The sequence below is a fragment of the Sandaracinobacteroides hominis genome (assembly GCF_016464365.1).
Lineage (GTDB): Bacteria > Pseudomonadota > Alphaproteobacteria > Sphingomonadales > Sphingomonadaceae > Sandaracinobacteroides > Sandaracinobacteroides hominis.
In genome coordinates this window covers 1-57,671 of the sequence record NZ_JADCUC010000004.1, presented here as the reverse complement: position 1 = coordinate 57,671, position 57,671 = coordinate 1, and the positions used below count along the sequence as shown (strand labels likewise).

The 57,671-nt window shown below is 61.9% G+C and carries 52 protein-coding genes, 1 tRNA gene and 1 pseudogene (1 of these 54 running past the window's edge); 42 read left to right on the top strand and 12 right to left on the bottom strand.

Translation table 11 applies throughout. From position 1 onward, the window contains the following. From IM784_RS09750 to IM784_RS09740, 3 genes are all read left to right on the top strand, one after another. Nucleotides 1-100: the end of a phage tail protein gene (locus IM784_RS09750; protein ID WP_199555143.1), read on the top strand. The gene continues 1,823 nt to the left of window position 1, outside the view; the window shows 100 of its 1,923 coding nt (coding positions 1,824-1,923); its start codon lies off the left edge, out of view; it ends in the stop codon at nt 98-100. Between the two features lie 16 nt (nt 101-116). Beyond that, the gene (locus IM784_RS09745; RefSeq protein ID WP_199555142.1) at nt 117-581 is read left to right on the top strand and encodes a DUF2793 domain-containing protein; all 465 of its coding nucleotides are present in this window, start codon (nt 117-119) and stop codon (nt 579-581) included. A gap of 141 nt (nt 582-722) precedes the next feature. Then, the gene (locus IM784_RS09740; RefSeq protein ID WP_199555141.1) at nt 723-1,865 is read left to right on the top strand and encodes an OmpA family protein; all 1,143 of its coding nucleotides are present in this window, start codon (nt 723-725) and stop codon (nt 1,863-1,865) included. 207 nt (nt 1,866-2,072) lie between these two features. Here IM784_RS09740 and IM784_RS09735 read toward each other — a convergent pair whose 3' ends face one another. From IM784_RS09735 to IM784_RS09715, 5 genes are all read right to left on the bottom strand, one after another. Then, the gene (locus IM784_RS09735; RefSeq protein ID WP_199555140.1) at nt 2,073-3,848 is read right to left on the bottom strand and encodes an IlvD/Edd family dehydratase; all 1,776 of its coding nucleotides are present in this window, start codon (nt 3,846-3,848) and stop codon (nt 2,073-2,075) included. An 80-nt stretch (nt 3,849-3,928) separates the two neighbouring features. After that, nucleotides 3,929-5,344: a sugar porter family MFS transporter gene (locus IM784_RS09730; RefSeq protein WP_199555139.1), complete on the bottom strand. Its 1,416-nt coding sequence runs from the start codon at nt 5,342-5,344 to the stop codon at nt 3,929-3,931. 120 nt (nt 5,345-5,464) lie between these two features. Beyond that, a complete protein-coding gene (locus IM784_RS09725) occupies nt 5,465-6,523 on the bottom strand; it encodes a LacI family DNA-binding transcriptional regulator (RefSeq protein ID WP_199555138.1) in 1,059 nt (352 codons plus the stop codon). Between the two features lie 79 nt (nt 6,524-6,602). Then, on the bottom strand, nt 6,603-8,393 hold the full coding sequence (locus IM784_RS09720; RefSeq protein ID WP_199555137.1) for a glycoside hydrolase family 9 protein: 1,791 nt from the start codon (nt 8,391-8,393) through the stop codon (nt 6,603-6,605). Next, nucleotides 8,390-10,015 carry a glycoside hydrolase family 43 protein gene (locus tag IM784_RS09715; RefSeq protein ID WP_328799502.1) on the bottom strand — a complete coding sequence of 542 codons (1,626 nt, stop codon included), beginning with the start codon at nt 10,013-10,015 and terminating at the stop codon, nt 8,390-8,392. Before IM784_RS09715 ends, IM784_RS09720 begins: the two co-directional genes overlap by 4 nt. Before the next feature lie 163 nt (nt 10,016-10,178). Between IM784_RS09715 and IM784_RS09710 the strand changes: the two genes are divergently transcribed. From IM784_RS09710 to IM784_RS09675, 8 genes are all read left to right on the top strand, one after another. Continuing rightward, entirely contained in the window at nt 10,179-11,075 is an 897-nt protein-coding gene (locus IM784_RS09710; RefSeq protein ID WP_199555135.1) for a polysaccharide deacetylase family protein, read from the top strand. A gap of 69 nt (nt 11,076-11,144) precedes the next feature. Next, nucleotides 11,145-11,516, top strand: a complete 372-nt coding sequence (locus IM784_RS09705) for a hypothetical protein (RefSeq protein ID WP_199555134.1) — start codon at nt 11,145-11,147, stop codon at nt 11,514-11,516. Beyond that, entirely contained in the window at nt 11,513-12,409 is an 897-nt protein-coding gene (locus tag IM784_RS09700) for a sterol desaturase family protein (protein ID WP_199555133.1), read from the top strand. Before IM784_RS09705 ends, IM784_RS09700 begins: the two co-directional genes overlap by 4 nt. 1 nt (nt 12,410) lies before the next feature. Next, a complete protein-coding gene (locus tag IM784_RS09695) occupies nt 12,411-13,526 on the top strand; it encodes a DUF3089 domain-containing protein (protein ID WP_199555132.1) in 1,116 nt (371 codons plus the stop codon). Then, complete coding sequence (gene ruvX, locus IM784_RS09690; RefSeq protein ID WP_199555131.1) at nt 13,523-14,005, top strand: Holliday junction resolvase RuvX; 483 nt, start codon at nt 13,523-13,525, stop codon at nt 14,003-14,005. Before IM784_RS09695 ends, ruvX begins: the two co-directional genes overlap by 4 nt. An 11-nt stretch (nt 14,006-14,016) precedes the next feature. Further along, a complete protein-coding gene (locus tag IM784_RS09685) occupies nt 14,017-14,976 on the top strand; it encodes an aspartate carbamoyltransferase catalytic subunit (RefSeq protein WP_199555130.1) in 960 nt (319 codons plus the stop codon). Next, entirely contained in the window at nt 14,973-16,199 is a 1,227-nt protein-coding gene (locus tag IM784_RS09680) for a dihydroorotase (RefSeq protein WP_328799500.1), read from the top strand. Before IM784_RS09685 ends, IM784_RS09680 begins: the two co-directional genes overlap by 4 nt. Continuing rightward, nucleotides 16,196-17,257 carry an SPOR domain-containing protein gene (locus IM784_RS09675; protein WP_199555129.1) on the top strand — a complete coding sequence of 354 codons (1,062 nt, stop codon included), beginning with the start codon at nt 16,196-16,198 and terminating at the stop codon, nt 17,255-17,257. Before IM784_RS09680 ends, IM784_RS09675 begins: the two co-directional genes overlap by 4 nt. Before the next feature lie 306 nt (nt 17,258-17,563). On the opposite strand, the gene IM784_RS09670 is transcribed toward IM784_RS09675, so the two are convergent. Continuing rightward, a complete protein-coding gene (locus tag IM784_RS09670; RefSeq protein WP_199555426.1) occupies nt 17,564-18,214 on the bottom strand; it encodes a DUF1013 domain-containing protein in 651 nt (216 codons plus the stop codon). 211 nt (nt 18,215-18,425) lie between these two features. Here IM784_RS09670 and IM784_RS09665 point away from each other — a divergent pair, with 211 nt between their 5' ends. Both IM784_RS09665 and IM784_RS09660 read left to right on the top strand, forming a co-directional pair. Beyond that, the gene (locus tag IM784_RS09665) at nt 18,426-20,285 is read left to right on the top strand and encodes a hypothetical protein (protein ID WP_199555128.1); all 1,860 of its coding nucleotides are present in this window, start codon (nt 18,426-18,428) and stop codon (nt 20,283-20,285) included. Nucleotides 20,286-20,360: 75 nt separating this feature from the next. Then, on the top strand, nt 20,361-20,792 hold the full coding sequence (locus IM784_RS09660) for a DUF4112 domain-containing protein (protein WP_199555127.1): 432 nt from the start codon (nt 20,361-20,363) through the stop codon (nt 20,790-20,792). Here IM784_RS09660 and IM784_RS09655 read toward each other — a convergent pair. After that, a complete protein-coding gene (locus tag IM784_RS09655; protein ID WP_199555126.1) occupies nt 20,770-21,306 on the bottom strand; it encodes a thiamine phosphate synthase in 537 nt (178 codons plus the stop codon). The genes IM784_RS09660 and IM784_RS09655 overlap by 23 nt on opposite strands. 79 nt (nt 21,307-21,385) lie before the next feature. Between IM784_RS09655 and IM784_RS09650 the strand changes: the two genes are divergently transcribed. The 17 genes from IM784_RS09650 to IM784_RS09570 all read left to right on the top strand — a co-directional run bounded on the left by IM784_RS09650 (nt 21,386) and on the right by IM784_RS09570 (nt 35,999). Further along, nucleotides 21,386-22,090, top strand: a complete 705-nt coding sequence (locus IM784_RS09650) for a YggS family pyridoxal phosphate-dependent enzyme (protein WP_235976942.1) — start codon at nt 21,386-21,388, stop codon at nt 22,088-22,090. Between the two features lie 213 nt (nt 22,091-22,303). Then, entirely contained in the window at nt 22,304-22,771 is a 468-nt protein-coding gene (locus IM784_RS09645; protein WP_199555125.1) for a PEP-CTERM sorting domain-containing protein, read from the top strand. Between the two features lie 203 nt (nt 22,772-22,974). Next, nucleotides 22,975-23,445 carry a TadE/TadG family type IV pilus assembly protein gene (locus IM784_RS09640; protein ID WP_199555124.1) on the top strand — a complete coding sequence of 157 codons (471 nt, stop codon included), beginning with the start codon at nt 22,975-22,977 and terminating at the stop codon, nt 23,443-23,445. A gap of 4 nt (nt 23,446-23,449) precedes the next feature. Then, nucleotides 23,450-24,571, top strand: coding sequence for a pilus assembly protein TadG-related protein (locus IM784_RS09635; RefSeq protein ID WP_199555123.1), 1,122 nt, complete (start codon nt 23,450-23,452; stop codon nt 24,569-24,571). 573 nt (nt 24,572-25,144) lie between these two features. Then, the gene (locus IM784_RS09630; RefSeq protein WP_199555122.1) at nt 25,145-25,324 is read left to right on the top strand and encodes a Flp family type IVb pilin; all 180 of its coding nucleotides are present in this window, start codon (nt 25,145-25,147) and stop codon (nt 25,322-25,324) included. A 102-nt stretch (nt 25,325-25,426) separates the two neighbouring features. Beyond that, entirely contained in the window at nt 25,427-25,606 is a 180-nt protein-coding gene (locus tag IM784_RS09625; RefSeq protein ID WP_199555121.1) for a Flp family type IVb pilin, read from the top strand. A gap of 100 nt (nt 25,607-25,706) precedes the next feature. After that, the gene (locus IM784_RS09620) at nt 25,707-25,886 is read left to right on the top strand and encodes a Flp family type IVb pilin (RefSeq protein WP_199555120.1); all 180 of its coding nucleotides are present in this window, start codon (nt 25,707-25,709) and stop codon (nt 25,884-25,886) included. A gap of 238 nt (nt 25,887-26,124) precedes the next feature. Next, nucleotides 26,125-26,955: a Flp pilus assembly protein CpaB gene (cpaB, locus tag IM784_RS09615; RefSeq protein ID WP_199555119.1), complete on the top strand. Its 831-nt coding sequence runs from the start codon at nt 26,125-26,127 to the stop codon at nt 26,953-26,955. Continuing rightward, complete coding sequence (locus tag IM784_RS09610; protein ID WP_199555118.1) at nt 26,955-28,343, top strand: type II and III secretion system protein family protein; 1,389 nt, start codon at nt 26,955-26,957, stop codon at nt 28,341-28,343. The genes cpaB and IM784_RS09610 overlap by 1 nt, the downstream gene beginning before the upstream one ends. 3 nt (nt 28,344-28,346) lie before the next feature. Further along, nucleotides 28,347-28,685, top strand: coding sequence for a hypothetical protein (locus IM784_RS09605; RefSeq protein WP_199555117.1), 339 nt, complete (start codon nt 28,347-28,349; stop codon nt 28,683-28,685). Between the two features lies 1 nt (nt 28,686). Then, nucleotides 28,687-29,940: an AAA family ATPase gene (locus IM784_RS09600; RefSeq protein ID WP_199555116.1), complete on the top strand. Its 1,254-nt coding sequence runs from the start codon at nt 28,687-28,689 to the stop codon at nt 29,938-29,940. Continuing rightward, complete coding sequence (locus IM784_RS09595) at nt 29,937-31,370, top strand: CpaF family protein (protein ID WP_235976931.1); 1,434 nt, start codon at nt 29,937-29,939, stop codon at nt 31,368-31,370. Before IM784_RS09600 ends, IM784_RS09595 begins: the two co-directional genes overlap by 4 nt. After that, the gene (locus IM784_RS09590; protein WP_199555115.1) at nt 31,367-32,356 is read left to right on the top strand and encodes a type II secretion system F family protein; all 990 of its coding nucleotides are present in this window, start codon (nt 31,367-31,369) and stop codon (nt 32,354-32,356) included. Before IM784_RS09595 ends, IM784_RS09590 begins: the two co-directional genes overlap by 4 nt. Before the next feature lie 4 nt (nt 32,357-32,360). Beyond that, nucleotides 32,361-33,314, top strand: a complete 954-nt coding sequence (locus IM784_RS09585) for a type II secretion system F family protein (RefSeq protein WP_199555114.1) — start codon at nt 32,361-32,363, stop codon at nt 33,312-33,314. Further along, nucleotides 33,314-34,633 (top strand): tetratricopeptide repeat protein, encoded by a 1,320-nt coding sequence (locus IM784_RS09580; RefSeq protein ID WP_199555113.1) that lies wholly within the window; start codon nt 33,314-33,316, stop codon nt 34,631-34,633. The genes IM784_RS09585 and IM784_RS09580 overlap by 1 nt, the downstream gene beginning before the upstream one ends. Further along, nucleotides 34,630-35,514 (top strand): tetratricopeptide repeat protein, encoded by an 885-nt coding sequence (locus IM784_RS17625; protein WP_199555112.1) that lies wholly within the window; start codon nt 34,630-34,632, stop codon nt 35,512-35,514. Before IM784_RS09580 ends, IM784_RS17625 begins: the two co-directional genes overlap by 4 nt. Beyond that, nucleotides 35,511-35,999: an A24 family peptidase gene (locus IM784_RS09570; RefSeq protein ID WP_199555111.1), complete on the top strand. Its 489-nt coding sequence runs from the start codon at nt 35,511-35,513 to the stop codon at nt 35,997-35,999. Before IM784_RS17625 ends, IM784_RS09570 begins: the two co-directional genes overlap by 4 nt. Nucleotides 36,000-36,011: 12 nt before the next feature. Here the strand turns inward: IM784_RS09570 and IM784_RS09565 are convergent, their stop codons facing one another. Then, complete coding sequence (locus IM784_RS09565) at nt 36,012-38,672, bottom strand: coiled-coil domain-containing protein (protein WP_199555110.1); 2,661 nt, start codon at nt 38,670-38,672, stop codon at nt 36,012-36,014. Nucleotides 38,673-38,882: 210 nt separating this feature from the next. Here IM784_RS09565 and IM784_RS09560 point away from each other — a divergent pair. Beyond that, nucleotides 38,883-38,956, top strand: a tRNA-Gly gene (locus IM784_RS09560). Nucleotides 38,957-39,108: 152 nt separating this feature from the next. Continuing rightward, the gene (locus IM784_RS17205; RefSeq protein WP_235976929.1) at nt 39,109-39,324 is read left to right on the top strand and encodes a hypothetical protein; all 216 of its coding nucleotides are present in this window, start codon (nt 39,109-39,111) and stop codon (nt 39,322-39,324) included. Between the two features lie 204 nt (nt 39,325-39,528). Here the strand turns inward: IM784_RS17205 and IM784_RS17200 are convergent. Next, nucleotides 39,529-40,545: pseudogene (locus IM784_RS17200) on the bottom strand (recombinase family protein); the annotation flags it as partial. 421 nt (nt 40,546-40,966) lie between these two features. On the opposite strand from IM784_RS17200, the gene IM784_RS09550 reads away from it, so the two are divergent. Together IM784_RS09550 and IM784_RS09545 are read left to right on the top strand one after the other, a co-directional pair. Continuing rightward, entirely contained in the window at nt 40,967-41,365 is a 399-nt protein-coding gene (locus IM784_RS09550) for a helix-turn-helix domain-containing protein (RefSeq protein ID WP_199555109.1), read from the top strand. Beyond that, nucleotides 41,365-41,766 carry a hypothetical protein gene (locus IM784_RS09545; protein ID WP_199555108.1) on the top strand — a complete coding sequence of 134 codons (402 nt, stop codon included), beginning with the start codon at nt 41,365-41,367 and terminating at the stop codon, nt 41,764-41,766. Before IM784_RS09550 ends, IM784_RS09545 begins: the two co-directional genes overlap by 1 nt. Nucleotides 41,767-41,805: 39 nt before the next feature. On the opposite strand, the gene IM784_RS09540 is transcribed toward IM784_RS09545, so the two are convergent. Both IM784_RS09540 and IM784_RS09535 read right to left on the bottom strand, forming a co-directional pair. Further along, the gene (locus IM784_RS09540; RefSeq protein WP_199555107.1) at nt 41,806-42,150 is read right to left on the bottom strand and encodes a hypothetical protein; all 345 of its coding nucleotides are present in this window, start codon (nt 42,148-42,150) and stop codon (nt 41,806-41,808) included. Between the two features lie 34 nt (nt 42,151-42,184). Then, nucleotides 42,185-42,481: a hypothetical protein gene (locus tag IM784_RS09535; RefSeq protein WP_199555106.1), complete on the bottom strand. Its 297-nt coding sequence runs from the start codon at nt 42,479-42,481 to the stop codon at nt 42,185-42,187. Between the two features lie 98 nt (nt 42,482-42,579). On the opposite strand from IM784_RS09535, the gene tnpA reads away from it, so the two are divergent. Together tnpA and tnpB are read left to right on the top strand one after the other, a co-directional pair. Further along, a complete protein-coding gene (tnpA, locus tag IM784_RS09530) occupies nt 42,580-42,993 on the top strand; it encodes an IS66-like element accessory protein TnpA (protein ID WP_199555105.1) in 414 nt (137 codons plus the stop codon). Continuing rightward, entirely contained in the window at nt 42,987-43,340 is a 354-nt protein-coding gene (tnpB, locus tag IM784_RS09525; protein ID WP_199555104.1) for an IS66 family insertion sequence element accessory protein TnpB, read from the top strand. The genes tnpA and tnpB overlap by 7 nt, the downstream gene beginning before the upstream one ends. Here tnpB and tnpC read toward each other — a convergent pair. After that, nucleotides 43,337-44,869: an IS66 family transposase gene (gene tnpC / locus IM784_RS09520; RefSeq protein WP_408015291.1), complete on the bottom strand. Its 1,533-nt coding sequence runs from the start codon at nt 44,867-44,869 to the stop codon at nt 43,337-43,339. The two genes, tnpB and tnpC, sit on opposite strands and share 4 nt — an antisense overlap. A gap of 561 nt (nt 44,870-45,430) precedes the next feature. Here tnpC and IM784_RS09515 point away from each other — a divergent pair. From IM784_RS09515 to IM784_RS09490, 6 genes are all read left to right on the top strand, one after another. Next, complete coding sequence (locus IM784_RS09515; protein WP_199555102.1) at nt 45,431-45,670, top strand: hypothetical protein; 240 nt, start codon at nt 45,431-45,433, stop codon at nt 45,668-45,670. A 418-nt stretch (nt 45,671-46,088) separates the two neighbouring features. After that, on the top strand, nt 46,089-49,334 hold the full coding sequence (locus IM784_RS09510) for a helicase-related protein (RefSeq protein ID WP_199555101.1): 3,246 nt from the start codon (nt 46,089-46,091) through the stop codon (nt 49,332-49,334). After that, nucleotides 49,331-53,341, top strand: a complete 4,011-nt coding sequence (locus IM784_RS09505; protein ID WP_199555100.1) for an Eco57I restriction-modification methylase domain-containing protein — start codon at nt 49,331-49,333, stop codon at nt 53,339-53,341. The genes IM784_RS09510 and IM784_RS09505 overlap by 4 nt, the downstream gene beginning before the upstream one ends. Further along, nucleotides 53,338-54,954 carry an AAA family ATPase gene (locus tag IM784_RS09500; protein ID WP_199555099.1) on the top strand — a complete coding sequence of 539 codons (1,617 nt, stop codon included), beginning with the start codon at nt 53,338-53,340 and terminating at the stop codon, nt 54,952-54,954. The genes IM784_RS09505 and IM784_RS09500 overlap by 4 nt, the downstream gene beginning before the upstream one ends. 80 nt (nt 54,955-55,034) lie before the next feature. Next, the gene (locus IM784_RS09495; RefSeq protein WP_199555098.1) at nt 55,035-56,039 is read left to right on the top strand and encodes an endonuclease NucS domain-containing protein; all 1,005 of its coding nucleotides are present in this window, start codon (nt 55,035-55,037) and stop codon (nt 56,037-56,039) included. 654 nt (nt 56,040-56,693) lie between these two features. Then, nucleotides 56,694-57,671: hypothetical protein (locus IM784_RS09490; RefSeq protein WP_199555097.1), on the top strand; the 978-nt coding region annotated here is incomplete at its 3' end.

The following is a 57,671-nucleotide window of genomic DNA, read 5'->3' as shown; positions in this document are numbered from 1 at the left end:
CGCTTGGTTTGGACGGGCGCTGCCTTCGGGGGAATGCTGGCTTGAAGCGATGGGCGATGGGCCGATGGCGCTGCGGCGTTCCGGATCGGTTCGAATCTGAAGAGGGAGACAGACCTGTGACGGAGAAGACGGCGCGGTTGGAAATGCCAATGTTGATAGCCGGGCAGGGGCAGAAGGATGTCACGCACAATGAGGCCCTGATGGCGTTGGATTGCCTGGTGGGGGCCGTCGTGGCTAGCAGGCAGGTTTTGACCCCGCCGCAAGCCCCTGAACTGGGAGAATGCTGGATAGTGGCGCCGGGAGCGGCCGGCGAATGGGGGGGACAGGAGAATCGGCTGGCATGCTGGACGGTGGGTGGCTGGCGCTTTCATCGCGTGCCGGAGGGCTTCGCGTTGTGGGTCGTTGATGAGCAAAGGACTATTCGGCGTACGGCTGGCGGATTTGCCGAGGTCGCCCCCTATGGGCCGCCGGCGGACGGCGTCGAAATTTCGCAGGGCGGTTCGGTAATTGACGTTGAAGCGAGAGAGGCGTTGGCCGCTCTACTGCACCGCCTTGTGGGGCTTGGGTTGGTATCGGCATGACAAGTGTTCGCGCTTTGTGCGAATTGCCGGCCAACATGTTGCACTTGTAACACAGTTTTGGTGAATCCACCCCTTGCTAAGCGCGCATAGGCTCGGTTAGATGACCCGGCCTTAGTGCGTCATACGTAGAAGGGGATAGTCATGGGGAAGTTCGCCGTTGCGGTCGCGCTCGCGACCACGGTGCTAGCAGGAGCCGCGCAAGCGCGGGATAACTCCTGGTATATAGGCCTGGAGGCTGGCGGCTTCATCGCCGAGTCCAAGGGTTTTGATATTGAAACGACGGCTGGTGTCGGCGTTTCGGATGGTATCCGCAACAAGTACGAGCCTGGCTGGGAAGTCGGCGGCGTGCTCGGTTACGACTTTGGTTCGTTCCGGACCGAGTTTGAAGTTGGTTATAAGAATGCCAATCTGGATTCGGTAACTGTCAATGGCGCTATTCCGGCGATTCCTTACGGAGGCACCGGTGTTCCTAGGGTTCCTGCCGCTGGCAGCTATACTGCTGCCGATGGTAATGCCGAAATTCTTACGTTCATGCTGAACGGCATGTTCGATTTCGGAGCCGAAGAAGGTTCGCCGTTTGGCGGTTTCGTGGGCGGTGGTGTCGGTATTGGCCGATTTAAGTCGCACATCTGGCAACTCCAGAAGTACGGCGCGGCCTTCTCTGACGACAGCGACACTGGTGTTGCATGGCAGGCCATTGCCGGCGTGCGTTATGCTCTGTCGGAAAAGCTGGATCTGTCGCTGAAGTATCGCTTCTTCAATATGAGCGGCCTGGATCTGCAGACCACCAATGGTCATGATCTTTCGGGCAACTGGCGGAGCCACAGCCTTCTGCTGGGGCTGACGTTCAACCTGTTCGAGGAAGCGCCTCCGCCGCCTCCGCCTCCGCCTCCGCCGCCTCCGCCGCCTCCGCCTCCGCCGCCTCCGCCGCAGCAGGTGGTGCCCGGACCGTTCCTGGTCTTCTTCGACTGGGATAAGTACGACATCACGCCGGAAGCAGCAGCGATCCTCGATCGTGCGGCTGAAGCCTATGTCCAGACCGGCCAATCGTCGGTGGTTATCGACGGTCACACCGATACGTCGGGTCCGGCCGCCTACAACCAGGCTCTGTCGGAGCGCCGTGCCAATGCTGTGAAGGCCTATATGGCTGGCAAGGGCATTGCGGACAGCCAGATGACTACCCGCGGCTTCGGTTTCAACCGACTGCTGGTCGACACGCCACTGGGTGTGCGCGAGCCGCAGAACCGTCGCGCCGAAATCATCTTCGGCCAGCCGACCAACTGATCTCCCGATAGCGGGGCTTCACCCCGCTACGGTTGAAAATCGGGCCTGCACCTCTTGGTGCAGGCCCTTTTTCATTGGGGTCACTGCCAATTCTTACGACAAGGTCCCAGTAGCAGCGACAAAGCCTAGCTGCGGCGAACCGTCATTCGCCGCTACGATCTTCCATCGTGCGCATGAGTAGATTTTTGGTGGAACGGATCGACGACTCTAGTGATTGTGCCGCGGTACCCTTGCGGAGGTGCCTCGGTACTTGAGCGCCATTTCCATGACGCACCCGGCGTCCAGTTGGCTGGTCTTTTCCCGGTAGAGTTCCTCCCACGGGGTCTGGCTTGCGGGAACTCGAGGCCCGACTTCGGCACATCTGCGCCTGATTTCTTCGGGCTCGACCAGGGCATCGCAACGGCCAAGGTTGAGATCAATCCGCACCATGTCTCCCGATCGAAGCCAGGAAAGCCCGCCACCAGCCGCGCTCTCGGGCGATGCGTTCAGGATGGACGGGCTATCGGAAGTTCCCGACTGGCGGCCATCCCCCAGCGTAGGTAAGCTGGTGATGCCACGCTTGAGAAGGGCATCGGGCGGCTGCATGTTCACCACCTCTGCAGAACCAGGCCATCCCAACGGACCTGAGCCTCGGATCACAAGAATCGAGCGCTCATCCACTCCAAGCGTCGGATCGTTGATGCGGTGATGATAGTCATCTGAACCGTCGAAAACCACGGCTCGCGCCTCGAAAATGCCTTCTCGTCCTGGCTCTGACAAATAGCGGGTACGGAACTCTTCCGAGATGACGCTCGTCTTCATAATGGCAAAGTTGAACAGGTTTCCGGACAGCACGAGGAATCCCGCGTTGTCCCGCAACGGCTCTGCCCACGGCCGAATAACATCTCGATCGGTAGTTATGCGGCTTGCGACATTCTCTCCTATGCTGCGGCCCGTGACCGTCAGCGCTGAGCCATCTATCTTCCCGGCTTGAAGCAGCTCGTAAAGAACCGCGGGGACGCCCCCGGCCCTGTGAAAGCGTTCGCCAAGATATCTGCCGGCCGGCTGCATGTTTACCAGCAAAGGAAGCCGGTATGCCTCCATCCAGTCCCCGGGGCCGATTTCCACACCAGCATGTCGCGCCATAGCCATGATGTGCGGCTGCGCATTTGATGACCCACCGATGGCAGTCGTCAAGGCGAGAGCATTCAGGAACGCCGTGCGCGTAAGGATGCATGAGGGCCTCAGGTCCTCATAGGCCATTTCCACAATGCGACGGCCGGTGTGATAGGCCATCTGTCCGCGTTCGCGATAAGGCGCCGGGATCATGGCACACCCGGGCAGGGACAGGCCCAGCCCTTCTACGACCGAATTCATCGTTGATGCGGTGCCCATGGTGTTGCAGTGCCCGGCAGACGGCGCTGACGCCGCTGCCTGATCCAGAAACTCTTCCTCCGTGATCTCACCCGCGCCCAGTTTGCGGCGCGCCCGCCAGATTACTGTCCCTGAACCGACCAGATCGCCATCATGCCAGCCATCCAGCATCGGGCCTCCAGAGAGGACGATGGCCGGAATATCGACTGTAGAGGCTGCCATGATCTGCGCCGGCGTTGTCTTGTCACATCCGGTAGTGAGCACGACTGCATCGATAGGGTAGCCGTTCAACACTTCTACCAGCCCCAGATAGGCGAGGTTCCTATCGAGGGCAGCGGTTGGTCGGCGACAATTCTCGAAAATCGGATGCATCGGGAATTCGATGGGGATGCCCCCCGCGTCCCGGATGCCGTCTCGCACACGCCGCGCAAGATCCAGGTGAATCCGGTTGCAGGGCGAAAGATCTGATCCAGACTGGCAGATCCCGATAATCGGCCTTCCGGAACGAAGCTCCTCCGGCGTCATCCCATAGTTCATGAAGCGCTCGAGATAGAGCGCTGCCATGTCACTTCGCCCGGGGGCGACAAACCATTCCCGAGAGCGGAACGGGCGAGCAGGCGTGCGCGTCATCTCTTCTTACTCCTTGGAAGGCGGAGTCCAGCTTGCGCAGCGAACGTCAAATCCGCCGGAAACCCGACGCTGGCGGAGGGTCAGCCCTCCATCTCTTCCAATTCCTTGCCTTTGGTTTCACGGATGAAGCGCTGGACCAGGAAGAAGCTGATCACCGCGCAGACGCCATAGAAGACGTAGCTCCATGTCAGGCTCTTCGCCGCCATGACCGGGAATGACTGCGCCACCAGATAGTTGGCAAACCATTGGAAGAAGCCCGCAACTGCAAGCGCGGAGCCACGTATCTGGTTCGGGAACATTTCCCCCAGCATCACCCACATCACCGGGCCCCAGCTGACATTGAAGAAAATGACGTAGATGTTCGCGGCAACGACGGCGAGCATGCCCAGTTCCGGCGTAAGCTGCAGCTTGCCGGCTGCGTCCAGCGAGCCATGGCTGAAGGCGTAGACCATCACGAATAGCGATACTGCCATGCCAGCCGAACCGATCAGCAATAGCGGCTTGCGGCCGATACGATCGATGACTGCAATGGTGACGAAACAAGCCATGATCGAGACAACACCGGAAACGATGTTGATCATCAGCGCATCATTCTCCGAAAAGCCTGCAAGCTGCCAGAGCGTCGCGCCATAATAGAAGATCACGTTGATGCCGACGAGCTGCTGGAAAACCGCCAGCATGATACCCACCCACACGATCTTGCGGACGCCGAGAAAGCCCGTGCCGCCCGGAGGCGTAAGCACATCAGCCAGACGCGGACGGTGATCCTGCGAGAAGCTCGCCTGAATCTCACGCAGCTTGATCGCGGCCTCCTCAGGTCCGAACAGGTCTCCGAGCACGCGCCCGGCCTCTGCATTGCGACCTTTCGAAACCAGAAACCGCGGGCTCTCCGGGATGCAGAACAGGGCGATCAGGAAGATCGCCGCCGGAATGGCCTGCATCAGATACATCCAGCGCCAGGCCTCGATGCCGGCCCAGAAGGGATTGGTCGAGGCGCCGGCCGATTGCGCGAGGAAATAGTTGACCACGAAAGCGCCAGTCAGGCCGGTGATAATCATCACCTGTTGCACCGTCGTCATCCGACCACGGATATTGGCCGGCGCGACTTCCGAAATATAGGCCGGCGACAGCACCGACGCCGCGCCGACCGCCATGCCGCCGACAATCCGTGCGAGAATGAAAAGGGTGTGGTCGTGTGAAAAGCCCTGCACGAGCGCCCCGGCAAGAAACAGCAACGCCGCGACCCGCATCACGTTACGGCGGCCAAAGCTGTCTGCGAGCGTGCCGGCGGAGAAGGCACCGATGATGCAGCCGATCAGCAGCGAGCCGACAGTGAAGCCAAGCCCGGCTTCATCGAGAAGGAAGGTGGATTTGAGCCCTTCCTGCGTGCCATTGACCGCGCCGCTGTCATAGCCGAACAGAAATCCGCCGATCGTCGCAACTGCGACGATCATGGTGACGAATCCCAAGTTCACCTGGCTCTCCGATGTGTTCATCCCCTCGGTCCCTCCAGCTCGCGCCTCTTATCGCGCCATCTTTGTTAGCGGTAACTTAATTCCCCAATCTGCGCGGGAATGCAAGCGGGTCGCAGGCCGATACGGCGCAACCCGCCGCATTCATCGGCTACTGCGTGCCGGCACACCGGCCGACTCCCGATGCACCAGTTCAAATGGCAGAACCCGCTCTTCGGTTTCTCCGGTCGCCCCGTCGCGCGCGCGAAGCCGCGCCAGCAGCAACTCCACGGCACTTTCCGCCATCTGCGAAATCGGCTGGCGAATGGTCGTAAGCTCCGGCCAGACGTTCGTCGCCAATGCGGTGTCGTCGAATCCTACAATGCTCAGATCGCCTGGCACATGCAGCCCGTGCCTGTGCGCAACGCCTATTGCCGCCGCGGCCATATCGTCGTTGCTTGCGAAAATGGCTGTCGGGCGTTCCGCCAAGGACAATATGCGCTCCGCAGCGACCGTTCCCGAACGGAAGGTGAAGTACCCCTGCTCGACCTGTTGCGTGGAAACGTCGATGCCTGCCGCGTCCATGGCCGCTGCAAAGCCGCGATATCGCTCCTCGCTGGCCATCTGGTTCGGATGCCCACGGATAAATGCCACATTCCTATGGCCCAGCCCCAGCAGATACTCGGTCATCGCCTTGGCCGCCGCGAAATCGTCAATGCGGACGTTCAGTGTTCCGGGCGACTGCCGGCCCATCGCAATCGCTACCCACGGAATATTCGTAGCCGCCAGCTCGGCCTGCACGGCCGCGGATTCCGACAGCGGAGGCGGCAGGATCACGCCCTGTACCTCCACACCGGCAAACTGCCGCGTTGCCTCTGCCTGCTCCTCCGCGCTCTCACCCTCGCAAGGTTCCAGAACCAGATGGCAACCCGCACGTCTGGCGGCTGCCAGAGCACCGATCAGGAACTGGCTGAGATAGGCGGCAGAGGGGTTCGAATAGAGCAGGCCGATCTGCGTCGCCTCACCCGCAGCGAGGCTCCGTGCGGCCGTATTGGGACGGTAGTTCAACTTTGCGATGGCCATGTTCACGGCCTCTCGCGTCGCCTCGCGCACGTTGGAGCCGCCATTCACCACCCGGGAAACCGTCATCGCCGAAACACCGGCAGCGCGCGCAACATCCTGGACGGTGGCGCTCCCCTGCCCCTTGCGTGTCGATCGGCTCATCCGGTTCTCCCCCTCCTGCTCCTTTGCGATATGGAGCGCGGCGCCGCTTTGCAACGGCGGAATGGCCAAATGGCCTGCATCAGCGCCGGGCGTCCAGCCAGGTGGAAACCCAGGCGAGCGGCGCGTTCCAGTTGATCGCGACTTCATTCAACGCATAGGCATGCGCATCATCCGCCCAACAGACCTGCGGCGCGCACTTCCCCTTCAGCCGTTTCGCGACATCGTCCGACATCGCCGTATTGTTCGGCCCGCCCGAAAGCGCACCGGGCGGCGGCGGCGGATAGGCAGGATCCAGGCTCTCCGCCCAGAAGCGATGGTGCGGCCTGTGCATGGCCCGATCGCCAAAGCCGCTCACATAGGAAACCCTCAGCGGGTTGCGTCCCAGCAGATAGTCCATCACATCCACTACAGCCTCGCGGTAGCGCGCTTCGCCTGTGAGGTCGTAGGCCGCCGCCAGCAGCATCGCGCGGTTCAGCAGATTGCTGTTTGATCCCCAGTCATAGGCCAGCGACGACTTGGGGATCGCATATCCCACCTTGTCCCGCTCGGCCAGGAAGACATCGGCGGCGCCCACCACCGCCGACCGCATCTTCTTCGCCTCCTCGGGCGTCAGCCCGGATGGCGCAAAGCTGAGCGTCAGCGTCCCCAGCGGTGCCGTCACGGCCCATCCCGGCTCGCCGTTGATGCGCGCGAAATGCGGCAGCTTCCGCAGCATTTCCAGATAGGGCGCGCCTCCGGTGGTTACATAGAGCTCCGCCGCCGCCCAATAGAATTCGTCGGAAAGATCGGCGTCGCCATAACCGCCACTGCCGGCGAAATCGCCAACCGCCAGGATGTCCGGGTTGCGCAGGGCCGCTTTCCATGCCCGCTCGGCCGCCTTCTGGCACTGTGCCGAAAACGCCGGATCGATGCTGCGCCAGATCCGCGCGCACTGAGCGGCAGTCGCCGCCAGATTCAGCGTCGCTGCCGTGCTCGACGCATGCAGCACACGCACTTCGGGATCCCTGTCGGGACGCATCGGCAACGCCGTCCAGTTCATGTCCGCAATCTTGTGATGCGCCATACCGCCGGCATCGACCTCGCTGAACTGCAGCGGCTTGTCGTTGGTCGCCTGTCCCACCGGCAGCCGCAGGTGCTTCCCGTCGGGCACCTGCATCCTCAGCATGAACTCCATCTGCCAGCGCGCATGATCCAGCAGGTCGCTCACCCCGTTACCGGCCTCCGGGAGAGGCAGGCCGCCGTCGGCAAAGGACTTCGGCAGGCGCTCATAAAGATTCTGCAGCGTCCAAAGGGAAATCCCCCCGTTCACCACATATTTCCCGTGGTCACCCGCGTCATACCAGCCGCCGGTCACGTCCAGCTTATAGTCGCAGCCAGGCCAGCTGTTCCCTTTCTGGTCCTTGCCCGCAAAGCATCCCACCACTTCATGCGGATGTCCCGCAGGCCGCGCCCAACGCTCGCCGCCGGCAAAGCGCGCCTCGATCGGAACGCCGGCCCGGTTGTGATAGAAATAGGCGAGGCTCCCCTCAGCCAACGGCCGATAGAGCGCCGCTTCCACGCGAAAGGCATCGCTCGTCACCCCCGCGGCCTGTAGCCGATAGCCTTCCCCGGGCTTCGTCAGCCCGCTCAGGTCGATCCGCTGCACCATCATACCGGCGGCTGCATCCTCGCCATAGGGATGGCTCAACCCGCTCAGCACCTTGGCGCCTGCAGCATCGGTCACCGTCCACGGCACCGGCTTGCCACCCGCCCCCGAGAGGATCGCCAGCTTCTGCGAGCCCGGCTGAAACCCCAGCTGGTTCAGCGCAATCGCCTGCGCCGGCAGCGGCGCGGCAGCAAGCAATGCCGCCCCAACGACAAGCCACCTCATGGACGCGCCTTCACGGCATATGGCCCCACCATCGCGCCGACAAACCCACGCGCCCGCCAGGTGCTCAGCACCGTTCCGTCCGCATCCGACAGCAGCCGCTTCCAATCGCCATTCGCGCCTGCCCAGTCGAAGTGCATCTTGCCGCCTTCGGCCACCATCCGCAGCCGTATGTCGCCGGCCGGCACGGGCGCCGATGCCAGCACCCGGCCCGCAGCAGGCGTTTCCGCCCCGTCGCGCACCACCACGCGCACCTCGCGCTTGCCGCCGGCATCCGCCACCAGCAGCGCATACCAATATTCGTCGCGCTGGATGATCGCGAGCCCTGCCGCTTCGCCGGCCCCGGGCTCAAAGCGCAACCGCGTCGACGCCTCCATGTTCATATGCTGCTGCCGCCGCGCCACGAACGACGGGTTGGCGACATCGCCCAGCCCTTGGCTCCGCGGCGTCAGGTAGAGCGAGCCGCCCGCCAGCCGATGCCACATTCCCTCGGGATTGCGCATCCGCATCCAGTTCAGCCCCAGCGCCTTGCCGTCAAACTCCTCCATCACCGTGAACGGACCGCTGTTGGGGATCGGAGGCGCCGGATCTCGCGGTAGGTTCGGGCGCGGCGCCACGGTCGGGATCGGCTTCCCCGGCTCCAGGATCACCGGCCAGCCGTCCCCGGTCCATGTGACCGGCAGCAGGAAGGTCTCGCGCCCGGTGTTATAGGCATCGCCGGTATAGGGCCGCGTCGCCAGGAACACCGCCCACCAGTCGCCCGAAGCGGTATCGACAAGATCGGCGTGGCCCGCCGACGTGATCGGATTGGGCCGCGCGGGATCCAGGTCGCGCTGGGTCAGGATCGGATTGTGGCGAAACGGCATGAACGGCCCTTCCGGACGCCTGCCGCGCAGCACCACCTGCGAATGCCGGTCGCCCGTGCCACCCTCCGCAGCGGTCAGATAGTACCAGCCGCCCTTGCGGAAAATGTGCGGGCCTTCGATCCACGTCGGATTTTCCTGCGGGTCCACGCCACCGTCCAGCAGGACGGTGCGCGGCCCGACCAGCTTCATTGTCCTGGTGTCGAACCGCTGGATCCACACCGCCCGATGGCCTTCATACATTTTCTTGCCCGGCGGCACGTCGTTGTTCAGCAGCCAGGCCGTGCCGTCGTCATCGAAAAACAGCGACGGGTCGATCCCCCATCCCAGCTCCTTCAGCCAGACGGGATCGCTCCACGGACCGGCAGGATTCTTCGCGGTGATCACATAGTTGCCACCGCAGAAGAAGCAGGTGTTGACGATATAGAAGATGCCGTCGTGATAGGAGATGGCGGGCGCAAACACCCCCTGCGACAGCTCCCGTCCCTTGAAGTCCAGCTGCTCCGGCCGGCTGATCGCATTGCCGATCTGCTTCCAGCTGACGAGATCGCGACTGTGGAAGACCGGGATGCCCGGAAACCAGGAGAAGCTGGAATTGACCAGATAGAAGTCTTCGCCGACGCGAACGATGCTGGGGTCGGGGTAAAAGCCCTGCAGCACGGGGTTGCGGAAATCCCCCGGCCCTGGCTTCGCAAGGGCATTGTCCGGATCGGAACCCTGATAGCGAAACCAGTCGAACCGCGCCTCAGCTGCCCGCGCCACGCCAGAGAATGGCGCAGCGAGGCACAAGGACACTGCAATTGCTGCAAGCCATGTCCGCCGGCCGCCAGCCCCCATGTTGCGATCCTCCCCAGATCCAGATTATGGTAGCGCTATCTTTTGCAGGGGCGGAACAGTTCGTGCAACAGGTTTCTGAGGAGAACAGATGCGCCCCCTTCTCGCCTTCGGTCTTGCACTATGCCTGCTGTATCCATTCACCGACGGATACAGGGCCATGGCGGCCCCACCCCCATCGCGCCTGGCCCTCACTTTCGACGATCTGCCTCTACACGGCCCGCTGCCAGACGGGACCAGCGCCCAGGAAGTCGCCCGCTCCATCACTGCAACACTGAAGGCAAAGGGCGTAAACTACGCCTATGGCTATGTGAACGGCGCGCTCGTCGACCAATCCCCCGACCTCGTCGAGCCGCTCCGTATCTGGAAATCCGCAGGCTATACGCTGGGCAACCATGGCTGGGCGCACCGGAGCCTCGACCAGCTCACGGCGGCGGAATTCGCTGCGGAACTGCGGCGCAACGAACCGCTGCTCGCAGGCGAGCCCCGCAGCTTCCGCTATCCCTACCTCGCCGAAGGCCGCGACCCGGCCCTGCGCGACGCCGCCCGCAAGGAGCTCGCAGCGCAAGGCTATGCCATCGCTCCGGTAAGCATGGATTTCGCAGACTGGGCCTACAATGCCGCCTATTCCCGCTGCATGGCGCGAAACGACACCACCGCCATAGCCCGGCTGGAGAAGGCCTTCCTTGCCGACGCCGAAGTCGCTGCAACCTACGCCCGCGCCAACGGCATGCATCTTGCCAGACACGACATGCCGCAGATCCTTCTGCTGCACGCCGGCGCCTTCACCGCCCGCATGCTGCCCCGCCTGCTCGATCTCTACGCACAGATGGGATTTACCTATACCACGCTGGACGATGCGCTCGCCGACCCTATCTATGCGTCTGCCCGCAACCCGGCGCTGCCGTTCGAACCCGCCAGCATCAGCGCACGCCCCGGCGCGCTGCCAAAGCCGCCAGGAACAGACCTTTCAGGGTTCTGCGCCTGATCGCAATTCCGTGGCACTCCGCGTGTCACGGCCTTCCCCCGGGGGGCGCGTTGGTCTAATCCACCGGCGATGATCCTGCTTTTGTCGGCACTGGCAATCCTGCTGCTCACGGCGCTCGCCTGGGGAATGGGGTTCCGCAACCGTCCGACCCTGGACGAAAGCGCCGCCTGCGCCGAGGCAGAGGGGCGCATCGCCGGCTTCCGCGCAGCAGCCGTAGCCCTCGCCGACGGCGGGCGCGGCGCCATCGTCCGCGGCCTCGACGGCAGCCTCGTCCTGGTGCTCCCGCTCGGAGACGGCTGGCTCACCCGCAGCCTTCCGCGCCATGTGGCCACGCACGTCTCCGGGCAGGTCATGGAAATCGCGCTGGGCGAACCCATGCTGCGCCGCATTCGCCTCCCCATGGCCGCCCGCCCGCTCTGGCTGGAGGAGGCGCTGGCATGAAGCTCCCCGATCCCGTCAGCTATGCGATCCCGGCTTTCGTCCTGCTCATCATCCTCGAAATGTGGCTCACCCGCCGCCGCGGCGTCGGCCGCTATGATTGGCGAGACGCCGGCGCTTCGCTCACGCTGGGCCTCGGCAGCACGATCGCCGGCGCCCTCACCGGCGCCGCAGTCGTCGCCATGGCGGTCTGGTTCTACCAGTTCCGCCTCTTCGATATCCCCTTCGCCTGGTGGGCCTTTCTCCTGGCCTTCGTGCTGGACGATCTTGCCTATTACGCCTTCCACCGCAGCGCCCACCGCGTCCGCTGGTTCTGGGCCAGCCACGTCATCCACCATTCGTCGCAGCACTATAATCTCACCACCGCGCTGCGGCAGACCTGGACCGGCTTCCTCAGTCTCGGCTTCCTCTTCCGCCTGCCGCTGTTCCTGATCGGCTTCCCGCCGGCGATGATCTTCTTCGTCGCCGGCCTCAACCTCGTCTATCAATTCTGGATCCACACCGAACAGGTCGGCCGCCTGCCGCGCTGGTTCGAAGCCGTGATGAACACGCCCTCCCACCACCGCGTCCACCACGCGGTGAACCCGCGCTATCTGGACCGCAACTATGCCGGCGTCTTCATCATCTGGGACAAGATGTTCGGCACCTTCCAGCCCGAAGAAGACAGCGACCGCCCCCGCTATGGCATCGTCCACGCACTGCCCACGCTGAACCCGCTCTGGGCTGCCGTCCACGAATGGGTCGCCATCGCCCGCGATGCCGTCCGCTCCCGCTCGCCTTCCGAACTGCTGGGCCGCCTGTTCGGCCCGCCCGGCTGGCAACCGGGCGGCGCAGGCGAAACCTCCGAAACCATCCGCGCCCGCTGGCAAGCCACCAACCCGAAGCAGGAGGCCTGATTTGGCCCGGAAGTTCCTCTGGATCGTCGCAACCCTCGTCAGCCTGGCGATCCTCGCCGGGATCGTCTGGATTGCCTTTGCCGACAGGCTCATCCGCTTTGCCTTCGTCCCCGGGGCAGCCTACGCCGAAACGCAACTGGCCCCCGCGCCCGACTATGCCGCCAAGGCAAGCTGGGTCGCCCGCCCCGACATTCCCGGCAACCCGGCGCTCTGGACGCCAAATGGCTACAGCGCCGCCCCAAAGCCAGCCGCCGCCGTCTTCTTCGTCAGCCCCACCGCCTATCTCAGCCGCAGCCGCTGGAACGCCCCGCTCGACGATCCGGACACCAACGACCGCCTCGACCGCTTCACCAGGATGCAGGCCAGCGTCTTCAACGGCGTCGCCGAAGTCTGGGTGCCACGCTACCGGCAGGCCACCTTCGGCAGCTTCCTGAAACCCTCGGCCGACGCCGACAAGGCGCTCGATCTTGCCTACACCGACGTCGAGCGCGCCTTCGACGCCTTCCTGGCGGCCCAGCCCGCTGACAGGCCCATCATCGTCGCCGGCCACAGCCAGGGCGCCCGCCATCTGCTGAAGCTGCTGCAGGCCCGCCGCGCCGTGCTGTCCGGCAGGCTGGTCGCTGCTTATGCCGTCGGCTGGGCCGTTGCCATGCCCGACGATCCCATCACGATCGGCCTCCCGCCCTGCACGGCAGCCGGGCAGGCAGGCTGCCTCGCCAGCTGGCAGAGCTTTGCCGCCGATGCCGATCTGGCCACGGCACTGAAGGACTTCCCCGGCATCCCCGACGCCTCAGGCAAGCCGCTCGGCGCTCGCGCCATGCTGTGCGTCAACCCGCTTTCGGGCAGCAGCGCCGCAGCCGAGGCCAGGCAGAACGCCGGCACGCTGATCGACGGCGCGCTGGTCCCGCACAAGGTCGGCGCCAGCTGCAACAAGCAGGGCGTGCTGCTGATCTCGCCAACGCCAAAGGACATCGGGCCGTTCGTCCTCCCGAACGGCAACTTCCACGTCTATGACTTCTCCCTCTTCTGGGCGAACATCCGCGCCGACGTCGAAGCGCGGCTTTCAAGCTTTGGTGCCGCAAAGCTGGGGCAGGGCACGCTTCCGGCAACGCCATGAGCATCGTCACCACCGAAGCCGAAGCCTTCGCCGAGGCCCTGCCGGCAAAGGGCCGGCTTCTTGCGCTGGACATCGGCACCAAGACCATTGGCCTCGCCACCGCCAGCGCCGACTGGGCCTTTGCTACCGCCCGCGAAACCCTCAAGCGGACCAAACCCTCGGCAGACCAGCAGGCGCTCGCGGCCTTTGTACAAGCGGAAAGCATCGCCGGCCTCGTCATCGGCCTGCCGCTCTCGATGGACGGCAGCGACACCACTCGCACCCAGTCGGTCCGCGCCCAGGCGCGCAACCTCGCCAGAGGCCTCGAAATCCCCATCCTCCTCTGGGACGAACGCTGGAGCACCGTAGCCGTGGAGCGCGCGATGATCGACGCCGACATGAGCCGGGCCCGCCGCGCCGAACGGGTCGACGCATTGGCGGCAGCACATATCCTGGAAGGTGCGCTTGCCCGGCTTGTGCGTATCGTCCCCGGGCTTTAAGGCCGGGTCTCGTGACCAATCAGCCCGGCGTCCCTTCCTTTCCGCATCGGCACCTCCTCGCGATCGAGGGGCTGCAGCCTTCGGAAATCACCTTCCTTCTGGACGAGGCCGAACAGTGGGTCGATGCCGGCCGCCGCGCCCGCAAGCATGACGACAGGCTGCAGGGCCTCACCCAGATCAACGCCTTCTTCGAGAACAGCACCCGCACGCTGCTCAGCTTCGAGATCGCCGGCAAGCGTCTGGGGGCAGACGTCGTCAATCTCGCGGCCGGCGCCTCCAGCCTGAAGAAGGGCGAAACGCTTCTAGACACGGCGCTGACGCTGAATGCCATGCGCCCCGACGTCATCGTCATCCGCCACGAAAGCTCCGGTGCCGTCGCGCTCATCGCCGAAAAAGTCGATTGCCCGGTGCTCAACGCCGGAGACGGCCGCCACGAGCACCCCACGCAGGCGCTGCTCGATGCCCTCACCATCCGCCGCCGCAAGGGGGGGCTGGAGGGACTGCGTGTCGCCATCTGCGGCGACATCCTGCACAGCCGCGTCGCCCGCTCCAACTTCCACCTGCTGACCGCGCTTGGCGCCGAAATCCGCGCCGTTGCCCCGCCCACGCTGATGCCGTTCGATGTCGAACGCTTCGGCGTCACCCCCTTCACCGACATGGATGCAGGGCTGGAGGGCGCCGACGTGGTGATGATGCTCCGCCTGCAGCTGGAGCGGATGGATGGCGCCTACGTCCCTTCCACCCGCGAATATTTCCGCACCTTCGGCCTCACCCGCTCCCGCCTCGCAGCGGCAAAGCCCGACGTGCTGGTGATGCACCCCGGCCCGATGAACCGTGGCGTGGAGATCGACAGTGCCGTCGCCGACGACATCCAGCGCTCCGCCATCGCCGAGCAGGTCGAAATGGGCGTAGCCGTCCGCATGGCCTGCCTCGATGTCCTCACCCGCGAACGCCGGGGGGACAGCCGGTGAAGCCAATCCTGTTCCGCAATGCCCGTCTCGTCGATCCGATGACCGGCAGTGAAACCAGCGGCGACCTGCTGGTGGCAGAGCGGGTGATCGCCGCCACCGGCCACGGCCTCGCAGCTCCCGTCGAAGCCGAGATCATCGAGGCGGACGGCCTCGTCCTTGCCCCGGGCCTGATCGATGCCACCGTCTTCCGCACCGATGTGGAGGCAGCGGTCGCCGGCGGCATCACCAGCGTCCTGCTCATGCCGGATCAGTCGCCGCCGCTCGACGACCCGGCGCTGGTCGAGCGCGCCGAACGACTGGGCAAGCCCCGCCTCTGGGTCCGTCCGCTCGCAGCCGCAACCCGCGGTCTGAACGGCCGGGAACTCGCGGAACTCAGCCTGATGAAAGAGGCCGGCGCCGTAGGAGTCGCCACTGGCCGCACTGCAATCGCCGACGCGCAGGTGATGCTGCGCCTCCTCCGCTATGCCGCCGGACTGAAGATGGTGGTGATCGCCCACGCCGAGTGCCCTGCTCTCACGGCAGGGGCAGCCGCCTCCGAAGGCGAATTCGCCACCCGCCTCGGTATCCCCGCCGCTCCCGCTGTCGCCGAGGCGCTGCAGATCGCCCGCGATATCCGCCTTGCCGCCGAGGCGGGCGCCGCCCTGCACATCGCCTGCGTCAGCACGGCTGAGGGCGTCGAACTCATCCGTCAGGCGCAGGCAGACGGGCACGACGTTTCGGCCGGCACCGCCCCTGCCTATGCGCTGCTCTCGGAATCGGCGCTTGTCGGCTACCGCAGCTTCGCCCGGCTGTCGCCGCCGCTCCGCACGGAGCGCGACCGACATGCAATTCGGCAGGGCCTCTCCGACGGCACCATCTCCATCCTCGCCAGCCGCCATGATCCGCGCACGCAGGAAGAAAAGCGCCTGCCGTTCGCCGATGCCGCGCCTGGCGCCGCCGGCTCGGCAACGCTCCTCTCGCTGGGGCTCACGCTGGTGCACGACGGGCTTCTCAACCTCGCGCAGCTATTCGCCTTGACCGCCGCCAATCCGGCCCGCCGCTTCGGCCTGCCGGGCGGTTCGCTTGCAGCAGGCGCCCCTGCAGACCTGATGCTGCTCGATCCTGCCGCCCCCTGGCGCATCGACGCCGATACCCTGCCGGGCCACGCCGGCAACACCCCGTTCGATGGCCTGCCGACGCAGGGCAAGGTGCGGCTGCTGCTGAAGGGGGGCGAACGGCCTTGATACGCTCCGCTGCGCTCGCTGCCTTTCTGCTGCTGGCCGTTCCCGCCTTCGCCTCAGTGGAATCGGGCGTCGACAAATGGCGCGCAGGCGACTGGGATGGGGCGATAGCCGAATGGGTGACGCCGGCTGCCCGCGGCGATGCCGACGCACTGTTCAACATGGGCCAGGCCTATCGGCTTGGCCGCGGCGTGCCGCAAAATCGAGGCACCGCCATCGATTACTACCGCCGCGCGGCCGACAAGGGGCATGTGGAGGCTGCAGCCAACCTCGGCATCACGCTGTGGCAGGATGGCCGCAAGACCGAAGCGCTCGTCCATCTCCGCCAGGCATCCGATAAGGGCGATCTGCGCGCCTCCTACGTGCTCGGCGTCGCCACCTTCGGCGGCGATGTAGCCCCGAAGAACCCGGCGCTCGGCTATGCCTATGTGCTGCGCGCCCGCGACGGCGGCCTCGCGCTTGCCGGCCCGCAGGCTTTGCGAATGGCAACGGCCCTCACCTACGACGACCGCGCTCGAGGCGAAGCAGCCGCCCGCGCGCTGGCGGACGGGCAACCGGTTGCGGTCGCCATGGCAGGCGTCGCGATCGCTGCCGCCCCGGAAACCCCAAAGCCAACCGACAGCGACAACGGTGCGGATGAGGATGCGGCAGAAGATGCCCCCGCAGCCCGTCCCGCAAAGGCAACTGCAGCCGTTACGCCGAAGGAAATGAACGCCGGCAAGGCCAGCGTCAAGCCAACTGAGAAATCCGCAGAAAAGGCAACAGAGAAGCCTGCTGAAAAATCCGCGTCATCCAAACAGACCGCGAAGGCAAAGGCCGAAGACCCGGACGGCTGGAAGGTCCAGCTCGGCGCCTATGCCAACGAACGCGCCGCCCGCACCGCCTGGGCAACGCTTGTTTCCCAGTCCGCCGATCTGCTGAAGGGCCAGAAGCCGGTCTATTCGCCCAAAGGCAATCTCGTGCGCCTGCAGGTAGGCCCGTTCGACAAGCGCGGTGACGCTGGCGAACTTTGCACCAAACTCGCAGCCGCCGGTCGCCCCTGTTTCGTTACCAAAGGCTGAGACCCAGGCGACTCGGCCCTGCGCTTCGCGATCCGGGCGAAAAAAAGCCGCTGCGCGTTTCCGCGCAGCGGCCAGGGTTCAGGGAGGGAATGTCTCGCCGCCATAGGCAGCGCCGACATTCGCGCGGGCGGCTAAAGGGGGATAACGCCAGCCCGCGACGACCAATGTGTGTTCGCCCATGCACAATTGCAAGAGGGATGATGATTCCAATGAAAACGGGCGTCGATTTTACCCGACGCCCGCTTCATATCCCTGGTTTGGCATCGGTTCCGATCCAGGCGTTTCCGGATCGGTCATGCGGCAGGATCAGGATTTGAACAGCGTTTCCGCCGTATGCTCCCGCGGGGCCTCGTTCTCGTCCGGGTCGACGTTCAGCGCCTCGCGCTCGGCACGCAGCTCGGCGATCATCGCCTCGCGGTCGGCACCCAGACGGCCGTCTTCAACCGGCGCCACGCCAGCCTTCTTGGCCGCAGCGGCCACCAGCGCGTCCAGCTCGCGTTGGGCACACAGGCCCAGCGTCACCGGATCCTTCGGCGTGATATTGGCGATGTTCCAGTGCTCGCGGTTGCGGATCGCCGCAATCGTCGTCTTGGTGGTACCGATCAGCTTGGAAATCTGCCCGTCGGTGATCTCCGGATGGTTCTTGATGATCCAGGCGATGCCGTCGGGCTTGTCCTGTCGCTTTGCCAGCGGCGTGTAGCGCGGGCCGGAGGTGCGGCGAACTTGCGCCGGGCCTGAGGAGATCCGCATCCGATAGGAGGGGTCGGCATGTCCCTTCTCGATTTCAGCCATCGCCAGCTCACCGGCGCGAACCGGGTCGCGCGGCGTCAGCTTGGTCGCGGCGGTCTCGTCGGCGATTGCCTGCACTTCCAGAACATGAATCTGGCAGAAGGCGGCAATCTGCGCAAAGCTCAGTCCGCTATTCTCGACCAGCCAGGTGGCGGTTGCGTGCGGCATCAGCGGCTGGGCCTGGGCGGTTGCCGATTTCGGGCCCGCCTTCAAGGGCTTGGGGCTGTTAGCCATCTGTTGGTCCTTCATTCTGGATATGGAAACGGCCACCCCGCAAGGGATGGCCGGCATGATGCCAGATTAGGGCGGCCGGCCATTCTGCGCAAGCCTCGATGCACGGCTCTTGCCATTGCCCTCTCCGGCAGGCCATGTCCCCGTCATGGGGAAACCGGACAAGCCAGCAGACGCCATTTTCGAAGCGCCCGACGTTGATGGAACACTGCATCCTCCACGTCCCCGCTTCGTTGTCAGCGTCGGCGTTACCGGGCACCGCGCCGATCGGCTGACCCGTCCGCTGGAGGCGGCCGCCCGCGCCCGCGTCGACGAAGCACTTGCACTGGTTGCAGATATTGCCGCCCAGCTGCATCGCGAAGGTAGCGACTGGTTCGCCCCCGGTGCCCCCGAACTGCACCTAGTCTCCGCTATAGCAGAGGGTGCCGACAGACTCTGCGCAGAGGTTGCGTTGGCACAAGGCTACCTGCTCGACGTGCCACTGCCCTTTCCGGCAGAAGTCTATGCAAATGACTTCCCCGATGCCGCATCCAAGGCCGCATTCACCTCCCTTTGCGCCCGCGCCACGACCATACTGGAGCTTCCCGGAGACCGCGCGACCGATTCGGCCGCCTATTCCCTCGCCGGCGGCGCCATCCTCGCTTCCTCCGACATCCTGCTCGCCATCTGGAACGGCAAGGGCAGCGGCGGCCGCGGTGGCACCGGCGATGTCGTGGCAACGGCACTCGCCATGGGCAAGCCCGTCATCCACATCCCCCTCGAAGCGCATGAGGAAGTGCGCCTGCTCTGGCCCGGCGAAGGTCCGGCAGGCGGCAGCTGGCACAGCGCGCTGGAACCGCCGTCCGAACCGTTCGATCGCCCGCATCTTGAGGAAGCGCTGCGGGCGCTGATGCTGCCGCCCGACGAACCGGGCGAGATCGCCGCCCTCACCGCCTTTCTGGGTGAAAAGCAGCAGCTGATGATCCGGCGCATCGAATATCCACTGCTGCTGGCTGCCACCGGCGCCCAGCCGCTGCGCGCAAGCGCCTGGCGCAAGGATCCCTATATCCCGGCCGCCCGTGCCGACTGGAAGCGCTTCGACAGCTTTTGGCAGGGGAGGGTGGCCGACGACCGCTTCACCCTGTTGGAGCAGGGGTATGCCTGGGCCGACAGCCTGGCGAACCGCTTCGCCCAATCCTTCCGGTCGGGCCATGTCGTCAACTTCACCTTCTCGGCCATCGCGGTCGCGCTGGCGCTGTTCGGTTTCCTGATCGGCGGCGACATCAAGGTGCTGTTCGTCGTCCTCGAACTGCTGCTGATCGCCGCCATCGTCGCCAACACCCGCGTCGGCCACGCCGAATCCTGGCAACAGCGATGGCTGGACTATCGCCAGCTGGCAGAGCGCCTGCGCCCCATGCGCAGCCTGAAGCTGCTCGCAGTAGCCCGCTCACCCGCGGTCAGCGCCTCCAACCGCACCGGCAACCGCCGCTGGATAGACTGGTACGCCACCTCGATCTGGCGCCAGCTCGGCATGCCCAGCGGCAGGATCGATCATGCGCTGCTGGTAAAGCTGACCGACGTCGTCGCCAACGAGGAGGTCGGCCCGGAAATTGCCTATCACCATCGAAACTCGCACCGGATGGCGCATGTGAACCATCGGCTGCACCAGTTCGGCTCGATCTGCTTCATCTCCACCGTGCTGCTCTGCATCGGCTTTCTGTTCGCCACCACCTTCCTCAGCCACGAGGCAGCGAAGATGAGTGCGATCTACTTCACCGTCGCCACCGCGACGCTCCCGGCCTTTGGCACGGCTGCCTATGGTCTGCGGGTGCAGGGCGATTTCGCCGGCAGCTCCGCCCGTTCGGCCGCCACGGCAGACGCACTCTCGGCCCTGATGTCGGAACTGGATACCCACCCCTCACTGGCGCGCACCGCCGCCATCGCCAATGCAGCCGCCGCCATCATGCTGGTCGATCTCGCTGAATGGCGCCTCACCTACCAGCAGCGGGCGCTGGAGATTCCGGGCTAAGGCTCTTGAACTGGCCCCGCAAAGGGCCATCTCGCGCCATCGGGCCGGTGATCCATCGGCCAGAGAGGAGCAGCAATGGCCGCCACGGCAACTCTGGGAGCATTCGACCGCCTGGCCGGCATCTCCGGCGTAGGGCGCGACCCGCGGTCTGTCCGCTCCCGCCTGATCGTGCTGGAGCGCATCCTGGAGGGCGTCATCCGGCTCCCCGGCAACCAGCGCGTCGGTCTCGACGCCTTCATCGGCTTCGTTCCCGTCGTCGGCGATCTGCTCTCGGCGACGATTGGAACCTATCTGGTCTGGGAAGCGCGTAACATCGGCATGTCCCGCTGGAAATGCACCCGCATGCTCGCTCGCGTCGGCATGGATGCCGCCATCGGCGCCATCCCGGTGGCAGGCGACGTCTTCGACTTCCTCTATCGCTCCAACAGCCGCAATGTGAAGGCCATCCTTGCCCACATCGATCGCCACCACTGCGGCGCCGGCGTCATCGATGGCGTGAAGCTTTAACCCAGCAATCGATCCCGCCATATCCGGCCGCCCCCAGCGGCTGCATCCGGCGGCCGCGCTTCCTGTCCATCCCGCCCAGTGCCAGCACCGGCCCGGGCGCGCCACGCGCGGCGAGGCCAAAGCGAACCGGCCCCAGAAACTCGGCGCCCGGATGGCTTCGTGTCGAAAACACCGGCGACAGGAATACGAGGTCCGCACCCCGGCGAAAGGCCTCCAGCATTTCCCTGCGCCCATGCGCCGGAGCCGTCACCAGCTTGCCGACAGCCGGCCTGGACCGTCTCCCGCCGGCACTTCGACCAAGGTGAACGCCGTCGGGCGCGCCGGAGATGCCGCTACCCACCAGCAGCAGCCCGCGTCTTGCGGCAAGTCTCGCAACCCGTGCCAGCAATCGCCTCCGCTCGCCCCTCTTCAGCCCATAGTGGCGAAAGACGATCCCTGCCCCGCGCGGCAGATTGCGGATCGCCAGCCACAGCTCGTCATCCGCCTTCAGCCCGCCCAGCCTGTCGTCTGTCATCAGCCAAAGGCTCGGAAGCTTTTTCTTCCGCTGCGCTGTCGGTCTTGCCCGTGCCACGGCTGGGGCTTACCGCGGCGGCATGAAGTTGGCCACCGCAATGCCCGCCCCCCAGCCCGCCGGCGACGCCGCGCAGCGGCTGGCCGAAGTAAACCGCTTGCTGGCAAGCGAATCTGCGGCCGGCAGGCACCGGCAGCCCCGGTTGATCGCCATCAGCAAGACCTTTGCGCCGGCCGATATCCGCCCGCTGATCGCGGCAGGCCAACGCAGCTTCGGCGAAAACCGCGTGCAGGAAGCCGCCGCCAAATGGCCCGAACTGAAGGCGCAGACGCCCGATATCGAGCTCCATCTCGTAGGCCAGCTGCAGTCGAACAAGGCGGCGGATGTCGTGGCGCTGTTCGATGCCATCCACAGCGTCGATCGGCCGTCGCTCGTCGCCGCGCTTGCACGCGCCTGTTCCGCCGCCGGCCGGCAACCGCAGCTGTTCGTCCAGGTGAATATAGGCGATGAGCCACAGAAGGGCGGGGTAGCGATTGGCCTGCTTCCCGAACTTCTGGCAGCATCCCACGCCGCCGGTCTGGAGATTTCAGGGCTGATGGCCGTGCCGCCGGCAGATCGCGATCCGGCCCCCTATTTTGCGCTGCTGGCCAAGCTCGCAGCCCGCCACGACCTGCCGCGTCTCAGCATGGGAATGAGCAGCGATTACGATATTGCCGCCCGCCTCGGGGCCACGGATGTGCGGGTCGGATCGGCCCTGTTCGGGATTCGAAGTGTTAACTCGGGGTAAATAATTGCCCGGATTTCAGCATCTTCTGACTGCAACACACTGTGAATTAACCCTATTGGCTCCTTGAATGCCAGGACCGTACGGACAATATCCGCCGCAGGGTTCTGCGTAAATCAACAGCCGCGCCACAGGGCATTTCTGGAGGTTCGAAGTGTCCACTTCGGGCGCGCTGAAGATTTTCGCCGGACACACAGTGGTCGGAAGTTGGAAATCATGATTGGAACGAAGGAAATCTGCGCGCTGCTGCTCGCAGGCGGCATAGGCGCCGGCTCGGTTGTCACCGTGCAGAAGGTCAAGCCTGCCATCAGCAAGCCCAAGCCTAGGGCAAAGCCTGCAAAGGTGCACAAGGCCGCAGAACGGACTGTGCGCAACGAGCAGATCAGCGATTGCCCGGCGCCCTCCATCCCGTCGATGGACGTGGCAGACTTGGGGGCGATCCCGATGCAGCCCGAGTCGCTGCTCACGCCGACCCAGCTGGCCGGTCGAATCGACGACGGCGGGCTGCGCCTTCCTTCGGTTCTGGGCGGCGGCGGTGGCGGCGGTTCCGGGCCCAGCATCTCGCCTGCGCCTCCAATTCCGGGCGTTCCGCAGCCGGATACCTGGGTGCTCATGGTTTCGGGCTTCGGCTTCATCGGCCTCGCGCTCCGCAGGCCACGCAAGGGCGCGACTCGCAAGGCCTGACGAGTCGCACATACGTGCGGGGCATGATGAACGTTCTGTCCTCCGTGTCTCGGAGGCTGCCGAAACAGCGCCTCCGTGTCTAAGAATCCCCCTGTAACCATTACGTTTGTTTACACAATTCAGGCACTGGCCAAGCTATCTTGACGGCCCATTAATCTGACGTTAATGAACGAAACATATCATCTTTGAAACAAAACAACGGCATGGAAGGCCGTGAAATGTCGCAAGAATATAAGATCAGCCATACAAAGGGCAGTGTAGTCGGCAGATTCTTCCGCAACCGCAAGGGTGTGGCTGCGGCTGAATTTGCGCTCATTCTGCCAGTGTTCGTGTCGATGATTTTCGGCACGCTGGAATACTCCATCATGCTGTTCACCTACAGCTCGATGCAGACGACAGCGCGCGACATCGCGCGCCAGGTCGCTGTCAATAATCTTACCCCCAGCGAAGCGCAGGCAAAGCTGGCAAGCCGCCTGCCGCCCTGGATGGCCAGCAGCGCCACGATGAAGATCACCCAGACGAAGCCTGCCGATCCGACTGCAAACATCATTCAGGTGAACCTGTCGGTCCCTACCAGGCTGGCTTCGCCGATCACCTTCTTCTCCCGTGGAACCACCAGCGTTCTCGAAACCCAAGCCGAAATGAAACAAGAACTTCCGTTCGGAAAGCTCTAACGCCATGGCAAATATCAAGAACCGCGTTAAGCGGCTGCTGCGCGACAACCGCGGCGCTGTTGCCTTCACCTTCGCGCTGATGGTTCCGGTTTTCATCGGCGCTGGCGCGCTTGCGGTCGACATGGCCAACTATCGCTATGTCGACAACCGCCTGCAGACGGCGGCCGATGCAGCTGCACTCGCAGCGGTGAAGGCGCTTGACACGCCCAATATTGCGAAGTCCGACGCCGTAAGTTTTGCCGCCCGCAACGTGCCGGCCAATTTTGGCACTGTCACCACGACCAGTGACGTGACCATCGGCATCTATGATCCCGAAACCCGCGTGTTCACGCCCTCCAACAGTGCGGATGTCAACGCCGTGCGGGTGATTTCGGCTCGCACCGAGGCACGCAACAACGTAACGCCGCAAATCCTTTCGGTGATCTGGGGCAAGGACAATGTCGAGATCACCAAGGTGGCGATTGCCGCCCGCCAGTTGAAGGTTCAGTACGAACCGCCCGAGCGCGTGAACCTCGCCAACGAAGCCTATGATTTCAACGAGATTTACGCTTACTGTTATAAGTATGAGGGCTCCGGCTCACAGGCCTCGCGCCGTTCGCAGATGACGCTCGTGTCCAACAACATGGCATCCGGTCAGAGCATCGTGAAGATTAGCAAGGGCGTGATCAAGCAGGACCCCCCGGGCGATAAGCTGGTGTGGCCGGAGTGCAAGGAAGATGAGAGCCTCAGCTTCCGACTGCACAACGTGCGGGATGCCAAGAACAACCCTGCTCTGTGGAACAACCCGTCAAAGCTCTCTCAATATGATCACTATACCGACACGCACATCACCAAGGGCGTCGAAACCTTCGAGCTGACGAACAACATCCTGGAAACCGTCCGTTGCGATACGCTGGACAAGTGCGATCCGTCGAAACCGGGCGCCACTGTTCCCAAGGGCAAGAATCGTACGCCAATGGTGGAAAAGACCCCCTGCCTGCCTGGAAAATATATGTACTTCGGGTGGGAAGACCGTCCACCGAGCGGGCCTGGCGGCTCCGACAAGGACTATGATGACATCGTCATGGTCATGAAGTGCCCGCGCACAGGGATCCTTGGCGACGGAATGACTCGCCTGGTTGCCTGATTCGGCATCGCTGCAAGGCTTGCTTCGTAACCACCAAATACAGCTGCGAATCGTCGCGCGAATCGGATCGGGCCGTCCTGGAAGCAGAGACGGCCCGATTCGCGATCTGTTTCAGTCAAAAGAGTCTGATTTGGTATCAGGCTCCGAAGCTGCGCAATCTATATTGCCTGTGTGCTGACAAATCAGGTCGGCACTTGAGCGCCCAACTATACTATAGGTGGTGAAAATCAGGCCGCATGGAGCCTCCAGCCACAACAGGCAGTACGTCCCCAGCCTGCCTCCTGGCCGCGTCCGACAGCCGAAACAGCGTTAAACCGTCTTAAGACGAATTGTTAAAGAAATTGAAAAACCCATATCTACAAGGGGTTTCCACTCGTTTTTTCTATTGCAACCCGAAAATGGCAGGGTTAAGGTTCATTCAGAGACGCGGACTGAAGCGTCGCCTGAACTTCCCGAAAGGGGTCGCGGGTTCCGGTGGCGGATGAGGGAAGTGTTTCACCTCAAGGCTCAATGAAGTGCCTGGGGTATCAAGAAATCCGGCAATGTTCGGATAATAATAGAGGGATGTCGCAAATGAAGGCTCTTCTGCAAAAGCTCCTGGGTGATAAGGCTGGCGCTTCGGCCGCTGAATACGCCCTGATTCTCGCCGTCTTCGGCGGCGCTGTCGTGATCGGCGTGACCGCTCTCGGCTCGGGTTTCAAGACCCAGATGACGAACTCCAAGACGCTCATCGAAAAGGATTACAGCAAGTAAGCTGAATCCCTCCCCGCTCCCGCATGGCGGGGGCGGGGATCTCAAGTGACTGCAGCTATAAAAAGCCCCGGCAACGTCCGGACATAAGAAGGAAGTCGCAAAATGAAAAAGCTTCTCAAGAACCTGCTGGGTGATTCTGCCGGTGCTTCGGCTGCTGAATACGCTCTGATCCTCGCTGTCTTCGGCGGCGCGGTCGTCATCGGTGTCACCGCCCTGGGCGATGGCTTCAAGACCCAGATGACGAACTCCAAGACGCTCATCGAAAAGGACTACAGCAAGTAAGCTGTTTCCCCGCCTCCAGAAATGGGGGCGGGGTTCCTTGCGCAGGGCGCGCAGCCATAAAAAGCCCCGGCAACGTCCGGACATAAGAAGGAAGTCGCAGATGAAAAAGCTTCTCAAGAACCTGCTGGGTGATTCTGCCGGTGCTTCGGCTGCGGAATACGCCCTGATCCTCGCCGTCTTCGGCGGCGCGGTCGTCATCGGTGTCACCGCCCTCGGCGACGGCTTCAAAACCCAGATGAACAACTCGAAGGCAACTATCGAGAAGGACTACAGCAAGTAATCCCTCGCGGTCCTCGATCGAGTTCGGGAACGTGGGCCTTCGTGCATCCCGCACGGGGGCCCAATCCCGCGACCCACAGATTCGGACCAGAATGGTTGCAATTCGGCAACAGGTGTCACTGTCTTTGAAATTTTCGTTTTCGGACTCTTGCGGGGTGGAGCAATTAACCATACCGATCCGAAAACACGGCGTGCCGACCCAAAGTCGGGACGCCCAACAATAAGGGTCTCAGGGAGTTATGCGTAGATCTTCGATCTTCCTGCTACTGGGGGCGCTCCTTCTGGGGTTGCTGGCAGTTCTTGCCGCCCGCATGGCGATCAACAACAATGGCCCCGCTGCAGAGCAGGAGGCGCCAAAGGCCTTCGTGGTGGTGGCCGCAAAGCCGATGAAGTTCGGCGACAAGATTTCGCCCGACATGCTGAAGACCACGCCCTGGAACGGGCCGGTTCCTGTCGATGCCTATACCTCTCCGCGTGATGCCGTCGGCGATGGCGAGCGCACGGCGCTCCGCGAGATCAAGGAAGGCGAACTGCTCCTCCCCACTGCCGTAACCGGCGGCGCCGGGCGCCTCGCATCCTCCACGCTTCTCGGCCCCGACATGCGGGCGGTCTCCGTGCCCGTTTCCGAAACCTCCGGCGCAGGCGGCTTCCTTGCCCCCGGTGATCGGGTGGACGTGTTCCTCACACGCTCCTTCGGCGACGATCTCTCCTACGCCGGCGCCATCGTCCAGGGCGCGCGCGTTCTCGCCGTCGGCCAGACATCGGACACCTCGCAAAGCGAGCCGGCCGTGGTGAAATCCGCCACCATCGAAGTCACGCCGGCCGAAGCGCAGAAGATCGCGCTCGCGCAGCAGGTCGGCCAGATCCATCTCGCCCTTCGCGCCACCGGCGACGAGAGCCGCGTGCCGATCCAGACCGCCACCGCTACCGAGCTCTTCGGCATGCGCCCCCCCAGCAAGAGCACGGCTCCCGAGCCGGCCACGCCCGCAAAGGTCGCAGTTCGCTCCGACGGCACCGAGGTGCGCGTCGTCCGGGGAACTGAAACCACCAGCTATCAGGTGCCACGCTGATGCCCATCGCCATCCAACAGCGCTCCGGCGCCCGTCGCGCCTTCGTCGGTCCGGCAGCGTCCATCACCGTGGCAGCGCTCCTCGCGCTCGCGGCCATCGGCAGCGGCGCAATCGCCGAGGGCGCCTGGGCTCAGTCCGCCGGCGCGATCATGAACGTCCCGATCAACAAGTCGCAGGTCCTGAAGCTCGATCGCGCCTTCGCCAAGGCGATGATCGGCAACCCCGAAATCGCCGACGTCATCCCGATGAGTGTCAACAGCGTCTATATTCTGGGACGCAAGTCCGGCTCCACCAACCTCGCCCTCTATGACCGCGGCGGAAACCTGATCTCGGTGGTGGATGTCGTAGTCGGTCCGGATACCGTCGGGCTGAAGCGCCAGATTGGTGAAGTGTTCCCCGGCGAGAATGTCCGGATCAGCAACTCCAACGAAGCTCTCGTCATCGAGGGCCAGGTTTCCAGCCCGATGGCAGCCGAGCGCATCGTCGCGATGGCGCAGACCTACGCCGGCGACAAGATCCTGAACCTCATGTCGGTAGGGTCACCGCAGCAGGTGCTGCTGGAGGTGCGTATTTCCGAAATGTCGCGCGGCACTGTCAGGCAGCTCGGTATCAACGCGGTTGGTTGGGGCAACCCGTTCGACCCCAGCGGCGTGGCGAGGCCGGCCTCCCTTGATAATGGCCCGTTTGTCGCCACCCTGAAAAACATCTTCGGCACCACCCTCGATATCCAGTTTGAAGCACTCGAGCGAGAGGGCCTTGTTCGCACACTTGCAAACCCCAACCTTGTTGCACTTTCGGGTGAAACAGCGAACTTTCTGGCCGGTGGCGAGTTTCCGATTCCAGTGGCCGTCGAAGACCGTAAGATCTCGGTGGAGTTCAAACAGTTTGGCGTGGCTCTGGCATTCACGCCTACAGTTCTCGCTGATGGTCTGATCAACCTGCGCGTCGCTCCGGAAGTCAGTACAATCGACCGCGATGCCTCGGTCGAACTGGATGGCATCAGTATTCCCGGCCTCAAGGTTCGCCGCGCCGTTACCTCGCTCGAACTGCGCGACGGCCAGTCCTTTGCGATGGCCGGTCTCATCCAGTCGGATTTCGCAGACACTGTCCGCGCTATCCCGCTGCTCGGCAAGATCCCGATCATCGGCGCCTTGTTCCGCTCGACCGCTTCCAACAAGGCTGAAACGGAGCTGGTCATCACCGTTACGCCGCGCATCGTCCGCCCGGTCCGGCCCGATCAAATCAGGGTGCCGACAGACCGCGTGAACGAGCCGAGCTCAATGGACCTCTTCCTGATGGGTAAAACCCAGAAGATTACACCCGTTCCATCGGCGGGTGGGCCAGCTCCTGGCGGAGTCGATGGCGAACACGGACATATCGTGAGGTAGAACATGCGGAACGCAGCACTGACACGTATCGCGATTGCAGCTTCCACGCTGATCGCACTGGTCGCGATGCCCGGTACTCCCGGCGTTGCCAGCTCCGATCCGGAGTTTGGTTGCACGGTGAAACAGAATATCGAAACCCAGGTCGTCGATATGAACCCCCGCTATCAGGGCACGCTGATGGAAGGCGGCAGCGGACAGCGCAGCGCCGCCGCCGTCAGCCGCTACATGAACGACAAGATCCGTCCGCTCGTCACCATCGATGGCCGCTCGGAAGTAGGCCAGCAGGGCGGCGCCAGCGCATCCGGAGACGTCTCGTCATCCCGCTCAAGTGGCGGGAAATAAGATGCTCAGCGACCATATCGGCCAGGGGCAGGGCGATGGTCCGGAGACGGGGGCCATGAACACGTCCAATCCCAAGCGCCGGGAACCCGCGCGGCCCGCGGAAGGCCTGCAGCGGGTGGTCTTCGTCCCCAAGACACTCGGACGCGCTCCGGAAGCCGGCCAGCTCGCCGATGCAGGCATCGCCCTGCACGAGCAACTCGCCCAGATCTCGACGCTCGCGGACAACGCCGCACTGCTGGACGAGGCGGACGCGCTGGTGGTGGAGCTCAATCCCGCCGTTCCCTCCGAAATGGAGGCGTTCGACAGGCTGGTGCATCAGGCGCCGGATTGTCCGGTCGTCGCGGCGGTGGAGGGACTCACCCTCGCCCACGCCCGCACACTCCTGAAGACCGGGGCACTGGATGCAATCCCGCTTCCCTTCTCGACGGAGGACCTGAAGCAGGCGATCGAGCCGGCGCGCCGCCCGGCCCGTCCGGCGTCGCGTTCCGCGCCGGCTGCGCGTCGGCACGGCAAGGTCATCGCCGTCGTCGGCGCCATGGGCGGCGTCGGCACCACGTCCATTGCCACGCAGATGGGCATACTCTGGGCAGAGGATGCCCGCGTTGCGCTGTTCGATCTGGATGTGCAGTTCGGCAGTGCCGCCCTGTTCCTGGACGTCCGCCCCGGAATGAACATGGCCAACCTGCTGGAAGACGCCGAACGTCTCGACGCGGAGCTCATGCAGTCGATGGCGGCAAAGCACAGCTCCGGGCTCGATGTCATCGCCAGCCCCACGGACCTGACGCCGATCGACTCGATCAGCATCGATTCGATCGATCAGATCTTCCGCGTCGCGGTACAGGCCTATGATGTGCTGATTGTCGATCTGCCCACCGTCTGGACGGAATGGACGGTACGGGTACTCCAGCGCGCCGACGCCATCTGTCTGGTCACGAACATGAGCGTCCCCGGCATCTATCATGCCCGACGCCAGATCGAGCTGGTGGACGCCAACGGCATGCTTCCGAAGCTTCGCGTCATCGCCAACCGGGCCCCGGCCAAGCTGTTCGGCAAGGTCGATACGCGCGAAACCGAAACTGTGCTCGGCCGCAAGATCGATTACCTTATCAGCAACGACTATCCGACCGTCAGCTCCGCCAACGACGAGGGGCGCCCGCTGAAGTCCATTCGCGGCAATGCCAAGGTGGTGAAGGACCTGCGCTCCCTGCGCGACGGGCTGGGCACCATGCTCGCGGCTGAAGGAGCCATCGCATGAGCGGCGGAATGATCTGGCCCGGTCGCAAGCCCGTCAAGACCGCCGCCGAGGCAAAGCCGGCGTCCGCTGCCGATGCCACGGCGGCTGCCCCCGCCGCCAAATCGGTGCCGGCGGTAAAGGCCGCCCCTGCCGCCGAGACCTCCCGTCTGGACCAGAAGACCGACCTCAAGGTCGAACTGCACCAGAATCTCCTCGATCGCATCAATCTGGCCGCGCTCGAAAGCATGACGCGCGAACAGGTCGGCCGCGACATCGGCGACATCGTCGCCGACATGCTGAAGGAGATGAACCACGCGCTCAACCTCGCAGAGCGCAAGCAGCTGGTGGAGGACATCCTCGACGAGCTCCTCGGCCTCGGGCCGCTCGAGCCGCTGCTCAAAGATCCAAGCATCACCGAAGTCATGGTGAACACCGCCTATATCGTCTTCATCGAACGCGCCGGCCGCATCGAGGAAACCAAGGCCAAGTTCGCCGACAACCGCCACCTGTTGCGCATTATCCAGAAGATCGTGTCGGGCATGGGCCGTCGCATCGACGAATCCTCGCCGATGGTCGATGCCCGCCTCCCCGATGGCAGCCGCGTCAACGCGATCATCCCGCCGCTCGCGGTCGATGGCCCTATCCTGACAATCCGGAAGTTCGCCAAGACGCCGATCAACATGGAGAAACTGGTCAGCATCGGCGCCATGCCGGAGGCCTGCGCCGAAGTCCTCCGCGCCGTCGTCAAGGGACGCCGCAACGTCCTCATCTCCGGCGGTACCGGCTCGGGCAAGACAACGATGCTGAACGCCATGTCGGCCTCGATCGGCACGCACGAACGTATCGTCACCATCGAGGATTCGGCGGAACTCCAGCTGCAGCAGCGGCACGTCATCCGCCTGGAAACCCGCCCCGCCAACATGGAGGGCCGCGGCGAAATCAACCAGCGCGATCTGGTCAAGAACTCGCTGCGTATGCGTCCGGATCGTATCGTTCTCGGCGAGTGCCGCGGTGGTGAAGCCTTCGACATGCTGCAGGCCATGAACACCGGCCACGACGGCTCGATGACGACTATCCACGCCAACACCCCGCGCGATTCCCTTTCCCGTCTGGAGCAGATGATCGGCATGTCCGGTCTCGAAATCAGCCCGAAGGCAGCCCGCGCCCAGATCGCTTCCGCCATCCAGGTCGTCATCCAGCTCGAACGTCTCTCCGATGGCAAGCGCCGCCTTACCTCGGTCGCCGAAGTGACGGGCATGGAAGGCGAAACCGTGCTGCTGCAGGAAATCTTCCGCTTTGATCGCCAGGGCATTGACGCCCAGGGCAATGTCATCGCCGAGCTGAAGCCCACGGGCATCCGGCCGAAGTTCATGGAGTATCTCGGCGCCCGCGGCATCCATCTGCCGCCGAACCTGTTCGATCCCTATCGCCGGCTGGATTCCGCAGCATGATGCCCGAAAGCGCCACGCTGCTGCTCATCCTGCTGTTCTTCGGCGTCGTTCTGCTGGTCGAAGGCGCCTGGTACTATTACCGCGACGTCCATGCCCCCAAGAACCGCGTCGGGCGCCGCCTGACCAACCTGAAGTCGGGCAGCATGGCCGAGGAAGTCCAGGCCTCGCTGAAGCGGGGCAACAGCGCCCCGGGCGACAGTTTCCTCGCCGGCATAGTGGCAAAGCTCGACACCAAGCTCACGCAGGCCGGCCTCAGGATCACGCCGGAACGCTTCCTTACGCTGATGGGCGTGGCGACACTGGGCATCGCAATCGCGACTCCCGTGCTGCTCGGCTTTGTCGACATGCTGAACTCCGCAGCCACCTTCCTGCTCATCATCGCCTTCGCGGTGGGGATCGGCATCATCATCCCGCTCGCCTTCATCGACCGCAAGGCATCGCAGCGGATGAAGAAGTTCGACGAGCAATTCCCGGTCGCCCTCGACATCTTCGTGCGCGGCCTGCGCGCCGGCCACCCCGTCACCAGCGCCCTCGATCTGCTGGTAGAGGAAATGCCGGACCCGATCGGCTCGGAATTCGCCATGGTCATCGCCGAGGTCAGCTACGGCTATGATCTGCGCGACGCGCTCAACAACCTCGCCAAGCGGGCGCAGACGACGGATGTGCAGATGTTCTCCGTCTGCGTCGCCATCCAGGCGGAAACCGGCGGCAACCTCGCCGACATCCTCGATGGCCTTTCCCGCGTCATCCGCGACCGCAACTCGATGGTGCTGAAGGTCCGCGCCCTTGCCTCCGAAGGCAAGATGACCGCCATCGTGCTGTCGGTGCTGCCGGTCTGCACCTTCGCCTTCGTCTTCGCCACCCAGCCGAGCTTTTTCCTCGATGTCGTCGAGGACCGCTGGTTCATGCCCGGCCTGATCGGAATTTTCGCATGGTACGGAATCGGGATCTTCATGATCCGCAAGATGGTCGATCTGAAGGTCTAGCCCGATGAATGCAGACATGGTCACCTACCTTATCCTGGGGCTCATATTCGGGGCCGTGGTTCTCGGCGTCCTGGCGATTGCGCCGATGTTCGAAAAGAAGGTCAACCTTGCCCAGCGGTTGTCATCCGCGCCTTCCGCCAACACCCCGGTCAACAGCAACGGCATCCCGACGCTCCGGTCCGACAGCAACAGCACGCTCTGGGGCAAGCTCATCCACACCATCGAAAGCCACGGGCTTTCGCTGGACGACGACAAGGCGCCGATCCTGAAAGAGCGGCTGTCGCTCGCCGGCTATAATCAGCCCTACGCAGTCCGCGCCTTCGTGCTGATCCGCACGTCGCTCACGCTGTTGCTGCCCATCATTTCCTACGCGGTCATCACGCTGGGCGGCGCCTCCCTTTCCGCGACAAAGCTCTACATGGCGCTCGTCGGCTCGGCCGCCGCCGGCCTCTATCTGCCCAATATGTTCGTCAGCAACCGCGCCGAAGCGCGGATGAAGGAAATCCTCGACGGGTTCCCCGATGCTCTCGATCTCATGCTTGTATGCGTGGAAGCAGGCCTCGGCATCGATGCCTGCTTCGCACGCGTCGGCCAGGAAATCGTCAACCTGCACCCGCGCCTTGCCGAACTGTTCGCCACCGTCTCGCTGGAACTGCGTGCCGGCCGCCCGCGCGCCGAAGCTCTGAAGAACATGGCCCGCAAGAGCGGCGTTCCGGAAATCCAGTCCTTCGCAACGCTTGTCGTCCAGTCCGACAAGCTCGGCGCCAGCATCGGCACGGCGCTCAAGATCTACGCCGGTGAAATGCGCGAGTCCCGCCGCATGCGCGCCGAGGAAAAGGCCCACCGCCTGCCGGTCATCCTGTCGATCCCGATGGTGCTCTTCCTGCTTCCGACGATGATCGGCGTGCTGGCCCTGCCGGCCTCCATCTCGCTCCGGGATACGATGTTCAACGATTGATGCGCCAGACGCTCCCTCTCGGCGCGATGGCGCCCCTCGCCTTCGGGGCCGCCCTGGCGGCGGCCGGCGGTGCCGATGCGCGCACTACCGCGCCCGAGGGCATGCGGGCGGTCGGGCCTGACCCTGTCGCCACGGCGACGGCGGAGGCAGCCCGCGCGCAGGGCAAGGCCCTGCTCGGCCTCAACAAGCCGGTGGAAGCCCTGCGCAGCTACCGGCAGGCGCTGCTGCAGGATCCGGATTCGGTCGAAACGCTGAACGGCCTCGCTGTCTGCTACGACCGTCTTGGCCGGTTCGAGGACAGCCGCACCCACTATGAAATGGCGCTCGGTATCGATCCCGCCTCGCCGACCCTGCTCTACAACTACGGTCTCTCGCTCTATCTGCAGAAAAAGCCGCAGGAGGCCGTGCGCTTCCTCACGCTGGCCGCCGCTTCCGACGACGAACAGGTGCAGGCCGCAAGCCTGCGCACACTTGCCCGTATCGAGCAGCAGCGTGCGCGGGCAGCAATCGCGCCGGCAGTCTCTGTATCCGCCCCGGAAGAAGCCAGCGGCAGCGCCCGGATCGTTCGCACCAACGCCCATGAGCAGCGCCTCGTCCTCGACGCGGCGCCCAGGGGCAGGCCAGGCGCGGTGCAGACGGCTGTCGCCTCCACCCGTCCGCAGGCCGGCACCCCCGCCATTTCTCCCACCCTGTCGGCAGATCTCTCGCCAGAGGCAGCCGCCGCAACGGTGGCGCTCGCCAGCCTCACCCCGCGCGAGGATGCCCGCATCGCAGCGCGGGAGTATGCAGCAATCGCGGCAGATCAGGCTGCGCTCGAGGCCCGCCAGGCCGAGGCGCTCGCCGCTGCCGCCGCCGCTGCTCCCATTCCTCTTCCCGAGGCGATGGCGCAGGTCCAGCGGGCGCTAGCCAGCCGGCAGATGCGGGTGTCGCCCGCCACATCGGCAGGCGCCGAACTGGCGGCTGTGGCCTTTGCGGCGCCCGGCGGCGACCCGCTCGACTGGCAGGCCAGCCATTTCCTCGATTTCGTCCCGTCGCGCGGGCGGGAAACCGATGTGGGCGAACGTCGCCAGGCGCATCTCGCGCTGCTGTCCACCGGCCTTGCCGTCCCGCGCCCGGTCGCACGCGCGCGGGCCGTCGCTGCCGAACCGGTGGATCCGGGCCTTCGCAAGCGCGAATTCGCCGACCCCTTCAACAGCGACAACAGCCGCCTCAACGGCTTCGCCGACCGCCTGCACGGGCGCGAGGAACTGGCGCCGGCGCAAGTTGCCGAGCAGGTGGCCAGGCTCGAGGCGCTGATCGCCCGGGTGCGGAACGCGTGAACCGCATCGTCGCCGCGGCCCTGCCGCTGCTCGCCGCATTCTCCGCCCTGTCGCTGACGCCGCCGCTCGCAGCGCAGACAGCCGTTACCTCAGCTGCCGCAAACCTCACCCTTGGCTTCATAGACTCCGCCATCGCAGAGAGGCGGCTGAAATCCGCAGTCGAGCTGATCCGTGCCGCCGAAGCCCGAAATCCCGGCCCCGAACTGGAACTCCGCAAGGCCGAACTGCTGCTCGCTGCCGGCGCGCTCGACGAAGCGCAGACCGCCTTTCAAAAGCTTGAAGCCGATGCAGCGGTCGCCGCGCGTGCCAAGGTCGGGCGCTCCATCGCCCTGCTGAACGCGGGCCATCCCAACCAGGCCGACACCCTGCTGGCAGAAGCACTGGCGCTCGATCCATCGATGGTGCGCGGCTGGTCCGCCCGTGGCGTCCTCGCCGATCGGCGCGGCGACTGGAAGTCGGCCGAGGCAAGCTATGCCCAAGGCCTCGCCGCAGATCCGAAATCGGCGACCCTGCTCAACAATCGCGGCTATTCGCGCCTTCTGCAGGGCCGCAACCCGGAGGCCGAGGCGGATTTCATGGCCGCACTCGCGATCCAGCCCGGCATGGAGGCGGCAGCCACGAACCTCCGCCTCGCGCGAGGTCTGCAGGGCCGCTACGCCGAGGCGTTCGACGGCGCCACCCGCGAGGATCTGGCGCGTGACCTCAACACCGTCGGCGTTGCTGCCATGCTCCGGGGCGATCACCGCCTCGCCGAAAGCTATTTCAGCCGCGCGATCGAAATGAACACGAAGTTTGACAAGACGGCGACCGCAAACCTCGCCTATCTGAAACATGTGGCCCCGGAACTGACGGAGCCTGCAAGGACAGCTCCCAGCAAATGACACTGCCTCTCCTGCTCATCGTGGCCACCGGCCTGCTGCTGCTCGCCGCCTGCGCCACCGATCTGCACCGGTTCGAGATTCCGGACTCCATCTCCATCGCCATCATCGTCCTTGCGGTCGCCTTCGGTTTCACCCAGCCGGGTTTCGCCTGGGGCTGGCACGCCGCTGGCTTCGCCCTGATGTTCGCCGTCGGCCTCGGGCTGTTCGCCGCCGGCTGGATGGGCGGCGGAGACATCAAGCTCCTCGTCGCCACCGCCGCCTGGACCGGCCTGTTCGGCCTGCCCGCCTATCTCGCCGGCGTCACGGTTGCGGGCGGTCTTCTCGCCATTGCACTCCTCGCCGGTCGCGCAGCCTTCGCCCGGGCCGGCGCTGCCCCGGAATCAATGCCCGGGCCGCTTCGTCCCAACGCCCCGCTGCCCTATGCCATCGCCATAGCCGGCGGCGCCTTCTGGTGGGCGTGGCGCAGCTGGCCGCTCATCGCCTGAACGCCTGAAACCTCAGGCAGCTTCCTCGCGCGGCAGCGTCCGGCCAATGGACTGCGCAATCAGCACATAGAGCTTGCCGATGTCCGAAGAGAGCAGCACCAGCGCAAAGCTCTCGCCGTCCGGATCCTTCAACACCCGCTTCACCAAAGTCTCGAACTGATCCAGATAGCGCGTCGCTTCCGCCTCGAACTCGCCGTCGTGGGCATAGTGGCGGGCAATCCGCCGTGCCATTTCCTTGTCTGCCAATTTCACCGTAGCGCGCGCAAACAGGCTTCGGTCGCCCTGCAGATAGCGCGCCCAGGCATCCTCGCCCACATCCACGGCCAACAGCTTGGCCACATCCACAGAGGCGCTGTTCAGGCTCTCCACCAGCCGCATCGAGCGCGCCGCCAGCGTATCGCGCGCCCGCACGTCCATCCGCGTATCGACTTCATCGATCCGCGATTCCGTATCGGCGATCACCCGCATCAGATCGATCAGCCGGTTCGTCAGCCGCTCGGAAGCGCCCGTGGCGGCATCGGCGGCCTTTACCGAGGCATCCTCCAGCGCTGCGATCTGCAACCGGATCGGGGCACCGAACGCCGCTTCCGCCTTGGTCGTGGCGAATTCGTCCAGCTTGTGCTCGGCCTCGGCCACCACCGAGGAAAGCAGGCTGTCGATCTCTCCAGAGGTCGCGTTCACGGCCTGGCGCACCTGCATCACATTCTCGACCATCCGCGAGGCCGCCGCGATCGCCGCCTGCTCCGTCGCTTCATGAATTTCGTTCACGGTCGCCCGCGCTGCGTCGAATTTGCCGGCCAGCGTCTCCGACAATCCCACCACTGCGCCATGATCCCGCTCGAAAGCGGCAGCACTGTCGCGCAACAAGGCTGCCTGGCTCTCGATCCGGTCAGCCAGGCTGTCCAGTTGTCCCACCAAGGCGCGTCCACGATCGGAAATCTGCTCCAATCCGCCCGCCAGCTCGGGAATCCGCACATTGGCGCGATCCGCGAAGCTGTCGAACGAAGGCATCAGCCCGGCGATTTCCTGCGCCAGGGAAACAGCGACCTCGTGCCGTGTATGCAAGGCGCTGCCAAGGCCGGCCACTTCCTCCAGCGCCTGCGCTATCGTCTCCGAGGTCGCCCGCTGGCTGCTGCCCGCCTGCTGCTCCAGTTCGGCAAACTTTGCCGCCACTTCGGCCAGCCCGGCGGCGGCATCCTCCTGCATGGCGCGACCCAGTTCCTGCTGCCGGGCGCGCAGCTCTGCCAACCGCTGCTCCACGCTCGAGATGCCGCCTGCAACCTCGGCCTCCAGCTCGGCGCGAACCTCTGCCTGCCGCAGCCGTAGCGTATCCAGCCGGCCTTCCACAGCGGCCACCATCTCGCTCACACCGGCTTCTATCTCGGCGCCCATCGCCTGCTGGCGGCCCTTCAGCGTTTCCAGGCGGCTCTCCAGATCGGTCATGGCATCCGCCATCGCCTGCTGCATCCGGGCAGACTGTTCCTGCTGGTGCGAGCCCAGCGCCAGCAGTTGCCGCTCCATCGCTTCCAGGCTGAGCGCCATCCGCTCCTGCTGCTCCGCCTCGGCCACCCGCTGCCGTTCACCCAGAGAGGCGAGCTGGACCTCAAAGGCCTGCGCGCTAGCATCCGCCTGCGCCACCAGCGCCGCCGAAGCTGCCGACTGCGATTCCCGTAGCGCCGCCAACCGCGCCTCGACGGCAGAAATGCCTGCACCCGCTGCCTCGTGCAGCTGCTGGCTCGCCAGCTGCTGCTCGTGGAACTGCTGCTTCAGCTTGCCCGCCGCCCCCAGCAGCACGTCCAGCCGCTGGCCGATCAGCCGCGTTCCCTCGCTGCCAAAGCCATCCAGCTCCGATCGGGCGCCTTCCACCATCTGCGCCACACTTTGCGATTGCGCCGTCAACGTATCGCCGATGGAGCTGAAGGCCTGCGCCGAACGCTCCAGCACGCCCGTCACGGCCGCATCCAGCGTATAGGCGCGGTTGGCGATGGACTTGGTGGTTTCCGCCGAAGTCTGGTCGATCTGTGCGATCAGGTTCTGCATCGAGGTCACCATGGCTTCGGCCTCGCGCCCGGCATCGCGCCCATGCGATGCCACCTGCGACAGCGACGCCTCGATCGTCTCCAGGTGCCTGCGCGCCTCACTCCCGGCGATCCGCAGGGCAGCTTCCGCTTCATGCGCCTGCGCCGTCAATCCCGGCACCAGCTCCAGCAAGGAGGCGGCCGATTTCCCCATGTCCGCCGAAGACAGGGCCATCGTTCCGGCCGCCACTTCCAGCGACAGCGCGGTAGCCGCCAGCCCTTCGCCTTCCGGTGCAGCGGCGGCGCGCATCCGCTCCACCTTGTCCAGGCAATCCGCCAGCGATCCGTCTATCCGCTGCAGCTGCTCCTCCAGATCGGCGGTGGAACGGATCGCCTGGTCGACGCGGGTCTCCACCTCCTCGATGTCCAGCGACCGTCGACCCAAGGGAATGAAGGCCAACAGCAGCAGCAGCACGATCAGCGGTGGGAAGATCAGGATGGCGCTGGCCGCCAGCCGCGACTGCCCTGGCACCAGCTCGGCACCGACATTGAAACCGGCGGCGATGGACAGCAGCAGCCACAGCAGGCAAACGGCGGCAAGCGCCCATAGCGGCCATTGCCGCCTGGCTTCGAACCCCATTGCCGACTGGTTCATATGTATCGCGCTCCTGCCCGCCGGCTGGGTGGCGGCCACCCCGGCATATGGATACCAGGCAAAGCCTGAGCATCACAAACTCTTGTCCTTGATGCCACTCTTGATACCATATCTGGTGCAGCGCAAGCGCCTGTCATCAGTTGTCCACAGATGGTTGACCCGGCGCGCGGCAACTGGCAGTTGCGCGGCCTCCAAACGCGGTTTGGTGATGCGGGTGTAGCTCAATGGTAGAGCAGCAGCTTCCCAAGCTGAATACGAGGGTTCGATTCCCTTCACCCGCTCCACCACCAGCATACATTGATGATGGCACTTCCTTACCAGTGGCAAGGGCGAGGATTGAGGCAAGTCGTCCGGAAACTTCGATTTCGACGCCCCGAGGCCTGCTGCTTGGGTTGATTGTCACCCGGTCAATCAGTCGTCGGAGGATGGGTGCCGTTTGGATGCGCGTTTCTTCATCTCGGGTCAGGGCGCTGGTAAGCTTGCGGACCTGCTTGCGGTATTCATCCGCCACGCCAGGATGAAGCACGACAACCGGAACGGCATCCAATTCGAGCAATTCGGCATACAGCCGATCTCGTTCCGTTCTGGCGGCGGCCAAAACACCTTTGATCTCCACGAATTCATCTGCGCCATTGGCTATTGCCTCCACTAATCTATTCACTTTGGCCACAGCCTCTTCGTGGCGCTTGCTTGTCCGCCCTCGCCGCCGCGCGCTATCGGCAGACCTGCGAACATATTCTTCATGGTACTCCCGGACAAAGATGCTCACCAATTCGGGATTAAGCATGCGCTCCTGCAAGCCCTCCAGCACCCGACTTTCAAGTTGAGCAGTCCCAATGGTCCGATTGTTGGCGCATCCGCCACCGTTCCGTCGGTTGGCGCAGCCCCACCGGTTAAGTCCAATAATCGTCCACGAGCCACCACAAACGTGACACTGGCAAAGGCCCGATAGCAGATGTCTGGGACGCCTTTGTTGTCGGAAAGGTACGCCAAGAATGCGCTGTCGCCGCGACTGAACTGCGAGCCACAGTTCATCCGGCACTATTTTCAAGCTTGGAACGGGTGCGCTGATCCACTGGCTCTCCGGATTTGGGCGGATGCGTACCTTGCGTGTTCGGGGGTCGGCGACTTTGGTCGTGCGATTGTGCACAAGAACGCCATTGTAGAGGGCGTTCTGCAGCATTCCGTTCCTCCGCTGGCGATCACCATAGATTGTGCTGGCGCGCCAAGGACGACCTCCCGGCCCAGGAATAGCTTCAAGATTGAGCCGCTCAGCGATCTGACGCGGACTTATGTCGGCCGCATACTCTCGGAAAATCCTGCGTACGATTTCGGCCTGCTCTTGATCAATTTCGCGCAGTCCTCTGATCAGGTTTCCGTTTGCGTCGAGCTTGTTTGCCCGACAGTAGCCGAAGGCAATGCCTGCGGGTGCTCGACCAGACCTCACTGCACCGCGCTGGCCTCGCTTTATCTTGCTACCTAATTCTTTGCGAAACTGGGCATCCATCAAGCCCTTAAATGCTGATGTGATTTCAGTGACTTCGCCATCGGATAACGTAAACAGGCGTGCGCCGGCGTAAGTAATCCGTTCGCGAATTGTAAAGGCGTCACCCTGGTGCCGCGCCAAACGATCCGTAGACTCAGCTAAGACCTGGTCAATGCCGCCTCCCTCGACCAAATCAAGTAATGCGTTTAGGCCCGGTCGCGCATTTTCATCGATGCCAGCCGCTCCGCTGATAGCGTGATCGGTGAAGACGTCAATGACCTCCCAGTTTTCGCGATGACACCTGTCCTTGAGCAACTCGATTTGGTCAACGATCGAGCGGCTATTCTGGAGTGTGGAGCTGAACCGGGCGTAGAGGACAGTGCGCACCTTGACGATCCTTTTGACGGTTATGGACGGTATCTCGCGCGGCGCTGGACCGGGCCAGAGCCTTCACCAACTCTATGAGCATCGGATCAGGCTGTTGAGTGGGATGAGAGCTCATCTCTACCTTGCCGGTTCATCAATGGGGACAACGGTGTTCCGGTCAATAAACTCCTCGATTGCGCCATGTGGGACGAATATGCTGTTCCCCACCCTAACGTGGCGAATGAGCCGGTTGGCAATGAGAGTTCGTATCCTGCGCTCCGTCCAACCTAGCCGAGTGGCCAGTGCACGTGGGCTTTCTAACTCAACCATCGATCACTCCTTGGACAAATGGGGCAACAGGTGTATAGAATCGCCAAAGGGCGAATATATATGCCCATGAACGATCTATTGGTATAACATATGAGTCTAAAGGTCAATCGACATGTCGATCGGGAAGAGGATGGCGCAAGTGCGATCGGCGCAGGGGCTGAACCAAGTCGATTTTGCACAGCTGCTCGAGGTCCCCAGCAGCTCATACAAAAATTATGAGCGAGGGGCGTTCGACCCTCCAACGAGCTTGGTGAGACAAATCTGCGAAAGATTCAGTGTCGATGCGAACTGGCTACTTCTTGGCCAACAGCGCCCAAGTGAGGACGAGCTAAATCGCGTTGCAGCCAGCGTAGAGTTTGCCTTTAACTTTTTCGAAGCTCGCGATGAACTGGTGACTGCTCCGAAACTCGTTCGAGCAGTGGCTGTTGTCATGAATCTGCTGGATTCTGATGGAGCAAACGCAGCACAAGCCTTACCCTTACTTAAGCAGGTTTTCTCGGAGTCGGTCTGATGTCTCATAATCCATATCGACAGTTCCTTCGCGATAATGCTAAGCAGTTCGAAACTGCTCTAGGTGTGCACTTTCCAGTCTCGGATGGACTGCCGCAAGAACTGATCCGGTCACTAGACCCTGTTTCCGCCTATCAAGTGCTTGCCTTTAAAATCATCGGATTGATCCCGGCGATTCTCGGCTGCTTGTTGGTATCAATGGTGGGCACTGCGACATTGGCCTTATCAGTTGCCGTCATAACCTTGACAATCGCCTCAGGCGCAATTCTTCATGTTGTTGGGCGCATGGAAGACGTAGTTGGTCTGTGGCGCTGGCGTGGACCTAGTGAGGCGTACTCGGTTAGCCGGCTCCGATTCTTCGGCCAGCAGTTTTACCCCGCAAGAATTTTATATCACCATTGAAGCAAATGGGACGTGCTCGCTGCAATGATCGAAGTGAGATTAGTCCGCCACCGTCCATTTGTCCGCCTCAATTCGCCTTTTCCAGCCCTTGGATCCGCCTATTACCGCATCCGCTATCTCCAGGCTGCGAGGCGTGAATTCAGTTGACAACAATGTGCTGGCACCTGCGCCGAGCTCAGCATAGTCGTCAGCCGCCCAGGAGTTCAGGAAGGCGTGCAGCGTGTGCAATGAGCTGTCATGATCGACGAACTCGATAGTCCAATAGTCGGAATGACGACCGGGGCGCGCAACAATGCTCCGAGCGCCATAATTTTCCCGAAGGCGACGACAGATGTCTTCGACCGACAGATGTCCGCTAACGACGGCTTGGGTTTGCAAACTCATGGCTGGAATCTCCTACTTGGACCTGAAAGGACGATCAATCTCGGGCTTCAGTCTGGCGGCGTGACCGTTCCTTGGCAGTGACTGCTTGGTTTGCTTGCTGTTCTGACATTTTCCTGCTCACCGAACCCGTTCCGGCGCGACGCCTTATTCCGGCAATGGCCCTGTCGAGCTGGTTTACAGTTAGAAGTAGGCTCTGACTGGGCCACAGGTTGTACAGCCGATAGCCGGCCTGGAGCATGAGCTGGGCGTAAACGGTCTCGGCAATCTTCGCGTCCAGTTCGTTGTCATACCGGTCGATCACCGCGAACCGTGCCAGCACGTCCTGCCGCATTAGCGTAAGCGTCCGGTCTGACCCGTGTTGTGCGGATTTCCCTGCTATGTGACCAGCCTGCTTTGAGCGTGTCTTTTGAGCCGCTCAAAGGAGAGCTCATGTCACAGATCGAGATCATAACCCGCGCAGAGCGCTACCGGCGTTGGAGCTATTCCGATCGGGCCCGCATTCTTGCGGAATGTGAAATGCCCGGCGCGATTATCGAGGAGGTCGCCCGCCGCAATGATATTTCTCCGAGCCTGATCCACAAATGGCGAAAACAGCTGCGTGATAGCGCCGCCGAACGTACGGCAGCTACCTTTATCGACTTTGGGACGGTCGAAAACCTCCCCCTCCCACCAGCGGCCGCACCGATGCCCCGAGAAAGTCAACCGATCGGGGTTGCGCATTTGGCAGCGAACGGTTGCATAGAGATATCCTTCCCTGGCGGAGAGTGCCTCACGGTTCGCGGGGAAGTCTCCGAGCTGGCGTTGGTTGGTGTCATCAACGCATTGCGCCATCGCCAATGCTAACTATCGCGCCCGGAACGCGTGTTTTCCTCACTTCGAGGCCGGTAGATATGCGCAAAGGCTTTGATGGGTTGGCCGCGATCGCCAAGCAATTGCTGGCCCAAGACCCGTTCAGCGGGCATCTTTTTCTCTTTCGCGGCAAAACAGGATCGTATCTCAAGGCGCTGTATTGGGATGGATCCGGCATGTGCCTCTACGCCAAGCGTCTGGAGCATGGCCGCTTCGTATGGCCACCACTTGTCGACGGCTATCAAGTCCTCACCCCAGGCCAGCTGGCAACGCTGATCGAAGGAATGGATTGGCGACGCACCGTGTCGCCTTCACCAGCGCGTCGGCCCACACTGATCTAAGCGTGGTCATCCTCAACCGAGGCGACTGGGATTGGTCGTGCCAGCGAGTCCGACCAATTCCACGGCAGCAGTTCTTCCAGGCGGTTCACCGGATGGCCTTCACCGATCCGTGTCAGCACATCCCGCAACCACGCAAACGGGTCGATATCGTTGAGCTTTGCCGTTTCGAACAACGTGTAGAAGAGCGCTGCACGGTCTCCACCCTTGTCAGATCCGGCGAACATCCAGTTCTTACGGCCAAGGGCAACCCGGCGAAGACTGTTCTCCGCACGGTTGTTGTCGGCCTCGAGGCGACCATCGTCGAGAAACACGCTCAGCGCGCGACGGCGTGCTACCGCATAGCGGATTGCTTGTGCCAAGCTGTCGTGGTTCGAAAGGCCGCGCAGCACCTGGTCCGCCCACTCGAAAAATCTCTCGACTTCGTGACGAACTGCAATGCGTCCCGCCGTCCGAACATGGACCGGCTGCCCGCGCAACTCGGCTTCTAATGCGTAGATGTTCTTTACGATTGCCAAGCCTGCGGCTGCTGTCGGAGACTGCCGTTGTTTCCAGACGTCATAGATCTTGCGTCGAGCATGTGCCCAACACGCAACTTCCACTATCTCGCCTGCGGTGGTTCCGTCTCGATACAGCTGATCATAGCCGGCATAGCCATCGGCCTGCAGAAATCCGCTAAAATTCGCGAGATGACTTCGTGGGCGCTCGCCTTTTCGATCAGGCGAGTAATAATATATCGCAGCCGGCGGATCATTTGCTGTCCCTGTCGGCTGCCAGTTCCGGTCGTGCCGAACATATACCCACAGGCGCCCCTGTTTGGTTTTCCCACGACCGGGAACCAGCGTTTGCACCGGTGTATCGTCCGTGTGAATCTTTGCGCCGGCGAACACATGCCGAGCAATCAAATCTGCCAATGGCTGCAGCAGCCACGCGCAATGACCGATCCAGTCCGACATCGTCGAGCGGCTGAGATCAAGGCCCTGGCGAGCATAGATTTCTGCCTGGCGATACAAAGGAAGGTGATCGCAATACTTCGAGATTGCGACGTGTGCCAGGAGCCCCGCTCCGGCCTTACCGCGCGGCACTGGCAAACCTGGCGCCGGCGCCTGACTGATATGATCGCAAGCCTTACAAGCGAACTTCGGCCGCTCGTAGGATTTGACGATCCATTGCGCCGGCACAAAGTCCAGCACTTCCGTGATGTCGGTGCCCAGCAGGCCCATAGACCCGCCGCATTCACCACAATTGTCGCTGTCAGGGGCCGGAATGCTGATCGTCTCGCGCGGAAAATTCGGTGGAATTTTCTGACGCTTTGCGATCCTCTTTTCGCGCTTTGCCCTCTCAGCCTCGACCACGGCTATGGCGGCAGAGTCTCCGGCGATATCCTCGCTGAGATCGGCCTCCATGTCCTCCAGAGAAAGCTCGAGCTGTGCCAGCTGGGCATCGAAACGCTCAGACGATTGCCCGAATTTCATCCGACGAAGTTTGGCGATCTCGGCCTTAATCTTCTCGAGCTCAAGGATCTTCAGCATCAGGCCCGCCTTGGCGGCTTTCAGTTTCTGAAGCGCCTCGTCGCGCTCCCCCTTTGTCCGCTCGAGCTCGTCGCGAAGCGTGTCAATTTCGTTCGCGAAAGCCTGTTGCCGAAGATCATCTTCGTCATCATCGGGGAGCGATTCCATCTGCCCGCCGCGCCCGATTTGAAAACCGTCGTCACGAATTTTCCCGGCAGGATTTTCGGCGAGTTGCGCCTGCAGCATCCGCACCAGACGCTGCAATTCTGCAGGATCTTCAGGCAGGGTTTGCGCGGCCGCGGACATGGATTTTTGATATCGTTTTCCCGCATCACATCCAAGGGTTTTTCGCGCAAAATGCGTGGTCGAAATGGCGTTCGGCAGAGTTATCCACAGAACATTTATGTTACCTTCGTTGAAAGGGTGTCGATATAATTCCAATGGCTTGCCGGATGGTTCCGCAGCAGCTCTGAATTCGATCGCGCCGAGGATGGTAACATAGGAGAGTCTATGGGCAAGGGGGTAGCAGCATACCAGAGGTATCAGAAAAGGCGGAAAATCTGGGAGAAAGGATTTGTTCGATTGAGCTTGGCGGTGGCTGCGAATCAACTTTTTCAAGCAGAGTTTGAGGAGGCAAAATCCACCCTCCGCGACCTCATAAAGCAAACCGGCGGCTACGCTGTCTGTGCGGATTCCGTCGGCATTCCAGAGAAGAGTTTGACGCGAATGCTGGGACCGAAGGGCAATCCCACAACGAAGAATCTGATAGCGATTTTCGTGTCGTTCCAGCAGCGATATAGCGTCACCCTGGAATTCAAGTGATGACTGTCAGGCCTCCATCATCTGCGCGTACAACAGAGCCGGCCTTGTCTCCAAGGCCTATTGAATGGATGTGTGCAGCTTCTGATGTGCCGGCAGGTGTTCAGACGGACGAACGGAGAGAATCCTTGCTGGAGGCGGATGTGATGAACTCCGGCAGGCAGGATAGAGCAACTGCCATGTCGATACAGCGCCTGCGCGGCTGTTTGCAGATGGGGCGGAACCGAAATCGCGCACCGCATCGACTGAGGGGCAGAGTTGGCGATGGCCGCCTCATGATATTGGCCCGCGCTGCGAATTCTCGCGCCCGAGAAAATCATGAATTCAGTGAGCGCGCACCTGTCGGTTCGGCCAAAGCCGAGTCACGCCTTTTCAACGTTCGATCAGTCGGGCATCACGTGGAACAGTAAGAGGGGTCAGCGTGACAGCAAGATCAGGCATTAGGGACAACCGCACCAGGGGAGCCGTCCATCAGTTCATCACCGAACGTGCTACAACGGATAGCCACCTCTCGGTGGTATCGGCCTATTTTACGACATTCGCATATGAAATGCTTCGCCCCACGCTCGACCGGGTTGAGCATATGCGCTTCTTGTTTGGCGAGCCACGATTTCTGAAAGACGCCGATAACGCCAGACTCGTGCCGCCGGCGTTCTCTTTCACAGAGGCCGGATTGCAGCTTACCGAGCAAATCCGACAGCGCGCCGTTGCGCTCCGTTGCGCAAACTGGATTCGGGAGCGTGTCGATATCCGCTCCGTGAAGCGCTCTGGCTTGCTGCACGGTAAACTAGTCCACGTAGACGATGGCCGACGCGCACATGCCTTGGTTGGCAGCTCGAATTTTACAGTTAATGGTCTTGGACTGGGGAAAAACCCAAACATCGAACTCAATCTGGTAGTTGATGGAGATCGCGATCGCGAAGACCTTCTGGCATGGTTCAATGAGCTGTGGACCGACGAAGGTCTGACTGACGACGTAAAGGATGAAGTGCTGAGCGCGCTGGAAGCCAGCTACGCCCATGCTGCTCCTGAGTTCGTGTACTTTAAAACCCTTCTTCATATATTTGGAGATTACCTGGATGAGCAGGCCGAAGAAGATGCACTGTTCGAACAAACGGCGTTCGAGCAGACAGCGATCTGGCAGACATTGTTCGATTTCCAGCGGGACGGCCTTCGTGCCGTGCTATCGAAGCTGGAAAAACACGGTGGCTGCACTCTCGCTGACAGTGTCGGCCTAGGTAAAACCTTCACCGCACTTGGTGTCATTAAGTGGTTTGAAAAACGCAATAAAAATGTGCTGGTGCTTTGCCCCAAAAAACTGCGCGAAAACTGGACCGAGTATCTCGCCGCCAACAACAGCGAATTGAACCCCCTACGGGAGGATCGATTTGGCTATACCGTTCTTTCGCATACGGATCTGTCGCGGGAGCGCGGCAAAGTCGGTGATATCGACTTGTCGCGGATTGAGTGGGGCAACTACGATCTCGTCGTTGTCGATGAATCACATAATTTCCGGAATGCTTCCCGTAACCGCAGCGGGAATGGGCGCAAAACACGATACGAACGGTTGATGGACGACATCATCAAGGCTGGGCCGAAGACCAAGGTCTTGCTGCTCTCCGCTACACCGGTCAACAACGACCTGAGCGACTTGAAGTCCCAACTTGACCTCATTACCGCAGATAACAATGCTGGGTTTGGCGATCTTGGGATTCCCAACCTCTCAGCCCTGATCGGGACCGCTCAGAAGAAGTTCGCAGACTGGACCAAGGGAGAAAGTCGCGATGCCGGTGCGCTTCTGGCATCGCTTCCGCCCGGCCTGTTCGGGCTGCTGGATGGAGTCACGATTGCGCGCTCGCGCGGACACGTCGAACGGCACTATTCCTCATCGATGGAGCGGATCGGCCATTTTCCCCGCCGCGCCGCTCCCGAATCTGTATTTGCCAGTATCGACAACGAAGGTGGCTTTCCGGCCTTCGAAGCGGTTGATGACGCCATCGGCCAACTGGAGTTGGCGCTATATAGCCCGTTGTCCTTCGTCCTCACGCACCATCGCCACCATTACGACACAGGCGGAAATTTCGACCAAGGTAATCGTGAAAAATACCTGATTGCCATGATGAAGTCGGGTTTTCTTAAACGGCTCGAAAGCTCAGTCAGCTCGTTCCGGCTTACAATGGACCGGATGGTCGAGCGAATTGACGGCCGCGTTGCGGAAATCGACGCATTCGATTCCGCCGCAGAAATCGGCGCTCAAATCACTGATGATGATGAACTCGACGAGGAGCTGGAAGAGGCATTCGAAGTAGGGGGAGCATTGAAATACCGTTTGGCTCATATCGATAGGCCAACTTGGAAGGCGGCGCTTCTGCGCGACCGAGACCGTATCGTAGAGCTCGCTGAAGCAGCGCGACAAGTGACACCAACGAGGGACAACAAACTAGACAAGCTAATAGAGATTGTTCGCGCGAAAGCTGCCAGTCCATCGATTAACAGAAATGGGGAAGCAAACCGCAAAATTATCCTGTTCACTGCTTTCACCGACACTGCGCGCTACATTTATGAGGAGCTACTACCCATCGCGAACGAGTGCGGAATAGAGGCGGCCTTGGTCACTGGGTCCGACTGCAAGGCAACGTTCGGGAAGGCGCAATTCCAGGATATTCTCGTTAATTTCGCCCCACGCGCAAAGCAGCGCTATAGCATGAAAAAGGCTGACCAGAGCCGCGAGATCGATTTGTTGGTCGCCACCGACTGCATTTCAGAAGGACAGAATCTGCAAGATGCAGATCTGTTGGTAAATGTCGACATTCATTGGAATCCCGTGCGCCTCATTCAGCGCTTCGGACGAATCGATCGCATCGGCAGTCTTAATGATGAAATCCGCATGATCAATTTCTGGCCGACCGAGGAACTCAACAAATATTTGCGCCTTAAGGGTCGGGTCGAAGCACGAATGAAGCTGGTCGATTTATCCGCAACCGGCGACGACGACATCCTGGACAAGCGCGCCAAGGCGGACGGTGATGCGCGTTGGCGCGACGAGCAGCTGCAACGCCTGAAGGATGAGGTTTTCGATCTCGAGGAAGCCGGAGGAGGCGTGACGTTAGCGGATTTCGCGCTCGACGATTTCCGCGCCGACCTGCGCGATTTTGCCCGCGCCAACGAACAGGCGTTGCGCGACGCACCGCTTGGTCTCCACGCTATCGTTCCGAAAGAAATTGAGGGCGGTGCGATAGAACCGGGGGTCATCTTCTGCCTGCGTCGCCGACCCGCCGATCCTGATCCCGCGCAGGCCCAGATAAACCCGCTCGATCCCTACTATCTGGTCCATGTGAAGGACAGTGGCAGTATCGCCCGCGGCTTTGCCCAACCCAAGGCGATCCTGGAGGCATGGCGCTCGCTCAGCGTAGGACATGCCGAGCCCTTCGAGGCTCTTTGCCAATCATTCGACGATGAAACTGACCAGGGGCAGAAGCTCGAGCACTACGACAGACTGATCGAAGCTGCTGTCGCTTCCATCGGGACGACCACTGCATCACGCAGCCTTTCCGCTTTGATGGGCGGACGGGCAGCCCGTGTGCCTGACGAAAGGGCCCAAGCGCGCGCCAATTCCGGTTATGATCTCATCACTTGGCTTATCGTTCGCCCGGGGAGCACGGTATGACGGTGTCCGCCACCAGTCTGGACAACGCCGTGCGCGCATTTGCAGCTTTGCCACTCGAACAGGCGGGATGCGAATTGCTCGGGACACTCGGGTATCGGAGCGCCAAGACCATCGCTCTTGACGGCAAACCTGAGGCGTTCGCCCGGGAAGTTGATCACGACGGCAAACTCGCGGACGACGCGGCATTTTTCGACAAGTGGCGCGAGGTTCGCTTCCTCTTCCAGCTCACCAATGACGAAATACCGATGCTCGGTCGTCCACAACCCGGCTTTGACATGACAGAGCGCTTTGGTCGCAGCATAGTGGATAGCTTCGTCTTTCTCGCCATCGAGCTTGAGGGCGAAGCGTGGAAGCGTACGCAGCTTGCCAGCATCACGCGCACAGTGAATGCTCTTTTCCCGATGCCGGTCATCATTCTGTTCCGGCACGGAAAGCACTTCTCCCTCGCTGTCAGCGAGAGGCGTCAGCACAAGCGAGATGCAAACCGCGATGTGCAGACCGGTCGGATTTCGATTGTCCTGAATGTTTCCACCGCGCGGCCCCATCGCGGCCATCTCGCTATTCTCGCGAAGCTCGACTGGCAGGCCATGCGGTCGCGGCCGTCCAACTTCGATGACCTTTATGAAGGATGGCAGGCCGCACTCTCAACGAAAACCCTGAACGAGGCCTTCTATAAGGAACTCAGCAACTGGTTCTTCTGGGCGCGTGGGCAGGTTACCTTCCCCGAGGGCGCTGGCAGCAAAACCGAAGTGCCCTTGATCCGCCTGCTGACGCGGGTGATCTTCTGCTGGTTCATCAAGGAACGCGGCCTCATCCCAGATGCGCTCTTCCGTCTGGAGGATGTGCGCCAGCTGCTGAAAGCAGACCCGGGCACAAAGCCGGAAGACGGAAACTACTATCGCGCCGTCCTGCAAAATCTGTTTTTCGCCACGCTCAACACGGAAATGGGCGAGGGCCGCAAATGGCGTTCAACGAACACCAGTGGCGGGCAGGACGGGCATTTCATGGTGCACAGCGTCTATCGCTACCATGATCTGTTTGTGAACGCGGAGTTGGCGCTGGACCTGTTCCGCAAGGTGCCCTTCCTGAACGGCGGGCTTTTCGAATGCCTCGATCGTGAATTGACCGAGCGAGATCTGGCCCAAAATCCCGGCCTCAAGGGCGTCAGCGACGGCAAGCAATTGCGCATTGATGGCTTTTCGGATCGACCGAAAAATCCGCTGCACGTGCCAAACCGCGTGTTTTTCGGCGCGCCTGAGGACGTCGATCTCAACGCAATCTATGAGACGAAGGGCAAACGCTACACTGCGCGCGGCCTTTTCACTTTGTTCGACGATTATGTTTTCACCGTCGAGGAAAACACATCGGCCGAAGAAGAGGTGGCGCTGGATCCTGAGCTGCTAGGCAAGGTGTTTGAGAACCTGCTGGCCAGCTACAACGAGGAAACGAGCACCACCGCGCGCAAGAAGTCGGGCGCCTTTTACACCCCACGTTACGTTGTCGATTACATGGTGCGCGAAACACTGGCACATCAGCTTGTCCCGGCGTTGCGCTCGGCACGATCACCCGGCGCGTCCGGCCTGCGCCCACGTGAGCAAGCGCTCAATCTTGGACCGGCACCTGGCGAGCTTGCGATGGATGGCGGCGGTGCGAAATCCGCTGACGCCATTACAGACAATGCTCCCGCCCAAATCCGGGCCCTTCTAGATCCCCGCGTCGAGGCCCCTGCATTCAGTGAAACCGAGGCGAAGGCGATTGTTGTAGCCATTGAAGATCTGAAGGTGCTGGACCCCGCCTGCGGTTCAGGCGCATTTCCGATGGGAATGTTGCAGGCGCTGATGGATGCGCTGAGACGGTTGGACCCAGACAATAGCAAGTGGAAGGCAGCCCTGCGCGCGCCATTGGAGCGGCGCCTCGCCGATGCCCGTAACTATGATGTCACCCGGCGCGAGGCGGAGCTGGAGGAGGCTGAAGCGGCGATCAAGGCGTTTGACGAGGAATTCGCTGACAACGAGCTTGCCGATTATGTCCGCAAGCTGCACCTGATCGAAAAATGCCTCTATGGCTCGGATATTCAGCCGATCGCCATCCTGATCGCCAAATTGCGCTTTTTCATCAGCCTTGCCGTCGAACAGAAGCCACACAAGGGTAGGCCCAATCTGGGCATCAAGCCGCTGCCCAACCTTGAAACCAAGCTGGTGGCCGCCAACAGCCTGATTCCGCTGGAACGTCCGGAGCAAGGAAACCTATTTGCCAACCCGCGGATCGGGGACCTGGAACGCCAAATCGAGGATGCGACCCAACGCCACTTTGGTGCACGCACCATGCGAACCAAACGCAAGTACCGCGACTTGATATTGGGTTACCGCGACGAACTGTCCGAAATCCTCGAGACCGAACACTCGCTGCCATATGAGGATGCCAGGAAAGCTGCGGCCTGGAACCCCTTCGACCAGAATGCCAGCGCGCCCTTCTTTGACCCCTTGTGGATGTTCCAGCTCCACGACGGTTTCGACATCGTGATCGGCAATCCGCCCTATGTGCGGCAGGAAAAGATCACCGAACAGAAGCCGGCGCTGCAGAAATTCTATGGGGAAAAGGGCAAGAAGGGCCTTCCGCAAGGCAGCTATGCCGGCACGGCGGATCTGTTTGTCTATTTTATCGAACGCGGCATCCGCTTGCTGAAGCCGGGCGGCACCTTCGGCTACATTACGTCGAACAAATGGTATCGAGCCAAATATGGGGAGAATCTGCGGCATTGGTTCACCGTGAACGCAAAGGTTCAAACGCTGATCGATTTTGGCGATGCCGATGTGTTTGATGCCATTGCCTATCCCACGATTCTGATCGCCCAGCGGCGCGCTGATCCCGGGCCTATGCCAAAGGATCGCTTCCGCGCGCTCAATTGGCAGGATCTTGGCGACAGTGCAGAGATTGAGCAGTTTCCGCTGCTGGTGGAGCGAGCTGGCTTCGACATGCCGCAATCTGCGTTGGAGCGTGGTGGTTGGCAGATCGAGCCGACCGTCAAGCGCGACCTGCTCGCCCGCATCCGCGCCGCCGGCGTGCCACTGGGCGACTATGTTGAGGGGCGGTTCTATTATGGAATCAAGACCGGCTACAACGATGCCTTCGTCATCGACGGTGCTACCCGCGCAAAATTGATCGCCGCCGACCCAAACAGCGCCGATATCATCAAACCATTCCTGCGCGGCCGCGACATCAAGCGTTGGCGGACGGAGCCACAGGATTTGTGGCTGATCAAGATCGAGTCTTCTGCCAACAAGAAGCACCCGTGGTCGCGCTTGCCGGATAACGAGGCCGAACGGATTTTCGCCAAAACTTGGCCTGCCATACATCACTGGTTTGAGGGCCACCGCGCCGCGCTGATTAAGCGTTACGATAAGGGCCAGTACTTCTGGGAACTCCGTGCATGCGCGTATTGGGAGGCGTTCGCGGAGTCGAAAATCTATTACCCTGACATCTATGAACACCAGAGCTTTGCTTGGGATGCCGATGGCATGCATGCTGGAAACACGGCCTACTTTATTCCGACCGGCGAACGCTGGATGTGCGCAATTCTTAACAGCAATATAGTTGAATGGTATTATCGGCAGGTATCTAACGCGATCAGAGGCGGGTATTTGCGCGCATTTTCAGAAGTAATGCAATATGTCCCGATCGCACGCGCAACAGGTGCACAACAGAAATTGATCGATGTTTTGGTCTCCGCTCTCTCGGTAGATCGAATTTCAGCTCTGGAGCAGCTTCTCAATGGCTTCGTGTACGAACTCTATTTCCCGGATGATCTACACGCCCGCACCCTTCGGCTGTTCGATGCAGCCGCCGCCGGGCTGAATGCGCTGGCCAATCTGGAAGGCGCCCCTCTTATCCAGGCCGCTGAAGTCTTCGCCCGCACCCACCTCGCTCCCGGCCAACCATTGCGCATGATGCTTTCCGATCTCCAGACGCTGGACGCGGTGCGGATTATCGAGGGCAAAGAAGCGTGAACGGAGAGGTTCCGCCCGAAGAAGCTGTGCCCGAAGCCGCTGCAGCTGGTTCTCCTCCTTCGCCGCCAAGGCTCAAGACTCTCACGCTTCGGAACTTTCGTGCCTTCCCCGGCCCTGCGGCGGTTCCTGTTCCGCTGGGTGGCAGGAACGTCGCGATCTTCGGTGAGAATGGCTCGGGCAAGTCGACCATATTTCACGCGCTTGACGGCTTCTTTTCCGTTGCCGAGAACAGCAAGCCTTCGCGTCGTCAGCGCCTTGAAAACAATGTGAATTTGTTCAGTAGTCTCGGCATTTCCGAGACTTGGGTTGAGGCCGAGTTCGACGATGGGAGTGTTGAACGTTGGGATAAGGATCGGCACCCTTGCGATCCGGGTGGAGGTTTGAGTGAACGCGTTTTTGCTGCCGGCTATCGCAAGGCATTTCTTGATTATCGCGCGTTGCTGGAAACCAATTTCCGACATAGCGGTGGTGCCATAAACCTGTTCGACATCTGTGTTCAAACCGTACTCCGGGACTACCGGACAGCGCATGATGGATCGGAGGCGACAATCCGCGATCTGTGGTTTGTGTTAAGGAAGCATATCAGCCCGCCGCGCGGAGATTTGACCGTTGGACGGGACGACGCGGAACGCAATTATTATCGCACAAGCTTCAATACCGGCATTGGCGAAGCATTAGATGCAATGGTTCCGTTCGTGAACGAGATGCTGAAGGCGCTTGGTTGGGACGATATTGAAGTCGAACGTTTCGAGTTTCAGCGCCTGACATATAACACCGAGTGGCCGCTTAAACACCGTGACTTCGATGGTAAATCCATCAAGCCAGTCGTCAAATTCAACGGTGAGGAATTGGCTTCGCCACACCTCTCGTTGAACGAAGCACGCCAATCAGCTCTGGCATTGGCTATATACTTCGCAGGCAGAAAGCTGTGTGCGGCCACAACGCTTGCCGACGTGCCGAAGATCATGGTTCTCGACGATGTTATCGTCAGCTTGGATCAATCGAACCGTCTCCCAATCCTGAACCTGTTGGCGGAGCAGTTCCGGGAGTGGCAGATCATTATCCTGACACATGACAGGCTGTGGTTCGACATGACGCGCAGCTATCATCGGCGGCATAAGGCAGACAAGTTTTGGAACTACCTTGAAATTCATGCTGGGTCCAACTTGCAGACACCGCCGACGCCGCTGCCCGTCAGTTCCAGCTCTCCATCCGATGCGCTGGACTTGGCCAAAACATTTCTAAACCAAGGCCATATCAACGCCGCCGGCAACGCCGTTCGAATTTCCGCCGAGCGCACTCTGCGGGAGTTCTGCGAGGTCAAGAGCGTTCCGGTTCGCTACAAGGTGGATTCCGAGAAAGTGGCATTCAGCGATTTGATGTCAGCCGTAAAATCCTGGAGTAATTCTAGTGCGAATGGACAATATAATGAGATTTTAGAACATCTTCAGATGTACACAGAGATACTTCTCAATCGGCTATCGCATGGCGGCACGAGTTCCTTGGAGAGATATGAAGTGCAGGGTGCCATCGTGGCGGTCGATGCGCTCATGTTCGCATTGAAGGCACTTTCCACCTCGGAAATGAAGCAACGGAAAGCAGCGGCAAGCTGATGCCCATCCGAAATGCCCTTTGGACAGTTAGCAACGCGCCCCAAGCCTTGCCCGAAGCCCGGCTGCCAAGCGAGCGCGTGTTGGAAGACATGATCGTCGCTGCACCGCGAATCCTCTCCGACGAATGGATGTTGATCGGTCGGCAGGAACGTACCGGATTGGGCGGCATCGTCGACCTGCTCGGCATTGCCCCAGATGGTGCCTTGGTGTTGATTGAGCTGAAGCGCGACCGCACACCGCGCGAAGTGGTTGCTCAGTCCATCGATTACGCTTGCTGGGTCGAAGAGTTGGGCGCCGATGACATTGCGGCAATCTACGGGCGCTTTGCTCCCACGCGCGACCTTGCTGCAGATTTTCAGGCGCGTTTCGGTCAACCGCTGGACGAAGACACCATAAACGATAGCCATCAGATCGTTATCGTCGCCACCCAACTTGATGACAGCAGCGAGCGGATCGTCAGCTATCTCAACAAGCGCAATATTGCGATCAACGTACTTTGCTTTCAGGTTTTCGAGCTCGATGGGCAAAAATTACTGAGCCGGTCTTGGCTGCTCGACCCCGTGCAAACTCAAGTACAAGCAGCCACGGCGCCCACGCGCGGCCCGCGTGAGCGTGAACCCTGGATAGGCGAATTCTACGCATGCTTCGGGCACAGCGAAGCGCGTGATTGGGACGAGGCGCGCAAGTTCGGCTTCATATGCGCCGGTGGCGGGAGCTGGTATAGCAATACCCTGAACCTTCTAAACGCAGGCGACAGGGTATGGGTGAAGGCGCCGGGCTACGGATTTGTTGGTGTCGGCGAAGTGACTGGCCCGCGCGAACCGATCACCGACTTCAGGGTTGCAACCGCGCAAGGTGAACATTCGGCGCTGGAGGTGCTTCACGGAGGCAATTACCATCGCGAATTCATCGATGATCCAGTGCGGATGGAGTATTTCGTCCCGGTTCGATGGATCCACTCGGTGCCACTCGATCAAGCTGTGAACGAGATCGGGCTGTTTGGTAATCAGAACACAGTGTGCAAGCCAACCACACCGAAATGGCGCACAACAGTTGAACGCCTGAAGGAACGCTGGGGGCTGTAAATACAGGCTCGTATCGCCTGCTTCCGGTGAGCGTGCCAGTCGGCCACCTGCAAGACGGCGCTGCCCGGACGCTTACGCATTAGCTGCCTCATGCGCCCACAAACCAGATGATCGTCGAGCTTTTTGAGAGCTGCCCGTCGGTAGTGTTTCTCAACTCTCCGTCCAACGTTCGAGGACATTCCGACATAAATCGGGAGAGCTTCAAACTGACCAACCGGATCAATATGGGTTGGATCAAGGATGACGTAGATGGCGAATGCAGCACCTTCTGCTTGCTGATGCACCCGGTCGGTGACCTCCCTTACTGCTCCCCTCAGATGCGGTGGAATGTAGTTTCTCTGATACAAGTTAGCCTCCTCATGACTGGCGTTTCAGTCACGGAGCTCCCTCTCTCCTCTCTTCGTCTGTCTCTCGCAGAAGCGGTTCAAAGTGTCCCGTTGCGGAAATGCCTCCAACCGCTATGTTGAACCCAATGTCCGGTGCGTCCCGGCAGGGAGGCTTAGCAACCTCAAGGCGTAGCAGCCGGTCGACTTTTTCATGTCGGCCGGGTGGCCGTCACGTATGTCCAGGGCTTCGCCTAAAGGTGGCGGCGCTCTGTGCTACGCAGGGTTGCTAACACCCGGCTACGGGCCGTCCCGATATCGGGAGCCTGTCATGCACACGAAACTCCAGTCCCTCATTTTGATCGTTGCGCTCACAACGGCGACTTCGGCGTCGCCATCAGATCGGGAACCATTGGCAGCCATGCTCGATCGGGTTGGAGGGGAGCCCCTTCCAGCACCTGAAGATGCAAAGAACGAGTCCGGGCTTCGGCCGCTCCTGTGGCCCGTGCGCGAAGTACCGCAGTTTGTAGTGGGATCCCGGTACTTTGCTGAAAAGCGGCTGTCCGATGGAACCGCCACCGCGGAGCAAGCTCGAAAGCTATTTGCTGAGCAGTGCCTCGCTGAAGGCGGCCGAATGGAACCGGCCGAGAGCAATGCAGCCAAAATGTTCGCCGATTGGGCCACGACCGATCGATTGCCGACGACGCGGCAATACAAGCACCGGTGGCTGTCCATTACTGGCCTTTGCACAACGGGGCCGGACCGGTTTCTAGGTGGGTTTTATGCTGCAATCTTCGATACAACCGGAGTGGCAACGGACGGGGATATCGGTAGCCGTGTCATGATGAGGGCATTTCCTATCAAGACCCTGACAACCATTTACATTTTCCAGGGCGAACAGATCACAAGGCAATGGCAAAATGCAAAATTCGATGAACAGCACCGGGCTGCACGTCTGCGAGCCGACCATGCGGAAGAAGTAAAGCTGACTGCCGAATTGCGAGGTGGCGTAAAAGTTGGGTCTGAAACCAACTGCGGAACGGTGATCGAAGTCCGGCCTCCGCTAGTCCAGATCGCCGTTCCGGCGACCATGCAAACACCGAACGGTCAGGCGACATTCTGGTCTCGCATAGATCGACTGGTGCCCCATGGCTTTGGCGCCTTGTGTAGTTTTGGTCTGTGTGTCCGTCGTCAGAACATTCGGCACAACTCGCGGCGTAGATTAGCGGAGTGCGGACCTCGTCAGGGGGTTGATGTTAGGCGGCGAACTTGCGGTGCTGCAAGCGCCGATGTTCGATGGTCTGTCGCT

Excerpts from the sequence above, each read along its gene's own strand:
- IM784_RS09670 (WP_199555426.1), bottom strand. The coding sequence starts at position 18,214 with ATGCCGCACGCAACCGCCACCTGGCTGGTCGAGAATAGCGGACTGAGC.
- IM784_RS09730 (WP_199555139.1), bottom strand. The coding sequence starts at position 5,344 with ATGAACACATCGGAGAGCCAGGTGAACTTGGGATTCGTCACCATGATC.
- IM784_RS09655 (WP_199555126.1), bottom strand. The coding sequence starts at position 21,306 with ATGACAGACGACAGGCTGGGCGGGCTGAAGGCGGATGACGAGCTGTGG.
- IM784_RS09725 (WP_199555138.1), bottom strand. The coding sequence starts at position 6,523 with ATGAGCCGATCGACACGCAAGGGGCAGGGGAGCGCCACCGTCCAGGAT.
- IM784_RS09705 (WP_199555134.1), top strand. The coding sequence starts at position 11,145 with ATGATCCTGCTTTTGTCGGCACTGGCAATCCTGCTGCTCACGGCGCTC.
- IM784_RS09580 (WP_199555113.1), top strand. The coding sequence starts at position 33,314 with ATGCGCCAGACGCTCCCTCTCGGCGCGATGGCGCCCCTCGCCTTCGGG.
- IM784_RS09735 (WP_199555140.1), bottom strand. The coding sequence starts at position 3,848 with ATGACGCGCACGCCTGCTCGCCCGTTCCGCTCTCGGGAATGGTTTGTC.
- IM784_RS09545 (WP_199555108.1), top strand. The coding sequence starts at position 41,365 with ATGTCTCATAATCCATATCGACAGTTCCTTCGCGATAATGCTAAGCAG.
- IM784_RS09660 (WP_199555127.1), top strand. The coding sequence starts at position 20,361 with ATGGCCGCCACGGCAACTCTGGGAGCATTCGACCGCCTGGCCGGCATC.
- IM784_RS09585 (WP_199555114.1), top strand. The coding sequence starts at position 32,361 with ATGAATGCAGACATGGTCACCTACCTTATCCTGGGGCTCATATTCGGG.
- IM784_RS09605 (WP_199555117.1), top strand. The coding sequence starts at position 28,347 with ATGCGGAACGCAGCACTGACACGTATCGCGATTGCAGCTTCCACGCTG.
- IM784_RS09610 (WP_199555118.1), top strand. The coding sequence starts at position 26,955 with ATGCCCATCGCCATCCAACAGCGCTCCGGCGCCCGTCGCGCCTTCGTC.
- IM784_RS09650 (WP_235976942.1), top strand. The coding sequence starts at position 21,386 with ATGAAGTTGGCCACCGCAATGCCCGCCCCCCAGCCCGCCGGCGACGCC.
- IM784_RS09565 (WP_199555110.1), bottom strand. The coding sequence starts at position 38,672 with ATGAACCAGTCGGCAATGGGGTTCGAAGCCAGGCGGCAATGGCCGCTA.
- IM784_RS09540 (WP_199555107.1), bottom strand. The coding sequence starts at position 42,150 with ATGAGTTTGCAAACCCAAGCCGTCGTTAGCGGACATCTGTCGGTCGAA.
- IM784_RS09550 (WP_199555109.1), top strand. The coding sequence starts at position 40,967 with ATGTCGATCGGGAAGAGGATGGCGCAAGTGCGATCGGCGCAGGGGCTG.
- IM784_RS09535 (WP_199555106.1), bottom strand. The coding sequence starts at position 42,481 with ATGCGGCAGGACGTGCTGGCACGGTTCGCGGTGATCGACCGGTATGAC.
- IM784_RS09570 (WP_199555111.1), top strand. The coding sequence starts at position 35,511 with ATGACACTGCCTCTCCTGCTCATCGTGGCCACCGGCCTGCTGCTGCTC.
- IM784_RS09640 (WP_199555124.1), top strand. The coding sequence starts at position 22,975 with ATGGAAGGCCGTGAAATGTCGCAAGAATATAAGATCAGCCATACAAAG.
- cpaB (WP_199555119.1), top strand. The coding sequence starts at position 26,125 with ATGCGTAGATCTTCGATCTTCCTGCTACTGGGGGCGCTCCTTCTGGGG.
- IM784_RS09665 (WP_199555128.1), top strand. The coding sequence starts at position 18,426 with ATGGGGAAACCGGACAAGCCAGCAGACGCCATTTTCGAAGCGCCCGAC.
- IM784_RS09590 (WP_199555115.1), top strand. The coding sequence starts at position 31,367 with ATGATGCCCGAAAGCGCCACGCTGCTGCTCATCCTGCTGTTCTTCGGC.
- IM784_RS09595 (WP_235976931.1), top strand. The coding sequence starts at position 29,937 with ATGAGCGGCGGAATGATCTGGCCCGGTCGCAAGCCCGTCAAGACCGCC.
- IM784_RS09635 (WP_199555123.1), top strand. The coding sequence starts at position 23,450 with ATGGCAAATATCAAGAACCGCGTTAAGCGGCTGCTGCGCGACAACCGC.
- IM784_RS09625 (WP_199555121.1), top strand. The coding sequence starts at position 25,427 with ATGAAAAAGCTTCTCAAGAACCTGCTGGGTGATTCTGCCGGTGCTTCG.
- ruvX (WP_199555131.1), top strand. The coding sequence starts at position 13,523 with ATGAGCATCGTCACCACCGAAGCCGAAGCCTTCGCCGAGGCCCTGCCG.
- tnpC (WP_408015291.1), bottom strand. The coding sequence starts at position 44,869 with ATGCTGAAGATCCTTGAGCTCGAGAAGATTAAGGCCGAGATCGCCAAA.
- IM784_RS09700 (WP_199555133.1), top strand. The coding sequence starts at position 11,513 with ATGAAGCTCCCCGATCCCGTCAGCTATGCGATCCCGGCTTTCGTCCTG.
- IM784_RS09600 (WP_199555116.1), top strand. The coding sequence starts at position 28,687 with ATGCTCAGCGACCATATCGGCCAGGGGCAGGGCGATGGTCCGGAGACG.
- IM784_RS09645 (WP_199555125.1), top strand. The coding sequence starts at position 22,304 with ATGATTGGAACGAAGGAAATCTGCGCGCTGCTGCTCGCAGGCGGCATA.
- IM784_RS09620 (WP_199555120.1), top strand. The coding sequence starts at position 25,707 with ATGAAAAAGCTTCTCAAGAACCTGCTGGGTGATTCTGCCGGTGCTTCG.
- IM784_RS09630 (WP_199555122.1), top strand. The coding sequence starts at position 25,145 with ATGAAGGCTCTTCTGCAAAAGCTCCTGGGTGATAAGGCTGGCGCTTCG.
- tnpB (WP_199555104.1), top strand. The coding sequence starts at position 42,987 with ATGCTAACTATCGCGCCCGGAACGCGTGTTTTCCTCACTTCGAGGCCG.
- IM784_RS09505 (WP_199555100.1), top strand. The coding sequence starts at position 49,331 with ATGACGGTGTCCGCCACCAGTCTGGACAACGCCGTGCGCGCATTTGCA.
- IM784_RS09740 (WP_199555141.1), top strand. The coding sequence starts at position 723 with ATGGGGAAGTTCGCCGTTGCGGTCGCGCTCGCGACCACGGTGCTAGCA.
- IM784_RS09720 (WP_199555137.1), bottom strand. The coding sequence starts at position 8,393 with ATGAGGTGGCTTGTCGTTGGGGCGGCATTGCTTGCTGCCGCGCCGCTG.
- tnpA (WP_199555105.1), top strand. The coding sequence starts at position 42,580 with ATGTCACAGATCGAGATCATAACCCGCGCAGAGCGCTACCGGCGTTGG.
- IM784_RS09710 (WP_199555135.1), top strand. The coding sequence starts at position 10,179 with ATGCGCCCCCTTCTCGCCTTCGGTCTTGCACTATGCCTGCTGTATCCA.